The sequence below is a fragment of the Paenibacillus xinjiangensis genome (assembly GCF_059686975.1).
The window spans coordinates 173,014-216,401 of the sequence record NZ_JCAALS010000008.1 but is presented as its reverse complement, the minus strand read 5'-3'; the positions used below and the strand labels follow the sequence as shown (position 1 = coordinate 216,401).

The 43,388-nt window shown below is 47.8% G+C and carries 43 protein-coding genes and 1 other annotated feature (1 of these 44 running past the window's edge); of the genes, 35 read left to right on the top strand and 8 right to left on the bottom strand.

The window, feature by feature from the left end; genetic code table 11:
- Nucleotides 1-310 precede the first annotated feature (310 nt).
- On the bottom strand, nt 311-544 hold the full coding sequence (locus AC6ESP_RS10790; protein ID WP_497096714.1) for a hypothetical protein: 234 nt from the start codon (nt 542-544) through the stop codon (nt 311-313).
- A gap of 376 nt (nt 545-920) precedes the next feature.
- On the opposite strand from AC6ESP_RS10790, the gene AC6ESP_RS10785 reads away from it, so the two are divergent.
- Together AC6ESP_RS10785 and AC6ESP_RS10780 are read left to right on the top strand one after the other, a co-directional pair.
- The gene (locus AC6ESP_RS10785) at nt 921-1,997 is read left to right on the top strand and encodes a Gfo/Idh/MocA family protein (protein WP_497096713.1); all 1,077 of its coding nucleotides are present in this window, start codon (nt 921-923) and stop codon (nt 1,995-1,997) included.
- Nucleotides 1,998-2,009: 12 nt separating this feature from the next.
- On the top strand, nt 2,010-2,390 hold the full coding sequence (locus tag AC6ESP_RS10780) for a glyoxalase superfamily protein (protein WP_497096712.1): 381 nt from the start codon (nt 2,010-2,012) through the stop codon (nt 2,388-2,390).
- Nucleotides 2,391-2,459: 69 nt separating this feature from the next.
- Here the strand turns inward: AC6ESP_RS10780 and AC6ESP_RS10775 are convergent, their stop codons facing one another.
- Nucleotides 2,460-3,332 (bottom strand): SDR family oxidoreductase, encoded by an 873-nt coding sequence (locus AC6ESP_RS10775; RefSeq protein WP_497096711.1) that lies wholly within the window; start codon nt 3,330-3,332, stop codon nt 2,460-2,462.
- 262 nt (nt 3,333-3,594) lie between these two features.
- Here AC6ESP_RS10775 and AC6ESP_RS10770 point away from each other — a divergent pair, with 262 nt between their 5' ends.
- The 6 genes from AC6ESP_RS10770 to trhA all read left to right on the top strand — a co-directional run bounded on the left by AC6ESP_RS10770 (nt 3,595) and on the right by trhA (nt 8,125).
- Nucleotides 3,595-3,927: a LapA family protein gene (locus AC6ESP_RS10770; RefSeq protein WP_497096710.1), complete on the top strand. Its 333-nt coding sequence runs from the start codon at nt 3,595-3,597 to the stop codon at nt 3,925-3,927.
- A gap of 56 nt (nt 3,928-3,983) precedes the next feature.
- Nucleotides 3,984-4,865 (top strand): TRM11 family SAM-dependent methyltransferase, encoded by an 882-nt coding sequence (locus AC6ESP_RS10765; protein WP_497096709.1) that lies wholly within the window; start codon nt 3,984-3,986, stop codon nt 4,863-4,865.
- 16 nt (nt 4,866-4,881) lie between these two features.
- A complete protein-coding gene (locus AC6ESP_RS10760; RefSeq protein WP_497096708.1) occupies nt 4,882-5,082 on the top strand; it encodes a hypothetical protein in 201 nt (66 codons plus the stop codon).
- Between the two features lie 192 nt (nt 5,083-5,274).
- The gene (locus AC6ESP_RS10755) at nt 5,275-6,648 is read left to right on the top strand and encodes a glycoside hydrolase family 26 protein (RefSeq protein ID WP_497096707.1); all 1,374 of its coding nucleotides are present in this window, start codon (nt 5,275-5,277) and stop codon (nt 6,646-6,648) included.
- 64 nt (nt 6,649-6,712) lie between these two features.
- Entirely contained in the window at nt 6,713-7,417 is a 705-nt protein-coding gene (locus AC6ESP_RS10750) for an alpha/beta hydrolase family protein (protein WP_497096706.1), read from the top strand.
- Nucleotides 7,418-7,480: 63 nt separating this feature from the next.
- Nucleotides 7,481-8,125 (top strand): PAQR family membrane homeostasis protein TrhA, encoded by a 645-nt coding sequence (gene trhA / locus AC6ESP_RS10745; RefSeq protein ID WP_497096705.1) that lies wholly within the window; start codon nt 7,481-7,483, stop codon nt 8,123-8,125.
- A gap of 395 nt (nt 8,126-8,520) precedes the next feature.
- Here the strand turns inward: trhA and AC6ESP_RS10740 are convergent, their stop codons facing one another.
- Nucleotides 8,521-9,360, bottom strand: coding sequence for a lipase family protein (locus tag AC6ESP_RS10740; RefSeq protein ID WP_497096704.1), 840 nt, complete (start codon nt 9,358-9,360; stop codon nt 8,521-8,523).
- Between the two features lie 200 nt (nt 9,361-9,560).
- Here AC6ESP_RS10740 and AC6ESP_RS10735 point away from each other — a divergent pair, with 200 nt between their 5' ends.
- Entirely contained in the window at nt 9,561-10,529 is a 969-nt protein-coding gene (locus AC6ESP_RS10735) for a Gfo/Idh/MocA family protein (protein WP_497096703.1), read from the top strand.
- A 334-nt stretch (nt 10,530-10,863) separates the two neighbouring features.
- On the opposite strand, the gene AC6ESP_RS10730 is transcribed toward AC6ESP_RS10735, so the two are convergent.
- Nucleotides 10,864-12,129: a magnesium transporter CorA family protein gene (locus AC6ESP_RS10730; protein WP_497096702.1), complete on the bottom strand. Its 1,266-nt coding sequence runs from the start codon at nt 12,127-12,129 to the stop codon at nt 10,864-10,866.
- A gap of 88 nt (nt 12,130-12,217) precedes the next feature.
- Between AC6ESP_RS10730 and AC6ESP_RS10725 the strand changes: the two genes are divergently transcribed.
- Entirely contained in the window at nt 12,218-12,769 is a 552-nt protein-coding gene (locus AC6ESP_RS10725) for a general stress protein (protein ID WP_497096701.1), read from the top strand.
- Nucleotides 12,770-13,157: 388 nt separating this feature from the next.
- Here the strand turns inward: AC6ESP_RS10725 and AC6ESP_RS10720 are convergent, their stop codons facing one another.
- Complete coding sequence (locus AC6ESP_RS10720; protein ID WP_497096700.1) at nt 13,158-14,396, bottom strand: NAD(P)/FAD-dependent oxidoreductase; 1,239 nt, start codon at nt 14,394-14,396, stop codon at nt 13,158-13,160.
- A 69-nt stretch (nt 14,397-14,465) separates the two neighbouring features.
- Nucleotides 14,466-15,332 (bottom strand): AraC family ligand binding domain-containing protein, encoded by an 867-nt coding sequence (locus tag AC6ESP_RS10715; RefSeq protein ID WP_497096699.1) that lies wholly within the window; start codon nt 15,330-15,332, stop codon nt 14,466-14,468.
- A gap of 200 nt (nt 15,333-15,532) precedes the next feature.
- Between AC6ESP_RS10715 and AC6ESP_RS10710 the strand changes: the two genes are divergently transcribed.
- From AC6ESP_RS10710 to AC6ESP_RS10695, 4 genes are all read left to right on the top strand, one after another.
- A complete protein-coding gene (locus AC6ESP_RS10710; RefSeq protein ID WP_497096698.1) occupies nt 15,533-16,705 on the top strand; it encodes a galactokinase in 1,173 nt (390 codons plus the stop codon).
- Nucleotides 16,706-16,737: 32 nt separating this feature from the next.
- Nucleotides 16,738-17,733, top strand: coding sequence for a UDP-glucose 4-epimerase GalE (gene galE, locus AC6ESP_RS10705; RefSeq protein ID WP_497096697.1), 996 nt, complete (start codon nt 16,738-16,740; stop codon nt 17,731-17,733).
- Between the two features lie 8 nt (nt 17,734-17,741).
- The gene (locus tag AC6ESP_RS10700; RefSeq protein ID WP_497096696.1) at nt 17,742-19,340 is read left to right on the top strand and encodes a UDP-glucose--hexose-1-phosphate uridylyltransferase; all 1,599 of its coding nucleotides are present in this window, start codon (nt 17,742-17,744) and stop codon (nt 19,338-19,340) included.
- A gap of 271 nt (nt 19,341-19,611) precedes the next feature.
- Entirely contained in the window at nt 19,612-20,082 is a 471-nt protein-coding gene (locus tag AC6ESP_RS10695; protein ID WP_497096695.1) for a hypothetical protein, read from the top strand.
- A 105-nt stretch (nt 20,083-20,187) separates the two neighbouring features.
- On the opposite strand, the gene AC6ESP_RS10690 is transcribed toward AC6ESP_RS10695, so the two are convergent.
- On the bottom strand, nt 20,188-20,415 hold the full coding sequence (locus tag AC6ESP_RS10690) for a DUF1128 domain-containing protein (protein ID WP_497096694.1): 228 nt from the start codon (nt 20,413-20,415) through the stop codon (nt 20,188-20,190).
- Nucleotides 20,416-20,590: 175 nt separating this feature from the next.
- Here AC6ESP_RS10690 and yyaC point away from each other — a divergent pair, with 175 nt between their 5' ends.
- From yyaC to AC6ESP_RS10590, 20 genes are all read left to right on the top strand, one after another.
- Complete coding sequence (yyaC, locus tag AC6ESP_RS10685) at nt 20,591-21,175, top strand: spore protease YyaC (RefSeq protein WP_497096693.1); 585 nt, start codon at nt 20,591-20,593, stop codon at nt 21,173-21,175.
- Entirely contained in the window at nt 21,129-21,965 is an 837-nt protein-coding gene (locus tag AC6ESP_RS10680) for an alpha/beta fold hydrolase (protein WP_497096692.1), read from the top strand. The genes yyaC and AC6ESP_RS10680 overlap by 47 nt, the downstream gene beginning before the upstream one ends.
- Before the next feature lie 24 nt (nt 21,966-21,989).
- On the top strand, nt 21,990-22,628 hold the full coding sequence (locus AC6ESP_RS10675) for a DUF6483 family protein (RefSeq protein ID WP_497096691.1): 639 nt from the start codon (nt 21,990-21,992) through the stop codon (nt 22,626-22,628).
- Between the two features lie 41 nt (nt 22,629-22,669).
- Entirely contained in the window at nt 22,670-23,848 is a 1,179-nt protein-coding gene (locus tag AC6ESP_RS10670) for a class I SAM-dependent methyltransferase (RefSeq protein ID WP_497096690.1), read from the top strand.
- A gap of 114 nt (nt 23,849-23,962) precedes the next feature.
- A complete protein-coding gene (locus AC6ESP_RS10665; RefSeq protein WP_497096689.1) occupies nt 23,963-25,621 on the top strand; it encodes a histidine kinase N-terminal 7TM domain-containing diguanylate cyclase in 1,659 nt (552 codons plus the stop codon).
- Between the two features lie 159 nt (nt 25,622-25,780).
- Nucleotides 25,781-26,866, top strand: coding sequence for an HD-GYP domain-containing protein (locus AC6ESP_RS10660; protein ID WP_497096688.1), 1,086 nt, complete (start codon nt 25,781-25,783; stop codon nt 26,864-26,866).
- Nucleotides 26,867-26,956: 90 nt separating this feature from the next.
- Nucleotides 26,957-27,316, top strand: a complete 360-nt coding sequence (locus AC6ESP_RS10655; protein WP_497096687.1) for a hypothetical protein — start codon at nt 26,957-26,959, stop codon at nt 27,314-27,316.
- A 177-nt stretch (nt 27,317-27,493) separates the two neighbouring features.
- On the top strand, nt 27,494-28,366 hold the full coding sequence (locus AC6ESP_RS10650) for a YitT family protein (protein ID WP_497096686.1): 873 nt from the start codon (nt 27,494-27,496) through the stop codon (nt 28,364-28,366).
- Between the two features lie 21 nt (nt 28,367-28,387).
- Complete coding sequence (gene thiL / locus AC6ESP_RS10645) at nt 28,388-29,458, top strand: thiamine-phosphate kinase (RefSeq protein WP_497096685.1); 1,071 nt, start codon at nt 28,388-28,390, stop codon at nt 29,456-29,458.
- Between the two features lie 17 nt (nt 29,459-29,475).
- Entirely contained in the window at nt 29,476-29,979 is a 504-nt protein-coding gene (gene tsaE, locus AC6ESP_RS10640; protein ID WP_497096684.1) for a tRNA (adenosine(37)-N6)-threonylcarbamoyltransferase complex ATPase subunit type 1 TsaE, read from the top strand.
- A complete protein-coding gene (gene tsaB, locus AC6ESP_RS10635) occupies nt 29,966-30,772 on the top strand; it encodes a tRNA (adenosine(37)-N6)-threonylcarbamoyltransferase complex dimerization subunit type 1 TsaB (protein ID WP_497096683.1) in 807 nt (268 codons plus the stop codon). Before tsaE ends, tsaB begins: the two co-directional genes overlap by 14 nt.
- A complete protein-coding gene (gene rimI / locus AC6ESP_RS10630) occupies nt 30,763-31,269 on the top strand; it encodes a ribosomal protein S18-alanine N-acetyltransferase (RefSeq protein WP_497096733.1) in 507 nt (168 codons plus the stop codon). The genes tsaB and rimI overlap by 10 nt, the downstream gene beginning before the upstream one ends.
- 20 nt (nt 31,270-31,289) lie before the next feature.
- Nucleotides 31,290-32,327, top strand: coding sequence for a tRNA (adenosine(37)-N6)-threonylcarbamoyltransferase complex transferase subunit TsaD (gene tsaD, locus AC6ESP_RS10625; protein ID WP_497096732.1), 1,038 nt, complete (start codon nt 31,290-31,292; stop codon nt 32,325-32,327).
- Nucleotides 32,328-32,404: 77 nt separating this feature from the next.
- Nucleotides 32,405-32,709 (top strand) — a binding site (T-box leader).
- A gap of 536 nt (nt 32,710-33,245) precedes the next feature.
- Nucleotides 33,246-34,817, top strand: a complete 1,572-nt coding sequence (locus tag AC6ESP_RS10620; RefSeq protein ID WP_497096682.1) for a 2-isopropylmalate synthase — start codon at nt 33,246-33,248, stop codon at nt 34,815-34,817.
- A gap of 525 nt (nt 34,818-35,342) precedes the next feature.
- A complete protein-coding gene (locus AC6ESP_RS10615) occupies nt 35,343-36,071 on the top strand; it encodes an ABC transporter ATP-binding protein (RefSeq protein WP_497096681.1) in 729 nt (242 codons plus the stop codon).
- Nucleotides 36,072-36,103: 32 nt separating this feature from the next.
- Nucleotides 36,104-36,310, top strand: a complete 207-nt coding sequence (locus tag AC6ESP_RS10610) for a hypothetical protein (RefSeq protein ID WP_497096680.1) — start codon at nt 36,104-36,106, stop codon at nt 36,308-36,310.
- 29 nt (nt 36,311-36,339) lie between these two features.
- Complete coding sequence (locus AC6ESP_RS10605) at nt 36,340-37,260, top strand: polyprenyl synthetase family protein (RefSeq protein WP_497096679.1); 921 nt, start codon at nt 36,340-36,342, stop codon at nt 37,258-37,260.
- Between the two features lie 129 nt (nt 37,261-37,389).
- Nucleotides 37,390-37,563, top strand: coding sequence for a competence pheromone ComX (gene comX / locus AC6ESP_RS10600; protein WP_497096678.1), 174 nt, complete (start codon nt 37,390-37,392; stop codon nt 37,561-37,563).
- Nucleotides 37,564-37,606: 43 nt separating this feature from the next.
- Complete coding sequence (locus AC6ESP_RS10595; protein ID WP_497096677.1) at nt 37,607-40,000, top strand: ATP-binding protein; 2,394 nt, start codon at nt 37,607-37,609, stop codon at nt 39,998-40,000.
- Nucleotides 39,978-40,634: a response regulator gene (locus AC6ESP_RS10590; protein WP_497096676.1), complete on the top strand. Its 657-nt coding sequence runs from the start codon at nt 39,978-39,980 to the stop codon at nt 40,632-40,634. Before AC6ESP_RS10595 ends, AC6ESP_RS10590 begins: the two co-directional genes overlap by 23 nt.
- Before the next feature lie 239 nt (nt 40,635-40,873).
- On the opposite strand, the gene AC6ESP_RS10585 is transcribed toward AC6ESP_RS10590, so the two are convergent.
- Entirely contained in the window at nt 40,874-42,808 is a 1,935-nt protein-coding gene (locus tag AC6ESP_RS10585) for an ABC-F family ATP-binding cassette domain-containing protein (protein WP_497096675.1), read from the bottom strand.
- Nucleotides 42,809-42,957: 149 nt separating this feature from the next.
- On the opposite strand from AC6ESP_RS10585, the gene AC6ESP_RS10580 reads away from it, so the two are divergent.
- Nucleotides 42,958-43,388: the 5' portion of a 5-formyltetrahydrofolate cyclo-ligase gene (locus AC6ESP_RS10580; protein ID WP_497096674.1), read on the top strand. The gene runs 202 nt beyond the window's last position; only the first 431 of its 633 coding nucleotides appear in the window; its start codon is at nt 42,958-42,960; the stop codon falls past the right edge of the window.

Below are 43,388 nucleotides of genomic sequence, written 5' to 3'. Positions count from 1 at the left end.
CAGGTTCTTATTCTTCTTGCAGAGCACCATTTCGCAGAGAATAAGGCCCTCTGAGGGTCTTATTCATTAGCTAACCACCGGTTTAAGTACCATTTGGAGCTATGTGCTGCGTGTTAACGGTCCGGCAGGTTCTTATTCTTCTTGCAGAGCACCATTTCGCAGAGAATAAGGCCCTCTGAGGGTCTTATTCATTAGCTAACCACCGGTTTAAGTACCATTTGGAGCTATGTGCTGCGCATTACCGGTCCGGCAGGTTCTTATTCTTCTTGCAGATCACCATTTCGCAGAGAATAAGGCCCTCTGAGGGTCTTCAGGCAGTCGAGACTTTCTCGACAGTCTGGAGATCTCTACCTGTAAGAGATCTTTTTTCTTTGTATAGCGTGCCCAGAGGCACCCATCGTCTAGTTGGTGAAAGTCCAACCGAAGGAGGGGCCAAGCCTCCTTTGTAGCTGGAATACCTGCGTACGGTGAAATCTGTGCGTAGAAGCGTATCGATAAAAGTAGCTGTCGGAGACAGGGCAAGCCACTTGTCAGGCCGTAACATGAAGTGAATCCTGCCGCATCGTCAAAAAGGCCTCGCAAGAGGGGAAAGAGGAAGCCGAGTCTCGTTTACATAGACGAAGGCCATGGAAGCTGTATAGAACTTGGAGCAACAGTGAAGAATCCTCCGGCGAAAGGGAACGGCATGGTAAGAAAGAGGATACAAGCTTTTGGAGATGGATGAGTTCCTTCCAAGAGATGAAGTTTATAGCCAAACAGATTGGCTTGAGAACGTTATTGTAAAGAGGCATGCGCATGAAAGACGAGCATCGGAAAGCATATGAGGGAAAAGCTCATGTACGGTTTGATGAGGATGGGCTGAAATAACAATCTCAGCTCTTTACTCTAGTAAGTATAATGGATGATATGGAGGGGGCAGAATGAAGAAACCGCTATCAATAGCTATTATTGGCGGAGGCTGGCGGGCGGAGTTTTATATCCGCATTGCACAGGCTTTGCCGGAGAAGTTCAGCATTCAAGCTATGGTTGTCAGGAACGAGGAAAAAGGAGCAGTCATCGAGCAGCAATGGGGTATTCGTACTTACCGTACACTGGAGACTATGTCTGAGGAGGTGGATGTTGACTTCGCTGTCGTCTCGGTACCGCGCTCAGCTAGTCCAGCTATTATAACGGAGCTTGCAGGTCGCGGCATCCCGGTGCTCGCAGAGACACCTCCTGCAGCTGATCTAGACAGCCTTATTCGTCTGCATCAAGCTCTGCCACAAGACGCCAAGGTGCAAGTAGCAGAGCAGTATATATTCCAACCCATGCATGCTGCACGAATTGCGCTTGTAAGATCAGGGAAGCTTGGTGAGGTCCACCATGCTCAAGTATCCGTGGCACATGATTATCATGGGATCAGCCTTATTCGCCAGCTGCTTAACATTGATTATGAGGATGCGGTCATTTGCGGACAACGCTTTTCAGCGCCGATTGTGGACGGGCCTGGCCGCCAAGGTGATCCGTCTGAAGAGAAGCTGGTTGAATCGATGCAGTCGCTTGTTACGCTGCGGTTCGGGGATAAGCTGGCGGTGTATGATTTTACAAGGGAACAGTATTTCTCCTGGATTAGACGAAGCCGTCTATTGGTAAGAGGCAGTCATGGAGAAATCGTCGATCAATCTGCTGCTTATTTAAGTGATTATCAGACACCTGTATATATGGAGCTGAAGAGGATAGATACTGGACAGAATGGCAATCTGGAGGGGTATTACCACAGAGGCATCACAGCTGGAGAGCAATGGCTGTACGTAAATCCATTCAAGGGTGCAAGATTATCGGATGACGAGATTGCGATTGCTACGAGTTTATTGCGAATGGGGCTGTATGTGCAGGGCGGCTCATCATTCTACAGTCTGGCTGAGGCATCGCAGGATTATTATTTGTCACTCATGATGGAGAAAGCAATTGTCACAGGCGAAACGGTACAAACAGAGCGTCAGCTATGGGCGCATTAGGAGGAGAGGGCAATGGATCAATCCTATTTCAATATGAAGCCGGTCATCCCCATTCTACGGATATTTGACGAGAAGCTTGCTAAGGATTTTTATATGGATTTCCTGTCCTTCAAAGTGGACTGGGAGCATCGCTTTGAGACGGATTTCCCACTGTATATGCAGGTTTCATTCGACAGCTGCTTGATTCATCTATCCGAGCATCATGGCGATTGCACGCCTGGAGGGGCGATCCGAATTGAGCTGAACAACCTAGAGGAGTACCATAAGCTGCTCCTAGCTAAGAACTATAAATATGCACGTCCCGGTATTGAACATACGCCATGGGGGACGAGGGAAATACGCATCAGCGACCCTTTCGGCAATCGGATTATCTGGTATGAAACAGCACAATAATCGGTACTCAGCCGTTATAGTCAATAGAGGCCGCCTGTTCAGCTACATCTGGACAGGCGGCCTCTATTATTATCCGTTAATCACTTCGCCGCCATTAATATGCATGACTTGCCCCGTTACATAGCTAGAATCCTCGGAGGCTAGGTAGACATATGCAGGAGCCAGCTCGTAAGGCTGTCCAGCCCGCTTCATAGGCTGCTCGGAGCCGAATGTTGACACAGACTGATCATCGAAGCTTGCCGGGATGAGAGGCGTCCATATCGGTCCTGGAGCGACGCCATTAACCCGTATTCCTTGACCAGCCAAATTAACCGCTAAGGCTCTGGTGAAGGAGACAATTGCACCTTTGGTGGAAGAATAGTCAATTAACGTTGGATTGCCTCGATAGGCTGTTATGGAAGCTGTGTTAATAATGGATGAGCCCTTCTTCAGGAATGGCAATGCAGCTTTGGTGACGAAGAACATACCGAATACGTTCGTACGGAAAGTGGCTTCAAGCTGTTTGGCGGTAATATCCTCAAGACGCTGCTGAACATGCTGCTCAGCCGCATTATTAATGACGATGTCGAGCTTGCCGAACTCGAGAACAGTCTGTTCAACTGCACTGCGGCAAAAGGCTTCGTCTCCTATATTGCCGGGAATGAGAAGGCAGCGTCTGCCTGCTTGCTCAATCTCGTTCTTAACAAGGGCAGCATCTTCATGCTCATTATAGTAGACGATGCTGACATCACAGCCTTCCATGGCATAGGCAATGGCAACTGCCCGTCCGATTCCACTGTCGCCTCCGGTAATAATAGCCGATTTGTTCATTAGCTTGCCGGCAGGCTTGTAGGTATCGGATTTATAGACAGGTAGAGGATTCATTAAGGATTCAATGCCAGGCTGCTGATCTTGATGCTGGGGCGGGAATGTATTCGACGTGCTGGAGTTTGATTGGGTCATGAGAGGTTCCTCCTTCAGGTTACACACATACGTATTAGTGTGGAATAATGGAACGATATTCATACAGGGAACTATGATTTTGTTTCCAGAACCAGGAAGGCTCTACGCTAATGACTACCCGAATGTGCTGAATATTAAACGTATTTGTAAGCTTGACACCCTCTTGGGATGGCTTGCAAGAAGGCTGCTCCAGCATTTATGGGCATCCTTTTTCGTTGTGTGGTAAAATGAGACAATATTCACATGAAAGGTGGGAATACCAGTGAAAGGACAGAGCTTGCTTATAGGCGCCTTGTTGTTCGCTTTTATCATTGCAGTGTTCGCGGTCATTAATGTTGATTCTGTGCAGGTTAACTTTATGTTTACACAGGCACAGCTTCCGCTTATTCTAGTTATTCTGGCTTCGACTCTGCTCGGAGGGTTAACGGTAGGGTTTATTGGAGGATTGCGTCAGTTCAAGCTTCAGCGTGCTGTACGGACACTTGAGAAACGTGTAGCTGAGCTGTCAGCTGAGACAGAGCAGTTCGTTGTATCCTCAAGCCTGGACACCAAGGAGACGAAGGAGACGCCATCATCACAGCCTGCACAAAGCTGACGTCCAGCTATGTATATACATTCGCCTGTCATGAGGATGAAGCAGCATTATGTGAATTGGAGCTTCGTTCCTTGTTCCAGCTGGAGCCGGAGCAGGGTTATCTCGTAAGTGAGTTAGAGCTTGATCCGAAGCGCAGCCCGTTCATGAGACGGAGAATGCATATCTGGTTCGCTGAGAATAGCTTAAGCGAGCTTGGCGCCAGACTTGCTGAGATCGAGCTTAGGGGCGAGACCTTCAAGGTCGTGTACACAGTCACAAGTGAGAAGCCTAGCTACGAGGAGCAGCGACAGATCGAGAGAGAGCTTGGCTCGAGCATTCATGGCACAGCAGAGATGCGCTTGCCAGACCAGCTATTAGGTGTAACCCGATTGAATGGCCGCTGGTTGTTCGGTCCCTGTCTGGATAGTGAGGCCGTATGGCTTAAACATCAGAATAAGCCGCAGAACTACTCGACGGCACTCGGAACTCGGGTTGCGAGAGCAATCGTTAATATCGCGGTCAGTGGGACATCGCCAGCAGCGATTGACCAGCTTAGCGTGATTGATCCCTGCTGTGGGATGGGTACCGTATTGATTGAGGCTCTATCTATGGGAGTTCAGATTGCCGGAGTTGACCGCAACCCGCTTGCGGTACGGGGTGCTCGCTTTAACTTGTCCCATTATGGCTATTCGGAGGATACCGTTAAGCTTGGAGATATGCGGGAGCTGACTACGAATTACGATATTGCGATCGTCGATATGCCTTATAATTTATGCTCGGTCTTGCCGATTGACGAACAGCTTGATATGCTGAGAAGTGTAAGAAGACTCACTAGACGTGCGGTCATTGTAACGACTGTGCCAATTGAGCAGCAACTGGAGCAGACTTTATTCCGTATTACGGATCGATGCCAGCTGCACAAAGGGTCTTTTACCCGATATATTACCGTTGCCCAATAAAAGTGAGGTGAATCATATGTCTGAGAACGAACAGAATGAAACGCAAGAGCAGCCTAAAAAACTGACTCAAGCTGAAAGAGCGAAGCAATTGCTTGCTCAGAAGAAGCAGAATCAGAATGGTGGACCAGGGTCGAAGCATCAATCCACCAGTACGCAGGAAATGCGCAGCCAGAATACGAAGAAAATTAACAACCAACGTAAAAAAATGGGCGTGTAGCAACACGACGAAACCTTCAACTTTCGCAAATGCGGAGGCTGAAGGTTTTTTTTATGGAGCTGAATGCTCCAAAATTATGAGCAGACACATACATCCAGCGTATAAATGAGAGGAAAATGCTTCATGCTGTGTATAAAATCATAGCAATGGAAGGAAGTAGATTCCTTGTTGTATATTGTACGTTTACTTAATATGCGTCATAAACAGCTAGGAGTTCTTGCCGTATGTGCCATGCTGCTCTTTATTCAGGGAACTAGAGCAGCAGCGGATAAGATAACAGATACAGATTCAGCTGGTGAATTTACGATTCATGTGATCCCAGCAGGCAGCTCCCAATACTCACTGTCTAAGGGAGAACCCGCCGAAGGCATCTATTTGGGAGCTTATGTTCTGCAGGATCAAGCGATCGGGTACAGCATGGATGAATTCAATCGCGTAACCGAGAAAAAGCATGCCAGCTTTTTCAAATATGTCGGGTACGGCGAGCCTTTTCCAACAGAATGGGTGAGGCAGGTGAAGGCAGCAGGAGCTTTCCCGCATATTGCATGGGAGCCGAATAATGGGCTGGACTCTGTTCAGGATGATGCTTATTTGCAAGGCTTTGCGGACGCGGCGAATGCTGCCGATACGTTAATATTCCTGCGATTTGCCTCCGAGATGAACGGGACATGGACCGCATACAGCGGCGATTCGGAGGCATACATTCGAACTTGGAAGCTGGTCCATGATGTATTCGAGAAGCGAGCGCCAAAGGCAGCGATGATATGGACGGTGCTGAATGTGCCTGAGGGAACGATTGAGAGCTTTTACCCAGGGGATGAGTATGTCGATTGGGTCGGTGTTAATGTGTATAATGTGAAGTATCATAATGACAGCATAGATCAGACAGCCGATTTCGAAGATCCGCTGAAGCTGCTCGATTATGTCTATAGTCGCTTCAGCACAGTGAAGCCGATCCAGCTGTCCGAATATGGCGTGACCCATTACAATACGACGGATCAATCGCAGGATAATCATTTTGCGGCTGACAAAATAAAAAGGCTTTACTTGAACCTGCCTAAGCTCTATCCAAGGGTTAAGGCGATCTATTATTTCGATGTTAATAATGTAACGGAATACAATGCATCTCGGCGAGTCAATGATTATTCGATTACGACGGAGAAGCAGGTATTGCATGCTTATAAAGAAGCGATAAAGGATGACCACTATTTATCTGATGTATCACCGAAGGATATTCCAGGCGGAAGCAAGGTTAAGGAGCGGTTCACCTATAGAGGCAATGTATTCGTGAAGGATGGCCTGTTCTATGCAGATGAAGCATTCTTCAGCCGAGTGCTGCAGCTCTCTATCCAGCGGGAGGACAATGGGGATTTGACGGTTTCGAGTAAGCATACTGGAATGGAAATAAAGGTCACACCTATAGCGTATTCCATATGGAGCGGTTATAAAGATAGAGGAATCATCCCCATTATGAGGAAGGTGAATGCGCTCCCGATTGCTTCAACGGCTAAGAAGCTGGGCTATAAGGTGAGATGGAAAGAAAGGGATATTTATATCCGAGCATGAAATGATGGGTCCTCCCGCATAATGAATACATGACTTTTGATTAAAATAACACGGAGGGATTTCGATGACGGCGAACAAACCATCTACAATAAGCGTCTATTTGCTTGCCGGTGTTGCAACGACTCAAACCGCCTTCAATGAATGCAGAGACAAGCTGGACCGGTTATTCCGATCGGATGGATTGGAACCATTCATTCATGTTTTTCACCCTTATGGTGATGCAAGCCGCAGCCTGTACAGACAGATTATTGAGGTGGGTACCGATTTGACGAATCGGGTTGCCATGGGCCGTGTCGGTGGGCGAGCTGTATTCGATAAGATTAAGATGACATTTCAAGGTGAGGCTGATCACCCGCTGCTGCTTATTGGTCACAGTGGAGGCGGAATAGCTGCCTATCAGGCGGGTAAAATGCTTCATAAGCATAAGCTCTCGCGTAATATGCGTATCGTGCAGGTGGGCTCTCCGCGTATTCCCATTCATCCCGAGCTTAGAGACAAGGTCAGCTATTTCCACTCGGTGGATCATACTGGCATTCTTAATGATCCGATTAGCCGGATAGGGAGCTGGGGCGGCTGGTCTGCCGAGAAGTCGATCATGCCGAAATGGAACCATATGAAGTATGCGCCCGGCATAGTGGAGGGCATTCCTCTTATCGGCGGTCATGCTCACTATTTCAGGCATCAAGAGCCTTATATTGATCAGGATGCGATCTGCAATTTGGATAAAACGCTCGATCGAGTTCGGGAATGGTTGAAAGGCTGGAGCTGATTCGTTAAACTTAAGGGTAGATCCTAATCATGGATGCCTTGGATCGGATGGAGGAATTCAGCTATGGCAAGCACCCATACCTACACCAGACGCGAGGAAATAGCGAATGCGGTTACGCATGGCATTGGCGCGGCACTTAGCGTTGCAGCGCTGGTAATACTTATCGTTTTTGCAGCAACAAAAGGAACGGCATTCCACGTCGTCAGCTTCACCATATACGGTACTGCTATGCTGCTGCTGTATGCAGCATCTACACTCGTTCACAGCTTTCCTGAGGGCAAAGCTAAGCGAGTATTCGAATCACTTGATCACTCTTGTATTTATGTGTTTATTGCCGGGACGTATACGCCGATCCTGCTGCATATCGTTCAGGGCTCCCTTGGCTGGGCCTTGTTCGGAGTTGTATGGGGCTGTGCACTGGTTGGCGTCGTGTTCAAATCGTTTTTTGCATCAAAATTTTTGTTCACCTCGACTATCGTATACATCGCAATGGGCTGGCTAATTGTTTTTGCATGGAAGCCGCTGACTGCTCATCTTGCCCCAGGCGGTCTGCAGCTTCTCATTACGGGAGGGCTGCTGTATACGTTCGGAACGATATTCTACATGTGGCGCGCATTCCCCTACCATCATGCTGTATGGCACTTATTCGTGCTAGGTGGCTCGATCGTTCATTTCTTCGCTATATTGCTGTATATTCTGCCTGCTTAAGTGGGGCTCCACTGGAGCAACGGCTCGCATTAGTTAATTACGAAGTGATTCTCATACAGATAGCGTTGCAGACCCTGCAACGCTATTTGTCGATTTTGACTCTTTGCAGCTTTTTTAAGCAAGTGGGCAAGCGAAAGTCAACCGACCTCTAGGCTGATTTTCGGTAAACCTGGAAGCATGACCCGGCGGAATCCCCGATGATTTTAGTTTGAGCATTTCATGTACAGGTTAATGGCAAACGGAGCATTTTAATGATTCTGGAGAAGCGTCAGCGTTCGTTTTTGTGAAGGGATTCCTACTTAAAAACATCGATTCAAAGGAATCTCTGAGCAATGCCGATCGGAAGAACATTAAAATGCGCAGGTTGCTGTTTAACCAATAAATCGTTTAAGCGATCAGTCGACGAGAGGACACCAGCCAGGCGGCTCTGAGCACACGGTTGAAGCGAATACAGGATCCTCGCGGAATAAATCGGAGAAATAGCTGCTTAGTATATGATTGCCTGACACCGAACCCATTCGGAAGGAGCGCTTCACTTCCCCCTTTACATGCATATAATAATAGGTTTTTTTGGTGCTAGGGGATTGATAGACGAGCGTAGGGAGATGCGGGACAATATCATATTCATTCTGAAATCTCCAGTGGGTGCTGATCTTGCTATTATATAAGCGAACAAACTTAGGATCTCCTACACGAGGCGTACCGAATGTATAGACGATAGGTGAGGTAATATGGGAATTGCATGCAATGTCGATGGCAGCGAGTGTGGCAAGCGCACCTCCTAAGCTATGTCCGGTAATGAAGAGAGGCTTATCGCCAGGCAGCTTCTCGATCAGCGTTAAAATTTGGGAGCGAGCGGACATATAGATATCTGTGAAGCCCTTATGTGTTTGCCCTGCATTCTTAACGGGACGATAGGAGGTCTGCTGCGCAATGAAATCGGATACCCAATCAACAGCTGAGCCAGAGCCTCTGAACGCTAGTACACAGGAACGTTCAGACTCAAGAATGAAGCCGAAGGGCTCCTCCGTCTCGTCGTAGGCCTTCCCCGAGAACGTCCCTACCACACTATAGGTACGCGGCACAAGGAATAAACCATCCCTATTATCGAATTGCAAGTAAGTTTGTCCGCAAACGGCAGCCAAGAACAATGCCGTGCGAATATCGAGCTCCTGTGACGATTGCTTCTGCTCTGGCACTTGCGGTTGTGATTGAGTCCTCCTTGGAGTTGCCATGTCAAATCCCTCCGCTCGTGTGTTCCCGGTATTCTCTGATGTTGTAGTATATGATCCGAGGAGCAAGTCGGTAGCTTGACAGCATGGCAGATTGCAAAAAGGTTTGGGCTTGTTATGTAATTGCGAATGGACGAAGCTTCCCAGTCACAGGTATAATGGCGATGTAGGCAAGGGAAACGATTGGACGGAGGGACGACCTAATGACGCTACGGATTGGGCTAGTCGGGACAGGCTGGTTTGGCCGAATGCATGCCGAGAAGCTTGCAGCTATGAAGGATGTTAACGTCGCAGCTTTTTGTGGAACAAGCTTGGAGAAAGCGGAGCAAGCAGCACGGCCATTTCCAGACGCAAGAGGTTATGTATCGGTCACGGAAATGCTGGATGATCGTAAGCTGGATGCAGTGTATATTTGTGTACCGCCATTCGCACATGGAGAAATAGAGCAGATGCTGGTCGAGCGAGGTATTCCTTTTCTCGTAGAGAAGCCTATTGGCCTCGATCTGGAGACACCACGAGCTATTATGGAAGCGGTTAAACGAAGTGGACTCATTACCTCCACCGGTTATCATTTTCGGTACATGGATGGGACAAGCAGAGCACAAGAACTGCTTCAGGAGCGTACGGCTTTAATGGCTCTGGGCTATTGGATGGGCAGTATGCCGGGTGTGGGCTGGTGGCGCAAGATGGAGGGCTCCGGCGGACAGTTCGTTGAACAGACGACGCATATTGTGGACTTGCTCCGTTATTTGCTAGGTGAAGTATCCGAGGTTTATGCCGCTTATGGTGATCGTTATATGTCATCCCTAGAAGAGGGAGTTACTGTTCCAGATGTTGGTACAGTAACGATTAAGATGGTTAGCGGAGCGGTTGCTACGATAAGCAACACTTGTGCGATCGATGGTGGGGATCGTGCAGGCCTTCATGTATATACGAATAAAGGTGTACTTGAGCTCAGCCAACATAGTCTGCTTGACTCTGGCTCGGCTCGCAAGACAGAATACCTTAATCGCAGCAACCCCTATGATCTGGAGAATGAAGCTTTCTTGCATGCTGTGAGGACAGGGGATGCTTCACGCATCCGCTCAACCTATGAAGATGCATGGCTAACTCATGAAGTAACGATGGCAGCGAATCGATCGGCGTTGACTGGCTTGCCTGTGAAGCTGTAGGAAGCGTTCTTGAGAGGGGTGTCCCAAGAGCATGAAGTTCGCTGGAGAGACAACTCGCTTTCAATCAAAATGTTGGAAATCATGAAAAATAGCCGTACAGGGTGTCTAATCCTGTACGGCTATTTGAAACGCCGGAATCCCGGATAGCATCGTCCATTAAACGACGTATGATGGATATCCTTGCTCCAAGCCCTATCTCCTTAACCTGACCTCACAATGGAATACCTACTGTAATACTGGTGAATGGTGTGCTTGCGTACCTTTATTCTTTAGCTAATTGGCATAGAAAAGGGATGAAGCAAGTAGTACGCTTGCTCCATCCCTTTTCACTTCATTAGGCACGACGTTTGCGGGAAAGCCGCTCTTCAGATGGCTGTGGCTGCCACTCTGATAAGGCTTCTGTGGAAGAAGCCTTCTTCTTGCGGCTGCGGCTGCCGGGACTTTGAATTATTGCTGTTTTCTTCGACTTGCGACCGGTCAATAAATCGCCAGTCCAGCCCTTCCTCCAGAGCCATACATAGATCCCAGCAGTTACTGAAATGATAATGCCGCAAGTAAGAGGGAAGCCCCACTCCGTATCAACCCATGGCAAGTTGTTGAAATTCATCCCCCAAATAGCCCCAATGACTGCTGGAGGTGCAACCAGAACCGTAAAAATCGTGAGCGTCTTCATGATATCATTGCCGCGGAAGCTCGAGATCGCATCATCCATCGAGATGAGCGTATCAATCTCAAGGGCATAATGCTTCAGAAGTGACTCAATACGCTCCAGCTTATGAGTAATGCGCTTGAAGCTGTCAGTTTCCGTTAGATCATCCATGAATGCTTCTTTGGCAGCGCCATGCAGCTCCCTTATCGGTATGAATAAGTGGCTCCAATGGAGAAGATCATAGCGCCGTTCGAAGATAACGTCCATCAGTCCCGTGCGGTTGGAGATTCTCATACTGCTCTCGAGTTCGCCAAGTCTATTCTCAAAGCCATCAAGACCGCTATGATACGGATCTAGTATGACATTCAGCATAACGAAGAGAGCCTCTGGAGCTGACTTGCAATTCTCAAGCCTAGCTGCGGGCGAATCTGCTTGTAAGCGAATAGTAAGTCTCAGATCCTCGTGCAGAGTAACCAGCTTATTGCCTGATAACCAGAAGTGAAACGGATGAATGTCATCAGACAGCTCGGATACTTGGAACATCAAGGTACCGTACAAGAGAGGCCCTAGCTCAGGCGATTCTGATACGGATATTTCATTCGAACGTCTAGTTCTGCAGTTATCGAGCCAGTCGGCGCATTCAGGCAGAAGCCTCTTAATAGCGTTCAATTGTTCTTCTGCATCTAATTGTTCTATGAGGGAAGCATGCTCGATCCCAACAGTGCTGGGTGATGCTTCTTTATTGCGATTAGTTTGGCGTCTTGGCAGATCCTTCGCCAATACCGCTTGCAGCCGTTCTTGCTGCAGTACATGCCACTCCCACTTCGCGGGATAGCGAAGCACCCGATGAATCATCGATTTGCCCCCTGCTCGTCCGATTTCCAATTTGCTTCCTTCCATCATACCTTGAACGGCGTACTTGCACAACCTGCCTGCAGTAATGTTAGTCATTCGGTCAAACATTGGAAGCAGTTGATTGATTGCACCGCATAAAGGGTATAACTACCTAAAGCAATTATTATGAAGGAGGATGACCAATATGGCTAAAAAAATAGGTGTTTTCGAAAAAGAGCAGCAGGTGATTGATACAATTAATGCTTTGGAGCAGATGGGCTTCGAGAAGGCAGAAATGAAGATCTTTGCAAAGGATGCCCAGCATTCCCGTCGTATTGAAGCGGATACGGATATCCATGTTGATGAGGTGCAGGAGCTTGCGGAGACGAGGGCGGAGACAACAGGCAGTGATAGTGGGATTCCACTTATTGGAGCTACAGCACTTCCTGTTACTGGGATGAGCGGTGTTAGCGGCTGGAATGCAGGCCCAGTAGCAGCTGCCAGCTTCTTAGCTGGTGATGGGTTAGTCGGCGATGAGGATGGCATCTATCAGTCACTCCAAGCCCTTGGACTCGATAGTAAGGAATCAGGCTCATGTCTGGATGCGATAAGAAACGGTTCTACAATTATTGTCGTCGAGACGGATGAGAGTAAGTCGCTCCTCGACAAGGACGGGGGTCCAGAGCTGTCTAGACTTGGTATTGCGGAAGGCATCTTCCGTGAGAATAGCGCGTCGGATATTATAATTGGCTCTTAAAATAGCTGGGGCTGCAGCTGTGGTGTGGCCTGCTATAATTCTGCTTGCAGTGGGGAAAGAGTGGCTTATCTATCCTAATCAGCTGTCTAGCGAAACTACTTTCGCTAATGGTGAACCACATTTCGCTAATACCCCAGTGTGCCACATACTCAGGAGATTAGCGAAACGAAATACCAAGCTCGTGCAACTACTTTCGCTAATAAGGTAATTCATTTCGTTATTGTCGCTCATCTGCGCTCATTAGCGGCCAACAGCGAAATCATTTTCGCTATTGGTGCATTTTTTTCTCTATTCACATATTAACCTTGATGATGTGAGGGATATATATACAAAAAAAGCTTTCGCCTATAGCAATATAGCAGCGAAAGCTTTTTCACTATGACAAGTCTCATAACCGTTGTAAGGTTGGACGATCCAGACGCACAATATCGGCTACAGGGTGAGGCTCACCCACAATTAAATTCCGCAGAATATGGGCGGCCATCATACTGTATACCGAGCCGTTGCCGCCATAGCCGAGGCAATAATAGACACCGGGCCGTTCAGGATCTTTGCCGATAAAAGGCAGGTTGTCGCGTGATTCTCCGAACGTTGCGCTCCATTCATATTCAATCGGAGCATCCAGCATGGGAAAATGGGCGAGAACCTTCTGGTAGAGCTTGTCTATTCTCTTGTGCCGGGCTTTCTCATTTTCGATTGGCTCTCCAGGATCTTCATCCAGCCCGCCAACTACAATTCGTCCATCAAATGTCGTTCGCATATAGAGATAAGGTCTTGCGGTTTCCCAGATGAAGAATCTCTCGTGCCACCGCCCCAGCTTATCTGCATTTTGTACGGCTGTAACCGCGGCGAAGGATCGATTAATATCCGCTTTCACTAACTGTCCTCTTAGTTCCTCGGGCTCATAGCCGATGGCAAAGATCACTTGCTCGGTTTCTATTTCATAACCGTCTGATGTTCGTAGAATATGAATGCCATCTGGAGTGGTCTCGTGGGAGACGATATCGGTATGCTCATAGATATCCAGACCTTCAACTGCTGCTGCACCTGACACCGCCTGAACGAATTGGAACGGGTTAACCTCGGCATCGCCACGTGTGACTATAGCTCCAGGCTTCTTGAATGGGAAATGAGCGGCAATCTCATCAGGGCCCCAGAAGCTTACATCGAAGCCATTCTTAAGGAGCGTCTCATATTCCTTAATCAGCTTCGGCAGCTCCTGCTCAGAGGTGGCATAATAGAGGCTGCTCCTTGGTCTGAAGCCTACATCTTCCGGTAGAGATTCTGCAATTGCTCCGAACTGCTCTATTGCAGTTCTACAGGCTGTATAGAATCGTACAGCATCCAGCTCGCCAATCTGGTCAATAAGATCACATAGCATGACATCGTTGGAGAATTGGAGCAAGCCTGTATTCGCTGAAGTGCTGCCGCCTGCCACTGTTCCTCTCTCGAATAGAGCAGCCGATATGCCGCTTTGTGCAAGCACGTAACCGCAGATGGAGCCGGACATGCCCCCTCCTATAATAGCCGTCTGGATGCGTTGGTTAGTGCTGAACTTCGGGTATTGTGCTGGATTGCTAAGTGTGGTTGGCCAATATAAGCTGCCGGTATGTAACAGCTTCGTCATAAGTATCACCTCTACTAATAATATGTCCAATATTGGAGCATACGTACCAGCAGAGACCTTGAAAAATAATCACTCCTGTAAGCTGCGCATAGCTTCGCGATAAGCTGTCGGTGACTGTCCATAGAAGCGGCGGAATTGCTTGGAGAAGTAGAGTGCATCCTGTAGTCCGACAGATGCCGAGATTTGTTCTATGGTGAGCTGTTCACGCTCGCGTATCATTTGACGGGCCTTATCGATTCTGAATTTCAGCAGGAAGGTAACCGGTGACACGCCGGTCCGCCGTTTGAAGAAGCGGGACAAGTAAGCTCGATTGTATCCAAGAGATTCCGCCATTTGTTCAATCGATACAGGTTGGGCATATTGAGTAGATAAATAATGAATCATTTGCTGGAGCAGCCATTCGTTGTCATCTTGAGCAGATAGCGGTGACCAGCCCGCCGCTTGATGAATAGCTGTGCTGTATTCTGCCAGCAGCAAATGCATATAACCGTTAGCCTTCAGATGAGAAGACGGGTCGCTTCGCCGAAACGTAGTGAAGATGCTGTTGTACAGCACCTTGATGCGCCTGCTGCTGCCTGTATCGACTATTGGCTGTGCAGTGGACAGTCCCGCTTCGCTAACCAGCTCCGGGGCCTTGGGCCCGTTAAAGGCTACCCAGCGATAACGCCAAGGCTCGTTGGCGTCAGACTCATAGCTGACCAGCTGCTCGGGTTCAATTAGAAAAGTGTGTCCTGCGCGCAGCTCATAGGTCTTGCCGCTGCACATGAACACGCCTTTGCCTTCAAGTACAATGTGCATGAGGTAGAAATCGTATACTTTCGGACCGAGGCGATGGGAGGGCTTCGTCTGGCTCTCCCCTGAGAACAGCACATTCGTCTGGCCGTTGTACGAAATAACTGGATTGGAGGCGACCTTGTAGGTTTCCTGCTTCTGCATGTATGGCACCTGCCTTGTCAAGTTGTGTCTAGGATTTAATCGACCTTTTACACAACTATAACATGAACGGCTAAAAAGATAGAAGTCACATAAATCCATGTCGACAGCACTTTCCGCCATTTTGTTTGTACGCTAGATTGCGTTATACTTGAATGGAACAGACAGCCCCACACATCATATAAAAAGGAACGTGATAGCAAATGGCAAACCTCCAAGAGCTGACACAGCAATTTATACAACAATATGGCGGTGATTCCGCATCGATCAAGGTGTTCCATGCACCTGGCCGAGTTAACCTCATTGGTGAGCATACCGACTATAACGGAGGTTATGTATTCCCAGCAGCATTGACATTCGGGACGACGCTGTTGATCCGTAAGCGTGATGACAATAAGCTCGGACTTGCAACGACCAACTTCCCAACATCGAAGCAGTTCTCACTTGATTCCATCGTATTCGATGAAGCCGATGATTGGATGAACTATCCCAAAGGCATCGTGAATGAGCTGCAGAGCCGCAGCATCAGCATTAATAATGGCTACGACCTGCTGTATCATGGCGAAATCCCGAACGGAGCAGGCTTGTCCTCTTCTGCTTCTATTGAAGTAGTAACGGCTTATGCCCTGCTTACATTAGAAGGACACCCTATTGATACCGTTCAGATTGCCCTTCTATCGCAAAAGTCAGAGAATGAATTCAACGGCGTTAACAGCGGCATTATGGATCAGTTCGCGGTTGCTAATGGCAAGAAGGATCATGCGATCCTACTTATGTGCGACACACTTGAATATGACCTCATTCCTTTCCAATCAGGCAATTACAAGCTTGTTATCGGCAATACGAACAAACGCCGCGGCTTGGTGGATTCTGCTTACAACGAGCGCCGCAGTCAATGTGAGCAAGCGGTAGAAGAATTGAAGCCGGCATTCCCTGAGCTGACACTGCTTGGCCAAATTAATCTGGAGCAGTTCAATGCGAACAAGCATCTGATTAAAGAGCAGGTTGTACGCGATCGTGCACAGCATGTCGTGGAGGAGATTGACCGCGTGCTTCAATCCATCACAGCACTCAAAGCCAATGATCTGGAGAAGTTCGGTCAACTGATGAACAGCTCACATGATTCTTTACGGGATCTATATGAAGTAACTGGAGTTGAGCTTGATACGATGGTTGCAGCAGCTCGTCAAGTGCCAGGTGTTCTAGGCTCCCGCATGACAGGTGCCGGCTTCGGTGGATGTACGGTATCGCTAGTTCACGAAGACAGCGTTGAAGCATTCAAAGAGGAAGTTGGCCGTAAATATACAGAAGCAACAGGCTTAACACCTGATTTCTACCTGTGCAGCATCGGCAACGGTGTTGAGCAGCTCGTCTAGATAGATTTAACCAAGAGGAGAGGGATGAGATAATGGCAGTACTAGTAACAGGCGGAGCAGGATATATTGGTTCTCATGCAGTCGCAGCACTGGCAGAACGCGGAGAAGACATCGTTATTGTCGATAATCTGCAGCAAGGCCACCCTGAAGCACTGATTGGAGGCAAGCTGTACGTTGGTGATCTGCGTGATGCGGAATTTATGGATACAGTCTTCAAGGAGAACAAGATTGATGCGGTCATTCACTTTGCAGCGAATTCACTCGTTGGCGAGAGCATGAAGGACCCAGGTAAATATTATCATAACAACGTCTATGGCACCTTGTGCCTGCTGGAGAAAATGATCGAGCATGATGTTCGCAAAATCGTCTTCTCTTCCACAGCTGCTACTTATGGCGAGCCAGAGAACGTGCCAATCGATGAATTCGACCGGACACTTCCTACGAATGCATACGGTGAAACGAAGCTGGCTATGGAAAAAATGATGAAATGGTACGATGTCGCTCACGGTCTGAAGTTCGTATCACTTCGTTACTTCAATGCAGCAGGCGCTCATGAGAGCGGACGCATTGGTGAAGACCACAGCCCAGAGACGCACTTGATTCCAATCGTGCTCCAAGCAGCACTTGGACAACGACCTCATATCTCTGTATTCGGTGATGATTATGAGACACCGGACGGAACTTGTATTCGTGACTATATCCATGTAAGCGACTTGGCTGATGCGCATGTCCTTGCTGTTGACCGTCTACGTACGGGCGCTGATAGCGCGATCTACAACCTGGGCAATGGACAAGGCTTCTCGGTAAAAGAAGTCATCGACATCGCACGTACAGTAACAGAGCGTGAGATTACAGCTGTAATTGAGCCGCGCCGTGCAGGCGATCCGGCTACGCTAGTTGCATCCTCAGATCGTGCCCGCGCAGATCTTGGCTGGAACCCTAAGCGCAATAAGCTGGAGGATATTATCCGCAGTGCATGGAGATGGCATGAGGCTAACCCGCAAGGATATATCAGTCGAGAGGAGTAAACGACAGCATGACTACACAAGAGCAAGGACATGAGCAGGCTTCAGTATCTGCTGAGGATACCCTTATACGAATTGAGCAGCTCGTTCGCTTTGCCCTCCGCAAGGGCATGATTGAGCCGCTTGATGAGAACGCAGCACGCAATGCGCTGCTTGAGCTATTCGGATTTGCCGAGCCTTTCGAAGGGGCTGTTCCCGAGGAAGAGATCAGCAGTGCAGTAACACTGCTGGAGCCGCTCCTTGATTATGGCTACTCCATTGGACTTATTCAGGATAATATCGTAACCTATCGTGATCTTCTTGACGCACGGATTATGGGTCTGCTTTTGCCGCGTCCATCAGAGACGAATGCCAAGTTCCAGCGTACAGCAGCGGAATCGGGGATTGCGAGTGCAACAGATGCCTTCTACGAGCTGAACATTGACTCGAACTATATCCGGATGGACCGCATCCGGAAGAATGAATATTGGCTGCATGACACCGAATATGGCAAGCTGGAAATTACGGTCAATCTGTCTAAGCCAGAGAAAGACCCGAAGGAAATTGCCTTGCTTAAAACACTGCCGCAAGCGCACTATCCGAAATGTCTGCTCTGTGCGGAGAACGTCGGCTACGCTGGACGCGCAGATCATCCGGCACGCCAGAACCTTCGCGTATTGCCGCTTACGCTGCAAGGTGAACAGTGGTACTTCCAATATTCACCTTACGTGTATTACAACGAACACAGCATCGTGTTCAAAGGCAAGCATGAGCCGATGGTGATCTCGCATTCCTCATTCGCGAGACTGCTCGATTTCGTTGAGCAATTCCCGCATTATTTCATCGGATCTAATGCGGATCTGCCGATTGTTGGCGGCTCTATTCTGAGCCATGACCACTTCCAAGCGGGCCGTCATACATTCCCGATGGAAACGGCACAGGTGAATGCAGGCTTCATTGATCCTGCTGTGCCTGGCGTGAGCTTCGGTATTGTCAGCTGGCCGATGTCAGTTGTACGTGTGAATGGCTCGTCCAAGGCGGATGTTCACAAGGCAGCCTGCCGTTTGCTTGATGAGTGGCGTGCGTATAGTGACGCTGAAGCGGATGTGCTTGCTTTTACAGAGAATAGCGATGGCACCCAGACTCCTCACAATACGATTACTCCAATTGCACGCTTGCGTGACAATGGCGATTACGAGATTGATCTCGTTCTGCGCAACAATCGTACAAGTGAAGAGCATCCGGACGGCATATTCCATCCGCATCAGCATTTGCATCACGTCAAGAAAGAAAATATCGGACTTATTGAAGTCATGGGGCTTGCAGTTCTGCCGGGCCGCTTGAAGGTTGAGCTGGAGCAAATTGCTGCTTACCTCACAGGAGCAGTAGCAGTAACAGCTGAGCTTCAGGATGCTTCTCACCCGCTTCATAAGCACGCTGGATGGATCGAATCGCTGGTTGAGCGTCACGGGTCTGCATCTACGAAGGAGCAGGCTAAGGCGATCGTCGAGAGCGAGACGGGCGGCAAGTTCCTCGAAGTGCTCAAAGACGCTGGCGTGTACAAAAGAACGGAGGAAGGCGCAGCTGCATTCAGCCGTTTCCTAACTTCGCTTGGTTTACAGGCTGTTTAATAGAATACGCAATAACAAAGTAATCCGGCTCCTTATCCATAAGAGGCCGGATTGCTTGCTGTATACAGCAGCCATTATGCACATTTTCGGTGCTGATGCTTTTCTGTAAAGAAATTAATTTGTAAACAGCAAAAAATTATGGTATTTTTTATATGAAAATAAAAACTATTTGTAATAATAATTTTAACAAAAGATAAGGAGTCGTTGGTAGGAAGCAGGGACTTTGCTTATCTTATGGTTCACAAGTATTCAAGTAATCGGAGGGGTCAAGATGCCGGAAACAATAATACCGTTAGATGATTTTTTGCAGCTGGATGCGGAGGAACAAGTCGAGAAGCTCAAGCGTTGGAAGATGGATTATACGCTTAAAGATATTAGAGAGGCTTGGAATTTCAAGCATTCGGCACAATATTATATGCTGCTCAAGAAATTGCGTATTTACGAACGGGTCGTTAACAAGTCAGATAAGTTTTATCCAGTACCAGAGCATATTATGGCTCAATCCAGTAGTAATCAGGATCGGGGATGGAGAAGTCGTCCAGCCTTCAATCAACAGGATGAGCAGCCTTCCGACCGCTTCAATTACAACTTGAATACAACGATCAGCGGGACAGAGCTTGCTGAGAAGCTTGAGCGACTGGCTTACTTCCTCAAAGGGGAACAGAAGCAGGTAACGATTTCCTTATCCATTGAATCGGCGGCGGTGCTGGCAGCGCTGGATGCAGAAGAGACGAACGAATAAAACAATAAACCGGAGCCGTTCCAATAGGAGCGGCTCCGGTTTATTGTTATTTGTCGAAAGATGAAATTAAATGTCTATTACTGGGATAATTTGTTTAATTATAATTTATTTTCCCCGCAGCTTGCCGAGCTCGGATACGAGTGCTTCTATTTCACTAATGCTGAATTTTTCTTTGGATGCGACGACCTCATATAGTTCCTTGATATCCTCGTATTGTTCGATGCTGAAGTGAGAGGCTTGCATTGCAGCTGCGGAAGCCATTTTCAGCTTGACTTTAATCGTTTCAATCATAAATTCAACGTTTTGTTCTGTAGGCTGATCTAAATTAACCATTGAAATTTCCTCCTTCTATCCAGCAGATTAAGCTAAGGTCGTTTCAAGCATGTCTGCTGTTTGCTGTCGTCATTGTAACATATTTTTAATTTGTGATGCTGTAAATTGAACAGCTGAGCCTAATTCGGGTACAATGAAGCAAGATAAGGTTAATGATTATAAAAGCAGGTGTGTCATGAAGGAAGAACAGACCTTGAATATAGACAGGATGAATCATTTTTTGGCTGATATTGCCTACAAGTATCCTGATCGCAGAGAAATTGCTTTCCTATGTATTGGCACAGACCGTTCTACTGGAGATTCCTTCGGCCCACTGGTCGGTACGATGCTGGAGGAGCAGGGCTGGCATAATGTCTACGGCACGATGCGACAGCCCTGCGATGCTCATAATGTAGGACGGGCTATTCGAGACATGGAGCTGGAGTCTCATGCCGTCGTTATTGTGGTTGATGCCTGCTTAGGGAAACCTTCCTCCGTAGGAACCTTTATTCCGATCGAAGGCCCGATTAAGCCAGGTCAAGCAACGGGTGTTGGATTGCCAGCGGTCGGCAATTACAGCATAGCTGGCGTGGTGAACATGAACAGCGCTAAGCCATACATGACCTTGCAGACAACATCTCTATATCTTGTTATGGAGATGGCGCGAGCAGCTGCCGCAGCGGTTGAGCATGCTTGGAAACATTATTCCATTACTGATGAGGAGAGTGTACATGATGACAACAAGCCAATCTATCGCACAGCAGACGATCAAACTGCCTAATGGTACTGAGCTCGCTTATTACGATTCCATGGAGCACACGAATGGAGCGGTCGGAGCATCTTCAGCAGCTGTCTTGCTGCATGGATTTTGCGGGAGCTCCGCCTATTGGGAGCAGGTTATTCCACTGTTGAAGCAGCATGTGCGCATAATTGCGCCTGATCTGCGAGGACAGGGGCTTTCCCCTGCAACGTCCGATAACGTATATTCGATGGAAATGTATGCAGATGATCTGGCGGGTATGCTGGATGAGCTCGGTATTCAGGATAGTGTTGTACTGGGACATTCTTTGGGCGGTTATATTACTCTCGCTTTCGCAGAGCGATATCCACAGAAGCTGAAGGCTTTCGGTCTTGTACATTCCACAGCGCTGCCAGACAGTGATGAGGCCAAGGGGAATCGTGATAAAGCCGCAGCGGCTATCCATCAAGATGGTATTGAGGCTTTTGTCGGGGGGCTAGCGCCGAAGCTGTTCGCGCCTGAGAATAAGGAAGCAATGCCTGAGCTTGTTGAGCGCGTGAAGCAGATCGGGTATGGGACAAGTGAAGCAGGTGCAGCAGGCGCTGCAAGAGGAATGAAGGAGCGGACTGATCGTACGGCTGTTCTGCAGCAGACTGAATTACCGCTATTGCTAATTGCTGGCGCGGAGGATCAGGTAATCCCAGCCGAGAAAACATTTCTTGTAGATGGGCCTAACGTGACGCAAGTGAAGCTTGAGCATGCAGGACATATGGGGATGGTGGAGCAGCCTGCTGCTATGACCGAGGCTATCCTAGGCTTTATAGCCAAATGATTGTGAGAAGGGGAGACGAGGCCAGTGTTCCAACGTGATTTCTTTATGCGAATGATTGAGCAGATGACAGAGGCAGTGGGGCAAGTCATGCAGCTAAAGCGAGAGATGAAGCATGAGGAAGCGCTTGTCGTGATCGATGATCTTCTGGATAAAAGATTCGGATTAAGCGGGAAGCTCATCCGCTCCTTATCCGATAAGGATCTGCTTGCCGTCATGTCCAAGAACGGCGTTATTGAGACCGACAATGTCCAGGCTATCGCTATTATGCTTAAGCAGGAAGGCGATATCTATGATGAGCTTGGCAACGAGGATGCAAGCTATACCCAATATGTGAAGGCATTGCATTTGTTCATGAGGCTGTCACTCGTGGATGCTCCGCATACCATTGTCAATCCATCTGCTGAGGCGAAGCAGCTGCTCGACCTATTGAAGCCATTCGAGCTGTCCACGGCAACCAAGCTGCTGCAATTCGAGTGGTACGAAGGGGAAGGGCGCTTCGATCAGGCTGAGAACGTACTCCATGAGCTGCTTGAGGATGGCGTCATTCCGTCTGAAGAGGCGAGTGCCTTCTATCGTAGATTGATGCTGTATGATGATGAGCAATTGACGGCAGGGGGACTGCCGAGGGAAGAAATTCAAGAAGAGCTGGCGGCGTTAGGCTAGCACTATACATTCTATATGTTAGCAGGGAGCGAGAAGGGATTATGGCAGAACAATGGCAGCAGGACATACACCAGATGATCGAAGCGGAACAATTATTGCAGGGGACGATGAGTCAGCTTCGCCGCAAGGATGGCGGGGCGGCTGCGAAGACAGTCGTAAGGCCAATCAAGCTGAAGAACGGGCTGAACTACCAGTTCGAATATCATACGGCAAATAAAGTGACACATGACAATGTGTCGCCTGAGCTAGCCGGAGAACGAATTGTCCAGCTCCTGAGTGAAGATTATCGGCAGGGCCTATTCAAGACAGTCGAGGCAGATGTCCAGCTGTTATTCAATAAGAAAGGCAAAGCCGCAATTCTGAGCAAGCCGCCAACAGGCAGTGCTGTGGATATGCAGCATAACCGTCAGAAGCAGCGTATTATCGCGGAGGGAACAGCAGCTCCTTTCCTTGTTGAGCTTGGCATTATGACGAAGGATGGAGCTGTTCATGCGAAGAAACAGGATAAGTATCGCCAGATCAACCGTTTTCTAGAAATGGTTACGGACGTGCTGCCCAGCCTTCCTGCAGACAGGCCAATTACAATCGTTGATTTTGGCTGCGGCAAATCCTATCTGACGTTCGCCTTGTATCATTTGCTTGCAGTCGAGCAAGGAAGGGATATTACGATAATTGGGCTTGATCTGAAGGCTGATGTAATTGATTTCTGTTCCAAGCTCGCAGATAAGCTCGGCTATGACAAGCTTACCTTCCTGGTAGGCGATATTGCGGATTACGATGAGCTGAAAGCCGCGGATATGGTTGTGACACTTCATGCATGCGATACAGCGACAGATGCAGCTCTTGCCAAAGCGGTTCATTGGGGGGCGTCCGTCATTATGTCAGTGCCATGCTGCCAGCATGAGCTGTTCAAGCAGGTAGACAATGATGTTCTTGCTCCGCTATTGTCGCAGGGCTTGCTGAAAGAGCGATTTACTGCACTGACGACAGATGCTGCTCGCGGTAACCTGCTGGAGGTGCTGGGCTATAAAGTTCAAATGCTGGAGTTCGTCGATCCGGAGCATACGCCCAAAAATCTGCTTATACGTGCTGTTCGCACCGAAGCTGCATTATCGGACAAAAAGTGGGAGCGATATAAGCAATTTCGTGATTTTCTGCATATAACGCCTTCATTGGAGCGAATGCTGTCAGATTATTGGCCAAAAGAGAAAATAAACTAAAAGAGTGGCAGATCAGGTTATTGTCGATCCAAAAAACATTTGATACAATGTAAATAGATGGATATGATGAATGGGTGAGCTGCATTGGAAGCAATGATGTGGATGGATTGTAGCATGTTTCTCGTACTGCTTGTTTTATTTGTTTATGTTCTTGCAGCTAATTCGATTACGGTACTGCATAAAATCTATCTATTCCTACATATTGTGTTTATGCTTTGGCCGCTATTCCAGTTTATTGCTCAGACAACGCCTGTTCCTCAGTACAGGCTTTTTTATCTTTTAGGTGCTTATACAGCACTCTCGTTACTAGGATTCGGCTGGCTTTTATTCGTTGTCAGGCTAACCGGTCAAGTACAAGTGATTCGAATGAAGAGGATTCTATTATTGTCATTGCCGGCAGTGATTTCGGTTGCAGTCGTCATTACGAATCCGAACCAAATGTTCCTCTCCTTCTCTAATGAGCTTGAACCAGCTAAGCAGCTTCAAGACGGCCCGTTATATTGGATCATGATCACTCAATTGTTCCTTTACCTGATGGTGTCGTCCTATATTTTGTTCTATACACTGCGGAAGAACGTATCCGCTCGTCACCGGACCTTGGTTAAGACAGCGATGAATGGCATGATCATGCTTCTCTTGCTGGGAATAGCAGATCTGTTCGTTAACGTTATTTTTATTGAAAAGTTTCCCACCTATATCCCGCTGATCTCTGTAGGCATGACGTTGTCTGCAATCTATTTGGTGCATGCCATTACAAGGCACCGAGTATTTGATATTATTCAGATTGTTCAACGAGATGTTATGAATTCAATGTCAACCGGTATCGTTGTTCTCGATGAGAATGATATTATTATTGAAGTGAACAAGAATATTAAGCCGATATTGAAACTGAGAATCGGTGACAAGTTTATCCCCGCTGCGGTGTCGTCGTCATTCCGCAGGAACGTAGCGATGGAGTTCGAAGCCTTCTTCGAGCAGCAGCAGAGACAGCCTATGGAACGGCACGATATTGAGATTTCATTGGACTACGGCAAATACCGTCATGTTGTCGTACAAGCCGCACCGATTATGAATCAGAAGAAGACACATCTTATTGGCAAATTAATTACCTTCCATGATGTGACAGAGCTGCGCATGCTTGTTGAAGAGACCAATGTGCAGAATGAGCTGCTTCAAGAGCGTAATCAAGAGCTGCTGATCATGCAGGATGAGCTCTACCAAGCGAATCAGAAGCTTGAGCAAATGGCGATTACCGATAGCTTAACAGGCTGTTTCAATAGACGATATTTGCTCCAGCAGCTGGAGCATGAGGTAGCCGCTAATATGCGTCAAGGCATTCCCTTCTCTATCTTTTTGTTCGATATCGACTTCTTCAAATCGATCAACGATAAATACGGTCATCTAATAGGGGACGAAGTTCTCTGTGGGACGGTCGATGCGGTCAAATATACCTTGCGTGAAACCGATGTGCTTGCTCGCTATGGTGGCGAGGAATTTACTGTGTATTTGCCGAATACGAATCGGGAGCATACTTATATTATTGCGGATGCCGTGAAGGAAGCTGTCGAGCATAATCAGGTGCAAACCGGCTTGGGCAATCAATCTGTATCGGTAACGATTAGTATGGGCGTTGTCTCTGTTGAGCAGTTCACACCCTGTGAGCTTGCTGATCCGAAGGGATTCCTGCGGGAGCTTCTCGCACAAGCTGATGCGGCCCTGTACGAGGCCAAATATAGCGGGCGCAACCGCATTGTAAAAAGAAAACTGGCTTAATAGACTTGGACTGCTCTTCTCGGGCAGCTACAAGTCTTTTTGCAATTGTGTACCGCTTTCTAGTCAGCCTCACATATATCTGATAATATAGAGTTATCCGGTTATATAAGGTTACATTACGTTACATGGCTATTAATGATCGAAAGCGGGAACTGTCTAATGAGAAAAGTACAAATTGGATCGGTCACTCCTGGTGAAAAGCTCGCCAAGCCTGTCTATCAAGATAACGGCAACGTTCTTCTTGGTGAGGGTGTCGAGCTAAGTGAGCGTTTTATAAACCGGCTGGAGATGTTAGGAATCGATTTTTTGTTCATTGAGGATGGGAAGACAGAGGATCTTATTCCAGAGGAAACGATTCGCGATGAGACTCGCAAGCAAGCAGTAGATGCAGTTTATAAAACGATGAATTCATTCAGGGATCAGTCGATTGTTACAAAAGGAAGGGCGATCGCTCCAGATATGGGGAGAACGTTCCGGTCCGTGTTCGGTCAAATTATGCAAGATCTGGCCACAAGGCCTAATGTTCTAGTCAACTTAACGAATATACATGTTACCGATGCCTATATGTTCCAGCATTCGGTTAACGTTGCTGTATTGGCGGGTATTATGGGAATTGCCAAAGGCTACAATCGTATTCAGCTTGAAGAACTGGGTATTGGCGCACTCATGTTCGACATAGGCATGACTAAGGTGCCGCAGCAAATTCTTAGCAAGAACGGTCCCCTCTCGGCGGAAGAACGAGTCATCATGCAGAATCATGCCAAGGATGGGTTTGACATATTACGCAAGTATCATGACATCTCTGTTGTATCGGCGCATTGCGCGCTGCAGCATCAAGAGCGTTATGATGGATCTGGCTATCCGCGCGGGCTGAAGAAAGAGGACATTCATATGTATGGACAAATCGTAGGTTTGGCCGATGTGTATGATGCGCTCACTTCACCAAGGCCTTATCGTAAAAGATACACCTCTTCGGAAGCGATTGAATTTCTGTTCGCCGCAGGCAACACTTATTTCGATTTTGAGCTTATCAAAATCTTCTGTCGCCATATATGTATTTACCCTGTGTCTACGACATTGCTGCTTAGCTCCGGGCAGGTCGGAGTTGTCTCTGTCAACAATGAGCTCGCTCTTCACCGTCCTCGTGTGCGCATTATACGTGAGGCAGACGGCAGAGAACCAAGCTCGCCTTATGATTTGGAGCTGAAGAATGAGCTGCATCTGACTATTATCAAAGAGCTTTAGCAATAGGCTGCTCGTAGATGGGTGCTAGACCAAGCATAGCCACTCCTGACGCATAGGATAGAAGTATGCGATTAAAGGAGAGATCATCATATGGCAGCTAGAGTGAAGCCGCCCTTCTATGGCACGAATACGAAGGGTAAAGCAAAGATAATAGGTACAGTTCCCAAAAGAACGAAACTGCAAGCCGGCCCTATATTTAGTAGACTTACAGTTGTTTGGGTAGATAATAACGGTATCCCATTTAGTACGGCTGTGTTTTTTGCCCGTCTGTTCAGAGGTAATACCGTCGTCTCAACTGCTTCATTCGATAACTACGGTGTTGTGCGGTTTGATAATATTACGACCTTAACGAACGCCGAATTCACGCTTAGAATTTATCGTGTGGATGGAGTATTATACCGTACGAGGACAATCCGATCAGAGGTTGAGACGTTCGCGGTAATAGGCTAGTTACGAGATCCTCTTCTCTGTCCGTTGCAAGGCGGCCGGTTAAGAGGATTTTGTACGTATAGGGAGAGAAGGGCAGGTGGAGGTTGTAACCAACTACGCTTGTTTTTCTTTGAATATCGGCCTTCATAAGGTAAAATAGTAATAAACGGGTTGTTCGGGGGAGGAACAAGCTTACATATGGAAGGTCAACATCAGCATCTAAAATTGCCGAGGCTCGAAATTTTTCGGAGAGTGCTGTTCATCACGCTTGGAGCATCGCTTGTAGCGGTAGCACTGGAGATTTTTCTCGTTCCGAATAACATTATTGATGGAGGGATCGTCGGCATCTCCATTATAGCGGCGCATTTGACTGATCTGCCACTTGGCCTTTTTTTATTCCTGCTAAACCTTCCTTTTCTGGTTCTCGGTTACAAGCAGATTGGCAAGACATTCGCGATGTCTACGCTGTATGGCGTTAGCGTGATGTCTATTGGGACGTTCCTGCTCCATCCAGTTGCTCCATTGACTGAGGAGTATTTCCTTGCATCGATATTCGGCGGAGTGATACTAGGGATAGGCGTTGGTATCGTCATCCGCTTCGGTGGATCGCTTGATGGTACAGAGATTATTGCTATCCTATTGAACAAAAGACTTCCCTTCTCTGTTGGCGAAATTGTTATGTTCTTTAATTTATTTATTTTATGCAGCGCAGGATTCGTGTTCGGCTGGGATCGGGCGATGTATTCCTTATTCGCGTATTATATCGCATACCGTATGATTGATATTACAATCGAGGGCTTCGAGGAGTCAAAGTCGGTATGGATCATTAGCGAGGAAGCGCAGGAGATTGGCTCTGCTATTATGAGCCGGCTCGGTCGCGGCGTTACTTATCTTCATGGCGAAGGCGGCTTCACAGGCGGCCAGAAACGGGTTATTTTCTGCGTGATTACTCGTCTGGAGGAGGCCAAGATGAAGTCGATCGTACATGAGCTTGATCCGATCGCTTTCCTTGCTGTGGGCAACATTCACGATGTGAAGGGCGGCCGCTTCAAGAAGCGGGACATTCACTAAAGGCCGGAGGAGATTACGAGAGTGGACGAATTTGCAAGCATCCGCAATTGGACCTCTGAGCGGGAGAGCGCACGCTTTCAGCAGAAGCTCGGAGTTGTACTCGGAATCGGGGATGATGCAGCGGTGCTCGATTGGGCTGTTCCACTCGAAGAAGTGGACGGTCCTCGTGAGCTGCTGATCGCCATGGATACGATGGTCGAGACGGTTCACTTCAATGCAATGACGATGACCGATGAAGACATCGGCTATAAGGCGCTTGCTGCGAACATAAGCGATATTGCCGCCATGGGAGGGATTCCGCTGCACGCGCTCGTGTCAGTGAGCGTGCCGAAGTCCTTCGGGCCGGAGCGTATGCGCCGGCTCTATGATGGGTTATACGCCTGTGCGCAGCGCTATGGCGTAGCGGTTGTTGGCGGCGATACGACTTCGTCGCCGCTGCACTTGGTTATCGCTGTGACGGTGACAGGTACCGTCGAAGCGGGTAAGGCACTGCGTCGTTCGGGCGCAAGGCCCGGGGACGCAGTGGTGTTGACCGGCCCCGTCGGCATGTCCGCGGCCGGTCTGCACTTGCTGCTCGCCGCGAAGCAGGAACGCGGCGAGAGCGCCCTTGATCTGGCAAGCGCGTCGCAGAGCGCGGCGCTTGTGCAGGCGCATCGCAGGCCGGCGCCATCCGTTCGGGCGGGTAGGCTGCTGCTTGCGCGAGGCACCTGCCATTCGCTCAATGATGTGAGCGATGGGCTGGCTAGTGAAGCATGGGAGTTAGCCGAGTCATCCGGACTTGTTATTACCTTGCAGGAGCAATCGCTTCCTCGCAGCGGCAGTATGACGGCATACGCCAATCGAATTGGCACAGATGCGCTGGATTGGATGCTCTATGGTGGTGAAGATTACGTACTGCTAGGTACGATGGATTCGGCCGATGCGGTAAGTGCGCAAGCAGCTTTTCATGCAGAAGGGCTGCCTTTTTATATTATCGGCATGACGGAAGCTGGTGTCCCCGGGGTTGAGCTCATACAGGCAGCCGATAGGGGAGCGGGTGCAGGGCTGCGCAGGGTAGCGCTGCCGAAGCGGGGATACAATCATTTCAAATGATGAGCAGGTGAATGAGTATGAGCAATATAAGAGCAGAGGCTATACGATTCGTACGGAGTGAGCAGGATACGGCCGAGCTTGCCCAGCAGCTTGCTGAGTGGGCGAAGTCAGGTACCGTGCTCGCTCTAGATGGTGACTTGGGTGCAGGCAAAACGACGTTCTCGCAGTTTTTTGCGAAGTCGATAGGCGTAAAGGGGATTGTGAATAGTCCAACCTTTACCATTATTAAGGAATATGAAGGCACAGAGCTGCCTTTTTATCATATGGACGTATATCGGCTCTCCTTGGAAGAAGCGGATGAGCTGGGGCTTGATGATTATTTTTACGGGAATGGTGTTACGATTGTAGAATGGGCAAGTCTGATTGAGGAGCTTCTGCCGCCTGAAAGGCTGGAGATGTACATTGAGCATGACGGCAGCGGGGAGCGACGGATACGGATTACAGGCATTGGGGAACCGTACGCCGCTTGGTGTAGGGCTCTAAGTGAGATAGGAGCAGGGACAAACGATGACACATTATAATGAACAGCCTATATTAGCGTTCGACACATCTACGGCGGCAATGTCTGCTGCGATCAGTGACGGGCAGACTGTGCTTGGAGAAATTCAATCCTTCGCCGAACGCAACCATTCGGTTTATATAGTGACGCATCTGAAGCAGCTGATGCAGGATTGCGGTGTGAAGGGGGACGAGCTGGCTGCTATCGCAGTAGGCAGCGGTCCGGGCTCGTATACGGGAATGAGAATTGCGGTATCAGCAGCTAAGACCTTGGCTTGGGTATGGAATAAGCCGCTCATTGGCATCTCAAGTCTTGAGGCACTTGGATATGGCGCTTGGCATCATGGAGCTTCCACTGTTGAACAAGCTTCCTCCGATAACAATCGTACAGATTGGGTCCTGCCCATTATGGATGCAAGAAGGGGCCAGGTTTATACGGGGGGCTTCGCTATGAACCATAAGCGGGAATGGAGCAGGTTCGCTGAAGATGGCGTAAGGCTCATGCAGGATTGGGTTACGCAAATTGCGGAGCTTGCAGCAAGGCATGCGGATGAGCTGAATCGGATATGGGTGGCAGGCGACTTGTCGAAGCATGAGGAGGAAGCGCTGCGGCTTGAGCAGCTATGTGCAGCTTCGAATGTTGAAGTGCGATTACTGCCCTATGAGCTTGAGGGACGATGGGTCGCCCACTTAGGGCGTGAGCGGCTTCGGGAAGGAAGCGTAGATGATACGCATACGTTTACTCCGAATTATACCCAGCTGACGGAGGCTGAAGTGAAGCTTGCCGCGAAGGAAGCTGAGGAACAATCGTTATGAGCATACTCAGCGAGGATAATCTAGTATTCCGATCGATGACCTTGAATGATATTGCGGCTATAGTGACTATTGAGCAAGAAGCATTTACAACGCCTTGGACGGAAGAAGCTTTCACGAATGAGCTGACGAACAATATGTTCGCACGATATATGGTTATGGAGTATGAGGGCGATATTATCGGATACGGTGGCATGTGGGTCATCATTGATGAGGCTCACGTTACGAATATTGCCGTGAGAGCAGACTGGCGAGGACGTGGCCTTGGTGAGCAGCTGCTGGTGCAGCTGCAGCGTACCGCCGTGTTTTTTGGAGCAGGCAAAATGACGCTGGAGGTGCGGGTCTCGAATGAAATCGCGCAAGGGCTCTATCGTAAGCTCGGCTTCGAGCCTTCTGGCATTAGGCCAGCCTATTATTCGGATAATCTGGAAGACGCTCTGATTATGTGGGCGGAATTGAAGATTGAGGGATCGTCCAGTGAAGAGGAGCAGGGAATGTGAATAATAAACAAGCTAATTCAATGAACCAGCAAGACAGTATTATTCTTGCGATCGAGACGAGCTGTGATGAGACTTCAGTTGCTGTCATTCGCGGAGGTAAGCACATCCTATCCAATGTTATCTCCAGTCAGATTGAGGTACACCGGCGATTCGGCGGAGTCGTGCCCGAAATCGCATCACGCAAGCATGTGGAAGTAATAACGCTCATGATTGAGCAAGCAGTTGAAGAATCTGGTATAACGCTGCAAGACTTATCAGCCGTTGCCGTTACGCAAGGGCCTGGCCTCGTGGGGGCGCTGCTTGTCGGAATCGTTGCTGCCAAGAGCCTAGCGATGGCACTGGATGTGCCTTTCATCGGTACTCATCATATTGCAGGACATATCTATGCGAATCAACTGGTGCATGAGCTGGAATATCCTTGTATGGCGCTGGTCGTGTCCGGCGGGCATACGGAGCTTGTGCTATTGGAGAATGAAGGCTCCTTCCGAATGATTGGCCGAACACGTGATGATGCTGTCGGGGAGGCCTACGATAAGGTAGCTCGCGCACTCAAATTCCCTTATCCTGGAGGACCTCACATTGATCGTCTTGCGGTAGAAGCCGAAGAGTCTATTCAGCTTCCTCGCGCTTGGCTTGAACCAGACTCTTATGATTTCAGCTTCAGCGGTTTGAAGTCCGCAGTTCTCGCTGTCATTAACCAGACGAATATGAAAGGCGAGACGCTGAACGTACCGGCTCTGGCTAGGGGCTTTCAGGAGTCCGTCATTGAAGTTCTCGTCGAAAAAGCGATCCGTGCGGTTCGTGCTGAAGGGGCGAAGCAGCTGCTATTATGCGGCGGTGTAGCTGCTAACCGAGGCTTGCGCGCAGCGCTCTCGGCTCGCTGTGAGCGGGAAGGCCTGCCGCTGTTGGTTCCTCCACATCAGCTGTGCACGGACAATGCGGCGATGATTGGCGCAGCAGCTCATCTGAAGTGGCAGCAGGGAGAATTCACATCGCTTGATATGAAGGCGGAGCCGAACTTCTCGCTAGAAGGCTGGTCTACAGGAAATATTAATTAAAAAAATGATTAAAATAGAATTGACAGATTATTTGTTGGAGAATATAATAAGCAACAATACTTCAAATTGGATATTATGCAAACGCAATGAACAGGAATAGTAAGGTCTATCTGGGATTAGAGAGCTGCGGGTTGGTGCAACGCAGTCGAAGGATACCTGAACCTCGCCTGGGAGCGGGACAACGGAAGCATAAGCTGGCCATGGACAGCTTGCCGCACGTACGTTGTTACGGTTAACCCCCGTAATCGGGTGCGCATCCATCAACATCCGGAGTTGATGATGTGCCTAAGGTGGGCATTGGATCCAGGCTGATTTATAGCTTTGAGGATGATGTCAACAAGGGTGGTACCGCGCAGGTCTTTCACAGCCTGTCGTCTCTTGATTTATAGAGACGACAGGCTTTTCTTGTTGTTTACAGAAGTATCCAAGCAGGTTGAAGTTGTTATGAACATTCAATATGTTCGGTTCTTTACGAACAATCCATAACCCAAACGCTGGGAACAGGAGTAGTAGAACGAAGATGCTGGTACACAGCAAGCGCATCATGGAGGGGCTTCCCTTGGATGTGCTGCTGCAGAGAGCTGCGGGTCGGTGCGACGCAGTCGAAGCTGAAGTTCGAACTCGCCTGGGAGCGGAATGATAGAAATCGTGGTCTGAGTATAATCAGCAGAGCGCGACGTGTATATCGTTACGGTACGCCTCCGTAATCGGGCATTAAGCGGGTTCGGACCCGCCGAAGCAGATGACCATTCAGATCATGGATTGTCTACAGCTTCCGCACATAAGGTCCGGCCAATTAGAGTGGTACCACGGTGGCTAACAAGCCTGTCGTCTCTTCCAAGGAGATGGCAGGCTTTTTTTCGTTCAGATAGAAGCTTGTGTCAATCATACTAAAACCATAATCGGAGGTAATGACCTATGAATACAGCAAACGCCACGAATAACGAAATGAGAAAAATCCAGATTTTTGATACAACCCTGCGTGATGGGGAACAATCTCCTGGAGCGTCCATTGAGCCTGAGCGCAAGATTATTATCGCTAGGCAGTTAGCTAAACTGGGTGTCGATGTGATTGAGCCGGGCTTCCCCGTATCAAGCCCTGGCGAATTCGCAGCCGTACAGCAAATTTCGCGTGAGCTTCAGAATGTAGAGATCGCCGGCTTTGCTCGAGCAATGAAGGTTGATATTGACGCCGCGGTAAGAGCAACACAGGATGCGGCCAAAAGACGGCTTCATTTGTTCATCTCCTCCTCAGATATTCACTTGAACCACCAGCTGCGCAAGTCTCGTGCAGAGGTCGTGCAGATTGCTCGCGATATGATCAGCTACGGCAAGCAATTCGTGGATGAGATTGAATTCTCCGCGATGGACTCTACACGCTCAGATCGCAGCTTCGTCATTGAGCTGGTTGAAGCTGCAATTGCTTCAGGTGCTACGATTATTAACCTGCCGGATACGCTGGGATATGCAATGCCAGATGAGATTGAAGAGCTGTTCCGATCCGTGCGTCAGCAAGCTCGTGGTGGTGAGACTGTACGCTACAGCGCCCATAATCATAATGATCTGGGTATGGCGACAGCGAACAGCATAGCGGCAATTCGAGCAGGCGCATCGCAGATTGAGGTAACTGTTAACGGCGTAGGTGAACGTGCAGGCAACTGCTCATTAGAGGAGCTGGCAATGATTATCGATACGCGCAAATCCGTCCTGCAGGTAGCGACCAACATTCAGCCGCGTGAAATTTATGAGACCTCGCGTATGGTCAGCCGTGCGATGCATTATCCGATTGCCTATAATAAGCCGATTGTCGGTCGTAATGCATTCCAGCATGAATCTGGCATTCATCAAGATGGCTTGCTGAAGAATCGCAATACTTATGAAATTATGGACCCTGAGGCGATGGGCATTTCACGCAGCATGATTATATTGGGCCGCCATTCCGGACGTGCAGCGATCAAGCACCGTCTGTCAGAATACGGCGTCGAGGTTGCAGACAACCATCTGGTAGATGTATACAATCGCTTCAAGGAAGTAGCTGATGAGAAAAAAATCGTAACGGACGACGAGCTGATCCGCATTGCTGGTGAAATGACAGCAACGCAGCCTGATCCATACAAGCTGATTGATCTGCAGGTATTGGCGGGCAGCAATAAGTCACGAGTCGCCTCCATAACGATTCGTGAGAATGAGGATGGCGAGGAGCATTCCTATTCTGGGATGGGCGCTGGTCCTCTAGAGGCCGTTATCAATTGTATTCAACAAGCAATACCGGTCGCGGCAGAGTTCGAAGACCTGGAGCTGCATTCCTTATCGACTGGCGAGGATGCTTATGGCGAGGCAGTCGTGTCCATCGTCACGAATGGTGAGCGGTTCCGCGGGACATCCATTCACAAGGACATTATTTTTGCGGCTGCTCAGGCATACGTCGGCGCGTGCAATCAGGCTGTCATGACTTCAGCATCACGTCTTAAGCAAGAGAATGCTGTCTAAATCGTCGGTCTATGGTCTATCCACAGTTCTGAGTGGGGTGTGAGTAAGGGTGAAAAACGCAATAAAATCAACCCTTATGCTGTGCATAACAATGTGAGTGGAAAGTGGATAGTTTTTTCACTAAACCTGTGCAAAACCTGTGGATAATGTGGATAACAGTAGGTGGGAATAGTAGGAAAGACTTAGTTAGTGGCATTAACCTTTACAAATCGTTGATTTAAACCACGGATTATCGACAGAATTAACTAACAATTCATTTAGTTATGTGGATAAGGCTGTGGATATCATGGATAAATAATGAAGCGTCTCGGTGCAGTTGTACCGGGGCGTTTTTTGTATGATATGACTTGCCCGCAATGCAAACCTCACATGCCGATTGCGGTACCGCAATATATTTGTGTGAAACCGCAGGATGGTTTTCGGTGAATTCACTAGCATGATAGGGTAAGGTAGAGTTACAAGGATCAACCAGAACAGAAAGGCTTGCTCAGCGTGCAGTCCAGCGTGGATGGAGGATAACTACTGGTGAAAAAGCAAACAGTCATTCAAGTAAGCTCGATATGCAAATCATATGGTTCCTACCAAGCGATCGAAGAAGTTTCCTTTCATGTAAGAGAAGGAGAGCTGTTCGGAATTATTGGGACTAACGGGGCAGGTAAAACGACGTTGCTCGAAATGTTGATGGGCCTCAGAAAGTCGGACAATGGACGGATTGAAGTGCTGGGGATTGATGCGATAATGGAAGCGGAGAGGTTAAAGGAACATATTGGAATTCATCTTCATAGCACTTCTCTGATTGATAAGTTAACAGTGAAAGAAGCCCTTGAGATGTTCCAATCCTTTTATACCCGTAAATATAATTTAGATAAATTGGTAGTTGAGCTAGGGTTAGAACCTTATATGAATAAGACGGTCAAGCGATTATCTGGTGGCTGGCAGCAGCGCACGGCGCTTGCAATTGCACTTGTGAATGATCCAAGCATCATTTTTCTAGATGAACCAACGACCGGCTTAGACCAACAAGCGAGAGCAGAATACTGGTCGATTCTATTGGACTTGAAGCGGCAAGGAAAAACGATTGTCATGTCTTCTCATGATATGGGAGAGTTCCAGAGGAATTGCGATAGAATAGCTGTGTTACGCAAGGGAGGTATCGTGAAGTGTGATACTCCGAACAGGCTAATCTCCCAAATTCCAGTCGGTGGATTGACGATGGAAGCTGTATATGTGCATTTCGCTTACGCAGAGGTTTAACCGGCGGCCTAACCTGAGGAGGGCTTCTGTATATGGATCAGGGAAATGACATCAAAAGTCCGCACCGCAGTGATGTAATGGAGAAACGAATGGAGATGCTTGCTGCTCTATTGGATAGAATAAATGAGGAGGGGATGTCCCAATCGAGTCATCAGACAACAATTCAAGAGAAAAAGGGGGGGAATAAGGGAAAGCTTATGAAAGTGGTTGCCGGCATTTTCTTCCATCGTGTAAAATAGTTAGGATATGAGTCGATGGAGGTCACATGGTGGAAGATTGCAAGCCAATGATTATACAAGAAATGCGCGAACTAATAGAGCGTCATTTTACTTCGCAGTCTCTTCAACAATATGCGTTATTATTCATGGAGGACAAGCAGACCGAGCCTATACGCTTCGGTCTGCTTACCGTTGTGCATTACCGAATGTTCGGAGGGACCAGTGCATTTATTTATCGTGCAGCAGCAGCTGTTGAGCTATTCATTCTAGCTTCAGATATACTCGATGACTTGCAGGACGGAGATGCTCCTCACCAAGCCTGGTCTAAGGCGCCTATGCCCATTGCCCTACATATCGCTACAGCGCTTATGACACTCTCTCAGCAAGCGATGCTGGAAGGCGAGCTTGATCGTGAGGTGCTGCTGCGAACGATAGATATGATGAATAAGCAGCTGCTCAGAGCGGCTAACGGTCAAATGCTGGATTTGAACCATGACATTCATGATGAGCAGTCTTATATGGAGATGGTGGAGCAGAAGTCAGCCGCACTTCTCGTATATGCTTGCATGACTGGAGTCATGCTGACTGGCCGGGATTGGCATCCAGTTGTAGCAGAATACGCTCTTGAAGTAGGTATGGCGGCACAAATTAAAAATGATATTAAAGACCTATTCCGATGGGATGAGAAAAACGATTTTCTTCAACGCAAAAAAACAATTCTGACGCTGTTTTTGTTGGAAGAGCTAGCGGATTGCGATCGGTGGATAGCCGATTATTTTGAAGGACGTCTGACTGCCGCAGAGGTTGCAGACAAAAGGGAAATGCTGGAGCAAGCATGTGAGCGAACAGGCGCGGGACTATATGGCTCTGTGAGAATGAGGATGCATTATAATCGATTCACGGAGCTGCTCGACGAGCTTCCGGAAGCTTCTAATTATAAAGAGGATATTCTTCTAATATTTTCTAATTAATAGACAAGTACCGCAACACCGCAATGAGGGTTGCGGTAAATACGAACTAGATTAGCGTTTTCTGTCACTTGATTTCCTGATATAGTAGAATCATTAAATGATTCTACTATATCAGAGGAGGAATTTGCTATGTTGAAAGATGCTATTCGTTCGTTAGTCGGTAACACAGAGAAGATGTCGATGGTTATGGGTGGCCAACTTCAATTAGCTGGTGTTTCTGCAGCAGAACACAACGCACTCCAAGATGCACTGAACAAACAAGACGACAAAAAAGGCAATTATACATTAGCAGTTTGGGGTTAATAAGTTAAGTAATACCTCATGGTAGCGCAGGAGGAGATCAGATATGTACAGATTAGCACAAAGATTCACAGCACCTCTCTTCCTTATCGCTTTCTCTGCGGTGTTACTATACTTAACTTTTATCATCATAAGAGAGCCTTTCATTGGTCTCGAATTAAAAGTAGATCATAAAGGCGAGTATTATGTAAAAGCAATTGAGCCAGCTGGCCAAGCCGTTAGTAAAGGCATTCAAGTTGGCGATAAAATATTGATGGTTAACAATGCACCGGTAGATGAGTACAAGAATGCGACAAAGTTCTTCTCTATTGAGAAATCGGATTCTGTCTATGTGATGCACAGCAATAATGAGGCAAGAACGATTACGTTCAATAGAGGGTGGAATGGCGATCATTCCTCATGGGAATTGTTTATTCAACTCTACATACCGCTCATCTCATTAATCATATTTACTGGCCTTTCTTTGTTTTTGTATTCAAAAAGAAAGCATGATGGCGCTGCTTTGATGCTCATGCTGTTCTTTGTATGCATTGGCCTTAGCTATTACTCATCGGCAGCCTCCTATCGGAACGATCAGGTTGGTTTCTCGGTCATTTACTTGGTATTGCCGACTTTGCCTGTTATCTTTTTGCAATTTATGAATCAATACATGAAGCGGTACAATGTCATATTCATAAGCAAGCGAGGTTTAATTAGCTTATTTATAGCATTTAGTCTGGTAGAGATTGGGATGCTTCTCTATGTGTGGAGTGATCTCATACCATTCGTAGTATTTAATTACATACGCATGCTATATTACGGCACATTAATATCCGGGAATATCATTTGTATCTGCCAGCTGGTGAGAAAGTTTCTGCAGTATCGTAAGACCAAGTTCAATTCTCTGTTTAAGATTACGCTCGTATCGCATATCGTTGCGTTCACACCGTTTACCTTATTGAACTTGCTTCCTTTATTTATCGGGGGAGGACAAGCGCTTCCGGCAGCGTTTACAGCTCTGTTTGTTTTCGTGCTGCCTATCGTGTATTTTTACTTGTTAACTTCGAATCAATTGTTTGATATTGATTTTATATTAACCAGATTTAAATACTACACGCTGCTTGCATTGTTCCCATCGATTCTTATCACTCTATGTATAGCTGGTGTACTGACAGGCGTTACAGATCAAACCTGGCTGCGGTATTTTCAGATTTTCCTGGCTACATACATTGGAATGACGTTATTCTTGTATGTGAAAGAGCAGATTGACCATAGATTCAGACCGAAGCTGTTCAAAGCGATGTACAGCTATCAAGACAGTCTTGATCGTTTCTCTCGCAAAATCGCTACGGTGATGAAACGCAGTGATCTTGAAATGGTGCTGAAGCAAGAAATCAGCGAGCTGCTTCCTGTTAATCGAATTGATTTCTTGTTAGTCGATTATCTTGAAGCTGTTGTGAAGCCTATCGGATTAACGGAAGAAGAGCAGAGCACATCTGTGTTTTTACTGCAGGTGGTGGATTCTCTTCAAGTAGGCGAGATGGTTGAGCTACCTCATGGATTAGGATTGGTTATTGGACGTCAACGTTCCAAATTCCATGTTGTATGGATCGGCTCGAAGACGAATCATACCCGCTTCAATTCGGATGAGCTTCGTTGGCTGAAGACGATGGCTAACTACGCTAGCATCGTATTCGAGAATTTGTATTTAATTGAAGGATTAATCGAGGATTTGGAATCGGAAGTTCGTAAGGAACAGTCCACATCTCCTTGGGTTCTTCGTCTATTGTTCTGCTTGTCGGAGAATGAGCGCAGGAAGCTGGCAGCAGATCTCCATGATTCTGCACTGCAGGATCAATTGATCTGGTATCGCAAGCTGGAAGCGATCATGAATGATTACCCAATGTCAGACAAGATCGAACATGAATTGGAAGAAATCAAAGAAGGCTTGCTGGATGTCATCCATCAAATAAGAGAGACATGCAATGAGCTAAGACCGCCTTTGCTTAAAGAAATGGGTGTTGTTGAAGCTGTAGAGTCTATTGTCGAGCATTCACAGATGAGAGATAACTTCGCTGTGGATTTCCGGCCGACACCGTTTATTCAACCATTGAATGAAGAGCAGATAACAGCCATCTATCGAATTGTACAAGAGCTGCTGCGTAATGCAGCTAAGCACGCACAAGCGAATCTCGTTACGTTAGAGCTGGAGCAGCGCAAAGGAATGATTTATTTCCGTTATGAAGATGACGGAATTGGTATGGATGTGGATTATATGAAGGCGTCATTCGAGCATATGGGACTATCAGGTATTAAGGAGCGAGTAGCAAGCCTTGAAGGAGAGATTACGTTCCGATCTAAGCGTGGAAGCGGTCTTGAGGTTGTTATAAGTTTACCCGAAACGATGACGACTGGCCGATCGGAAAGGGGCTTATTACGTGATTCGTATCTTATTAGTTGACGATCACCCATCTGTTGGAGAAGGAACCAAGACGATGATCGAGCAGGATCCTGATATGCAGGTAACGGTTGTGTTATCGGCGATGGAAGCACTTGATGCGGTCAACAATGATTCCTTTGATATCATCCTGTGTGATCTGAATATGCCAGGAATTAGCGGTTTGGAGCTGGCTAAGCGATTGATTCAACAAGATCCGGATCGCAGAGTGCTTATCTATACAGGCTATGAGATCAGCACTCACTACAATTTGTTAATTGAATGTGGAGTATCAGGCTTCATCTCGAAGACCGTGTCTCGCGAGCAGCTGCATAACACGATTCGCTGCGCGATGCGGGGCGAAGCGGTCATTCCAATTACGCTACTCAAGCAGCTAAGACGGAATGAAGTTAAGATTACCCGAGCAGAGAAGGCAATCGAAGAGGTCTCCATTAATGAACGGGATCAAGATATTCTCCAGGAAGTCGCTAATGGCAACAGCAATAAGGATATTGCCGCCAAGCTCCATATGAGTCAGCGTACGGTAGAGTATAATTTAACTCGGATATTCGAGAAACTGAGCGTTCGATCACGATCTGAAGCGATAGTGGAAGCCAAGAGGCTAGGACTTATCCGACTTGAGCAATTCTTACCTTGATTATTCGATGATAGAGTATCCATAAGATAACCTATTATCTTCTAATATGGGATAGCTGCAGCAGGATTGCTGTAGAATTCGTATCCCCCAAATTTCAAGCTTTACTGTAATACCCTAACGTTGGTTTCCCTCTCAATGCTTACGCTTCTATAGCGTAAGCATCTTTTTTATAGAGAAAGAGACCGTTCCTTGAAGTCATAGCCGATCATGACGTCAAGACGGTCTCTTGGGACATAGAGCTATTCGCTTAATTGCTCCCATTCTTCATAGGATAAGGAAAGGGAGGAGCGATGTGTTTCAATCTGAGTCTGAATCTCTTGAATACGTAGGTAATCATTGAATATAGCCGGGTCTGTCAATTGCTCTTCAAGCTCAGCAATCTGCTGCTCGAGTGCTGCGATTGTCTGCTCAAGCTGTTCCAGCTTACGTAGTCGGGTGCGTTCCTCACGCTTGGCCTGCTTGTCCAATTCATAGGAGGTTGGTGCATCTGTAACGAGAGCTGATTTATTCGATGCTGCAGACTGCTTAGCTGCTGCTTCAAGTCGAGCTTCTTCGAGCTCATTCTTTTTCTCTATCATATCGTCGTAATTTCCTAGGAAATGTTCCGTACCGCTTGGCGTTAGTTCGACAATGCGTTCAGCCATCTTATTAAGGAAATAACGGTCATGAGAGATGAACAGCAGTGTACCTTCATAATCTAACAGGGCAGCTTCAAGCACTTCTTTACTGAATAGATCGAGATGATTCGTCGGCTCATCCAAGATGAGTACATTCGCTTGAGCGAGCATGAGCTTTGCGAGAGAGACACGTGCTTTTTCGCCGCCGCTTAATGCTGAGATTCGTTTCAATACGTCCTCTCCGCTGAATAGGAAGCTGCCGAGTACAGTGCGAATACGGGCTTCCTCCATATGAGAGTAGATTCCCCATACTTCTTCTAGCACAGTATTGGAGGGATTCAGTCCGGTATGCTCTTGATCGTAATAGCCGAGCTTTACATTAGAGCCCCAGCGTATTGTTCCTGTCGTTGGCTGCCTCTGTCCAACAAGCGTCTTGAGCAGGGTGGATTTGCCAATCCCGTTCGGGCCGATAAGAGCAACGGTCTCAGCGCGCTGAAGTTGAAAGTTAACATTATGAAATAATGCTTTGCCCGATTCTGCGAATGTAACCGATAAGTCAGCAACGTTAAGAACGTCTTTACCAGTCTGGCGCTCGATCTCGAAGGTGAAGTGAGCTTTCTTCAAATCACCGAGTGGTTTGTCGAGCACATCCATTTTGTCTAGAGCTTTGCGTCTGCTCTGTGCACGTTTGGTTGTGGAAGCACGCACGATATTACGCTGAACGAACTGCTCCATCTTGGAGATTTCATCCTGCTGCTTCTCATACTGCTTCATATTCATCTCATACTCGGCAGCCTTAAGCTCCATATAACGGCTGTAATTGCCTGTGTAGCGCTTGGCAGCATGACGTTCAATCTCGATGATAGTAGTAGCTAATGCATCAAGAAAATAACGGTCATGAGAGACGACTAGAATAGCGCCGGCATAGCCGCGCAAATAGCTCTCTAGCCAGGTGAGCGTCGGAATATCCAGATAGTTGGTAGGCTCATCGAGCATCAATAGATCTGGAGATTGAAGCAAGATGCGAGCAAGAGCCAGTCTTGTTTTTTGTCCGCCACTAAGTGTATTAATGGGGGTATCTAATGGGAAGGTGCCGAAGCCCATACCATGCAGGACGCTGTTGATTCGTGTGTTGATCTCGAATCCGCCTTGCTCACGGAACCAATCGGAGCGGCTGGCGTAACGATTAAGCACTTCTTCGTAACGTTTGGGTTGATCATGCAGGGCGGGGTCGGCAATCTGCTGCTCCAGCTCCCGCAGCTCCTGTTCAGCATCAAGGAGATGAGAGAATACGGCACGCATCTCAGCATCAATCGTTCGATCTGATTGGAGTCCGCTATTCTGGGCCAGATAGCCGATTTTTGTTTCTTTTGCTTTGTGAATAGCGCCGGAGTCGTAAGAAATCTCTCCTGCGATTATTTTTAGCAGGGTGGATTTTCCTGCTCCATTAACGCCGACTAGTCCGATTCTTTCGCGTTCCAATACTTGCATAGATATATCAGACAGGATGACGTCAATGCCATAGCTTTTACTTATATTTGACACTTGAAACAACATGAACTATACCTCCAGCAATAATGGCGTGAAGCTTACCGTTTCATTATATATTACCACAAACCTGCGCCGCCATTGGCGAAAGTTGCATAACAATGGTAAACTACAAATAATGATAAGGAATCGATGGGAAGGCAGCGTTGAACGATACAATGGGACAAGAACATTACTCTGACAAGATCGATAAATCCACCTTTCGCAGCAGGATGACGTCACTTCGAGACCGTATTCCTGAGCAGGAGAGGACGGCTCGATCTATCTCCGCGTGCAGGCATATGATTGCATGGCTAGAAGAGCAAAAGGTTGCTAGCTTGATGAGCTATGTTTCATTTCGTTCTGAGCTGCAAACGGAGATTTTGCTGGAATGGGCATGGCAAGCAGGAGCCCAGGCTATTGTGCCGAAATGTTATCCATCGGACCGTTCGATGACTCTGCATCGATTGGAAGGCTGGGATGGACTGATGGCAGGAGCCTACGGCATCATGGAGCCTGACCCTATAAAATGTCCCGCTCTACCTGAGTCATATATGCCAGAGGTTGTCATTGCGCCAGGTCTTGCATTCGATAGGCTGGGAGGCAGGCT

Coding starts and splice junctions, on each gene's coding strand:
- AC6ESP_RS10790 (WP_497096714.1), bottom strand. CDS start 544: ATGTTACGGCCTGACAAGTGGCTTGCCCTGTCTCCGACAGCTACTTTT.
- AC6ESP_RS10785 (WP_497096713.1), top strand. CDS start 921: ATGAAGAAACCGCTATCAATAGCTATTATTGGCGGAGGCTGGCGGGCG.
- AC6ESP_RS10780 (WP_497096712.1), top strand. CDS start 2,010: ATGGATCAATCCTATTTCAATATGAAGCCGGTCATCCCCATTCTACGG.
- AC6ESP_RS10775 (WP_497096711.1), bottom strand. CDS start 3,332: ATGACCCAATCAAACTCCAGCACGTCGAATACATTCCCGCCCCAGCAT.
- AC6ESP_RS10760 (WP_497096708.1), top strand. CDS start 4,882: ATGTCTGAGAACGAACAGAATGAAACGCAAGAGCAGCCTAAAAAACTG.
- AC6ESP_RS10755 (WP_497096707.1), top strand. CDS start 5,275: ATGCGTCATAAACAGCTAGGAGTTCTTGCCGTATGTGCCATGCTGCTC.
- AC6ESP_RS10750 (WP_497096706.1), top strand. CDS start 6,713: ATGACGGCGAACAAACCATCTACAATAAGCGTCTATTTGCTTGCCGGT.
- trhA (WP_497096705.1), top strand. CDS start 7,481: ATGGCAAGCACCCATACCTACACCAGACGCGAGGAAATAGCGAATGCG.
- AC6ESP_RS10740 (WP_497096704.1), bottom strand. CDS start 9,360: ATGGCAACTCCAAGGAGGACTCAATCACAACCGCAAGTGCCAGAGCAG.
- AC6ESP_RS10735 (WP_497096703.1), top strand. CDS start 9,561: ATGACGCTACGGATTGGGCTAGTCGGGACAGGCTGGTTTGGCCGAATG.
- AC6ESP_RS10730 (WP_497096702.1), bottom strand. CDS start 12,129: ATGACTAACATTACTGCAGGCAGGTTGTGCAAGTACGCCGTTCAAGGT.
- AC6ESP_RS10725 (WP_497096701.1), top strand. CDS start 12,218: ATGGCTAAAAAAATAGGTGTTTTCGAAAAAGAGCAGCAGGTGATTGAT.
- AC6ESP_RS10720 (WP_497096700.1), bottom strand. CDS start 14,396: ATGACGAAGCTGTTACATACCGGCAGCTTATATTGGCCAACCACACTT.
- AC6ESP_RS10715 (WP_497096699.1), bottom strand. CDS start 15,332: ATGCAGAAGCAGGAAACCTACAAGGTCGCCTCCAATCCAGTTATTTCG.
- AC6ESP_RS10710 (WP_497096698.1), top strand. CDS start 15,533: ATGGCAAACCTCCAAGAGCTGACACAGCAATTTATACAACAATATGGC.
- galE (WP_497096697.1), top strand. CDS start 16,738: ATGGCAGTACTAGTAACAGGCGGAGCAGGATATATTGGTTCTCATGCA.
- AC6ESP_RS10700 (WP_497096696.1), top strand. CDS start 17,742: ATGACTACACAAGAGCAAGGACATGAGCAGGCTTCAGTATCTGCTGAG.
- AC6ESP_RS10695 (WP_497096695.1), top strand. CDS start 19,612: ATGCCGGAAACAATAATACCGTTAGATGATTTTTTGCAGCTGGATGCG.
- AC6ESP_RS10690 (WP_497096694.1), bottom strand. CDS start 20,415: ATGGTTAATTTAGATCAGCCTACAGAACAAAACGTTGAATTTATGATT.
- yyaC (WP_497096693.1), top strand. CDS start 20,591: ATGAAGGAAGAACAGACCTTGAATATAGACAGGATGAATCATTTTTTG.
- AC6ESP_RS10680 (WP_497096692.1), top strand. CDS start 21,129: ATGACAACAAGCCAATCTATCGCACAGCAGACGATCAAACTGCCTAAT.
- AC6ESP_RS10670 (WP_497096690.1), top strand. CDS start 22,670: ATGGCAGAACAATGGCAGCAGGACATACACCAGATGATCGAAGCGGAA.
- AC6ESP_RS10665 (WP_497096689.1), top strand. CDS start 23,963: ATGTTTCTCGTACTGCTTGTTTTATTTGTTTATGTTCTTGCAGCTAAT.
- AC6ESP_RS10660 (WP_497096688.1), top strand. CDS start 25,781: ATGAGAAAAGTACAAATTGGATCGGTCACTCCTGGTGAAAAGCTCGCC.
- AC6ESP_RS10655 (WP_497096687.1), top strand. CDS start 26,957: ATGGCAGCTAGAGTGAAGCCGCCCTTCTATGGCACGAATACGAAGGGT.
- AC6ESP_RS10650 (WP_497096686.1), top strand. CDS start 27,494: ATGGAAGGTCAACATCAGCATCTAAAATTGCCGAGGCTCGAAATTTTT.
- tsaE (WP_497096684.1), top strand. CDS start 29,476: ATGAGCAATATAAGAGCAGAGGCTATACGATTCGTACGGAGTGAGCAG.
- tsaB (WP_497096683.1), top strand. CDS start 29,966: ATGACACATTATAATGAACAGCCTATATTAGCGTTCGACACATCTACG.
- tsaD (WP_497096732.1), top strand. CDS start 31,290: ATGAACCAGCAAGACAGTATTATTCTTGCGATCGAGACGAGCTGTGAT.
- AC6ESP_RS10620 (WP_497096682.1), top strand. CDS start 33,246: ATGAATACAGCAAACGCCACGAATAACGAAATGAGAAAAATCCAGATT.
- AC6ESP_RS10610 (WP_497096680.1), top strand. CDS start 36,104: ATGGATCAGGGAAATGACATCAAAAGTCCGCACCGCAGTGATGTAATG.
- comX (WP_497096678.1), top strand. CDS start 37,390: ATGTTGAAAGATGCTATTCGTTCGTTAGTCGGTAACACAGAGAAGATG.
- AC6ESP_RS10595 (WP_497096677.1), top strand. CDS start 37,607: ATGTACAGATTAGCACAAAGATTCACAGCACCTCTCTTCCTTATCGCT.
- AC6ESP_RS10585 (WP_497096675.1), bottom strand. CDS start 42,808: ATGTTGTTTCAAGTGTCAAATATAAGTAAAAGCTATGGCATTGACGTC.